Genomic DNA, 57671 nt, shown 5'->3' with positions numbered 1-57671 from the left:
GGCGGCGGGCAGTTCGGGGGGACGCGCGCCGCTGGGGTGCGGGACGGGCGCGGTGTACTCCCGCCGTTTGTCGAAGCTGAACAGACTCAAGAACGCTCCACGTGGCGCAGTGATCGGATTCCGTTCTCCAGGTGCCACTGCAGGTAGGCCGCGACCAACCCGCTGCACTCGGAGCGGTGCCTGCCCTCGCTGGCGTCCGCGCCGTCCCAGTCTCCTCCGAGCAGGGCCGACATCAGTCGGAGCGTGTCCGGGGAAGGGTGCACGGAGCCGTGGGGACGGCACACGGAGCAGACCATACCGCCGGCGTGGACCGCGAACGCGCGGTGCTCTCCCCTGCTGCCGCAACGGGCGCACTCGTCCAGCGACGGAGCGTATCCGGCGACGGCGAGCGAGCGGAGCAGGTAGGCGTCCAGGACCAGCCGGGAGTCGTGGCCGCCCTCCCCCAGGGTACGCAGTGCGCCGATGAGCAGGAGGAACTGGCGCAGTGCCGGGTCCTTCTCCACGGAGACGACCTTCTCGGCGGTCTCCAGCATCGCGGTCGCGGCGGTGTAGCGGGAGTAGTCGGTCACGACCGCCTTGCCGTAGGAGCGCAGCGTCTCGGCCTGCGTGATGACGTCCAGGGTCCGGCCGGTGTGCAGTTGCAGGTCGACGTGGGTGCACGGTTCCAGCCGGGCACCGAAGCGGGACTTGGTGCGGCGCACGCCCTTGCCGACGGCGCGCACCAGGCCGGTTCTTCGGGTCAGGAGGGTGATGATGCGGTCGGCCTCGCCCAGTTTCTGGTTGCGCAGGACGACACCCTCGTCGCGGTAGAGACTCACCCCCCCATTGTCGCGGATACCACGGACCGTCCGCGCGGACGGTCGCCCCGTGGACCCCATCTTGACCAGGTTTATTACAGTTTGGTTTCCCTTATCGGGACATTTGCTCTACTCTCACGCGCTAGGGCGTCCCTTGTCGGGCCCGCCGCCCTTCCCCCGCGGCACTCCGGCGCCACCGCGCGCGTACGCGCGCTCCCGACACCGGCCACCGGGAACCCGTGTGGCCACGGGCACCGACAGCACGGGCCGTGGGAGGAGGCCTCCCACCACCGCGGGAGGCCCCGACCCTCCCGCGGTACCCGACCGATCCCATCCCAAGGAGAGCGACATGGCGCGTGGTCGTCGAGGCAGGCGCAGGATGAGCGCCCCCGGACACCGCTCCCCCCGCGGCGGGCGTCAGCGCCGCGGGGCGGCACTCGCGGTCTCCCTGGCCGCCGTGCCGGTCGGCCTGGTGCTGGCGGGCGCACTGCTGGTCAGCGGGGTGGGCGAGGGCCTCAACCCCTTCCAGAACACGGCGGACGGCCAGGTGGGGGACCAGACCGGTGTCCCCTCCGCCGGGGCCCCGCCCGAGGCGTCCGAGGACGACGACTTCTTCGCCCGGCCCACCACGGCACCGGAGGAGCCGGGGCAGGAGCGGGAGCCGACGCCCTCCGGCGACAGCGAGCCGCAGAGCGCGGACGTGACGGCCTCCTCGATTCCGGAGGACTCCGGTGGCGGGGGAAGCGACGGCGGCGACGGCGGTGGCAGCGACGGGAACGGCTCCGGAGGCGCTGACGGGGGCGAGGGCCCGGGCGGCGACGGGAACGGGGGCCGCGGCGAGGGGGACGGCGGCGTTTCCGGCTCCTCCGCCGGCTCGGTGGCCGACCAGGTCGTGACCCTGGCCAACGACGAGCGCGCCGAGGCCGGGTGCGGTCCGCTGACGGTGGACCCGCGGCTGACCGCCGCCGCGCAGGAGCACAGCGAGGACATGGCCCGGCGCGACTACATGAGCCACGAGAACCCCGAGGGCGAGGGCCCGGGCGACCGCGCCCGGCGCCACGGCTACGACGCCTGGGGCGCGGAGAACGTCGCCAAGGGGCAGACCAGCCCCCAGCAGGTGATGGACGCCTGGATGAACAGCGACGGGCACCGCAGGAACATCCTCAACTGCGACCTGGTCTCGATCGGCGTCGGCGAGTCCGGCGACGCGTGGACCCAGATGTTCGGCTGGGAGTAGGCCGTGCTTCCTTGAGGCTGCGCTCCGCCCCGTGCTCGGACGCCGAAGGCACGGGAACCCTCGCCCTCGACCTCCACGGGCGCACCCGCGAAGCCTCCAGGCGCCCCCGCCGCCCCAGCGGCACAGGACCGGGTCCACCGAGCAGGACCCGGGCACCGGCGCGCACACACGGCGGGGCCGCCCCCCTGTGGGAGGCGGCCCCCCGTGCGCGGACAGGGTGCGGCGGCCGGGCTCCGAACAGGAGAGGGAAGCCGCGGAAGTACCGCCCGCAGAATCCCGCCGCCACGGGGCCACGGACCTACCGCCCATGGTGATCCGGGCTCCGGAGCCGCCGCGTCGAGGCGGCGGCTCCGGGTCCCGGTACGCCGCCGGACCGGCCGCGAGGCCGTGTCAGGCGCGGCCGATGGCGCTGCACAGGGCCTTCAGCGAGGCCGTGGTGATGCTGCTGTGGATACCCACGCCCCACACCACCTGGCCGTCGATGTCGGCCTCCACGTAGGCGGCGGCGCGGGCATCGCCGTCCCCGCCCATGGAGTGCTCCACGTAGTCCATGACGCGGACCTTGACGTCCACGTCGGCCAGGGCGTCGCAGAACGCGGAGATCGGACCGTTGCCGGTACCGGTCAGTTCCCGGATCTCGCCGTTGACCCGGGCGTCGGCCTCGATCCGGTACGTGCCGTCGCCGTCGGTGGAGGAGCGGTGCGCCAGCACCGCGACCGGACCGTGGTCGGACAGGTAGGTCGTGGAGAAGATCTCCCAGATGCGCTCGGCTGCGAACTCGCCGCCCTCGGCGTCGGTGAACTTCTGGATGACCTGGGAGAACTCGATCTGCAGGCGGCGCGGCAGGTCCAGCGCGTGGTCGCGCTGCATGATGTAGGAGACGCCGCCCTTGCCGGACTGGCTGTTGACCCGGATGACCGCCTCGTAGTTGCGGCCCACGTCCTTGGGGTCGATGGGCAGGTAGGGCACGTCCCAGTCGGCCTGCTCCTCCTGGGCGGCGAAGCCCTTCTTGATGGCGTCCTGGTGGGAGCCGGAGAAGGCGGTGTAGACCAGGTCGCCGCCGTAGGGGTGGCGCGGGGCGACCGGCAGCTGGGTGCAGTGCTCGACGGTGCGGCGGATCTCGTCGATCCCCGAGAAGTCGATCATGGGGTCCACGCCCTGGCTGAACAGGTTCATGCCCAGGGTGACCAGGCAGACGTTGCCGGTGCGCTCCCCGTGCCCGAACAGGCAGCCCTCGACGCGGTCGGCCCCGGCCATGACGGCCAGCTCGGCCGAGGCCACGCCGGTGCCGCGGTCGTTGTGCGGGTGTACCGACAGGACCACGTGCTCGCGCCGCGACAGGTTGCGGCTCATCCACTCGATCTGGTCGGCGTAGACGTTGGGCGTGGAGCGCTCGACGGTGGCGGGCAGGTTCAGGATGATCTCGCGTCCCGGGCCGGGCCGCCAGACGTCCATGACGGCCTCGCAGACCTCCAGGGCGAAGTCCAGCTCGGTGTCGACGAAGATCTCGGGCGAGTACTCGTAGCCGAAGTACTCGGTTCCCTCCAGGTACTGCTCGGCGAAGCGCACGACGTGCCGGGTGCCCTCGACGGCGATCCCCTTGCAGGCCTCCCGGTCCACCCGGAAGACGACGCGCCGGAAGGTGGGCGCGGTGGCGTTGTACAGGTGCACGGTGGCGCGCTTGGCGCCGACCAGGCTCTGCACGGTGCGCTCGATCAGGTCCTCGCGGGCCTGGGTCAGCACCGAGATCTGCACGTCGTCGGGGATCAGGTCCCCCTCGATCAGCGACCGGACGAAGTCGAAGTCGGTCTGGCTGGCGGAGGGGAAGCCGACCTCGATCTCCTTGTAGCCCATGCGGACCAGCAGCGCGAACATCTCGTGCTTGCGGGCGGGGTCCATGGGCTCGATCAGCGCCTGGTTGCCGTCGCGCAGGTCCGTGGACAGCCAGCGCGGTGCCTCGGTGATGGTCTTCGTCGGCCAGGTGCGGTCGGGCAGGTCCACCGGCGCGAAGGGCGCGTAGCGGTGGGAGGGCATGGGGCTGGGCTTTTGCTGCGGCACCATCTCGGTGGCTCCTCGGGGTGGTTCTGGCGCGTGGTCACGGTCGACCAGGGCAAGCCGAAGTCCCGCGGCGAGGGAGCCGACCTTTTAACGACCCCCGCCGCGGCCGCTAAGGAGAAGCAGCTCGCGCAGCATAGTGGTCATCACGCTAGCAGACCGGCACGAGATCCTGGTACATCACGTCCACATGGTGGGACGCATGTCACCTGACCTGGAGGTTCCCCGACCGGCGGGGCGCGGCGCCGTCGGCCGCGCCACTACAGGTACCTCGATTTCGAGAGACTCCCCAGAGGTCTGTACCATTTCGGTGAACCCTTCAGTGCTAGGGGGGTTGTTGCAGATCCCGCCGACGGGACCCAGGGTGCGGCCAACACCCGAGGCCGCCGCCGGGCGCGCCACACGGCGCGCCGGCGGCCGGGCCGGTACCGTCGGCGGGATTTCTCGTCGCGCGGGCTCAGTCCCCCAGGTACGGGTAGTCGGTGTAGCCGCGGTGGCCGCCGCCGTAGTAGGTGGCCCGGTCGGGCGCGTTGAAGGGCCCTCCGGCCCGGATCCGGGCGGGAAGGTCGGGATTGGCGATCCAGGCCGTGGCCACTGCGACGGCGTCCGCCCGCTCCTCGGCCAGGGCCGCGGTGGCGGGGCCGAGGTCGGTTCCGGAGGCGGTGTTGAGCACGAACGCGCCCGCCCACTCCTTGCGCAGCCGCTGGGTGTACTCGGCCGATCCCGACTCGGTCAGGTGCAGGTAGGCCAGGTCGCGGGAGCGGTGCCGCAGTCCGTCGAGCAGGGCGAGGTACTGCTCCAGGGGGTCGCTCTCGCTGATGCCGTTGAAGGCGGTGCCCGGGGAGACGCGCAGGCCCGTGCGGTCGGCGCCGACGGTGTCGGCGACGGCTTCCACGGCCTCCACCGCGAAACGGGCCCTGTTCTCGGCGCTGCCGCCGTAGTCGTCGGTGCGCCGGTTGCTGCCGTCGGCGAGGAACTGCTGGATGAGGTAGCCGTTGGCGCCGTGCACCTCCACCCCGTCGAATCCGGCGGTGAGGGCGTTCCGTGCGGCGGAGGCGAAGTCGTCCAGGGCCTCGGCGATGTCGGAGGCGGTCATCTCGCGCGGCACCGGGTGCGGAAGTTTCCTCTCACCGTCGAACAGGGACGCGCCCGAGCGGACGGCGGAGGGGCCGACCGGCAGGCCGCCGTCGGGGTAGAGGACGGGGTGGCCCACCCGGCCCGCGTGCATGATCTGCGCGAAGACACGGCCCCCTCTCTCGTGGACGGCGTCGGTGACGCGCTTCCACGCCTCGGTCTGCTCGGCGCTGTGCAGGCCCGGGGTGTCGGTGTAGCCCTGGCCGCGGACGCTGGGCTGGATCCCCTCGGTGATGATCAGTCCGGCCGAGGCGCGCTGGGCGTAGTACTCGGCGACCAGGTCGCCCGGGATGCCGCCGCGGGAGCGCGAGCGGGTCATCGGTGCCATGAACAGGCGGTTGGGCGGCTGCATCCGGCCGATCCCGACTGGATCGAACAGGTCGCTCATGGGGGCTCCGTGGATCTGGGGGTGTGAGGGCCGCGCCCTCGGGACGCCCTCACGTTAGGAGGGGGCGCCGTCCGCCTCCCCGCCGGGTACCACCGTCCGCCACGAAGGTCACGGCACACCTTGCTCCAGCGGATCTGATCCGCCCCGGACTCCCCGTGGCCGGATGCGGCCACGGGGCGCGCCTGTGCGTGCGAGCGCGGAGCAGGCTTCACCTGCCCCAAGGGCTAAACAAGTCAGTTCGCCACGCATGTGACAGAAAGTTAGCCATATTGACAGAACGCATGGCTTTCTTTTGCAATAACGCCACGTATCCGACGCCTCACCCCCGCTCACGGAGGCATCGTGGCCCTCAGTCCCCTTCGAAGAACCCTTGTTCCCGCGGCCGTCGGCGCCCTGCTCCTGGGCACCCTGGCCCCGGGTGCCGCCGCCGAACCGGCCTATGACCTCTACGAGGTCCACGGCGCGCTCACCGCCCAGGACCGTACGGAGATCGCCGCCACCGGCGCCGCCGTCGACCAGGTCGGTGACGACTCGGTCCTGGTCACCGCGACTCCCGACGGCGCCGCGGAGATCGGCCGGCTCGGCTACGGCGTCGAGGAGTTCGACCCGCCGGTCCCCCTCGCCGGCCCCGACCCGGGGTACACCACCTACGACGAACTGCTCGGCGTCGTCGACCAGGTGGTGGCCGAGAACCCCGGCATCGCGACGAAGTCGGTCATCGGGCGCTCCCATGAGGGACGCGACCTGGTCGCGGTCAGGATCAGTGACAACGCGAACGCGGACGAGGACGAGCCCGAGGTGCTGTTCGTCCACGCCCAGCACGCGCGCGAGCACCTCACCGTGGAGATGGCCGTCCACCTCATGCGCATGCTCACCGAGGGGTACGGCGAGGACGGGCGGATCACCGGGCTGGTCGACAGCCGCGAGATCTGGATCCTGCCCAACGTCAACCCCGACGGCAGCGAGTACGACATGGCGGGCACGGACTGGCGCAACTGGCGCAAGAACCGGCAGCCCAACCGGGGCTCCTCCGCTCTGGGCACCGACCTCAACCGCAACTGGGACTACATGTGGGGCTGCTGCGGCGGTTCCTCGGGCGACCCGGGCGGCGTCACCTACCGCGGCTCCGCGCCCGAGTCCGCGACCGAGGTGCGCGCGGTCGCCGACTTCGTGCGGGGACGGGTCGTCGGCGGTGAACAGCAGATCACCACCGCCGTGGACTTCCACACCTACAGCGAACTCATCCTGTGGCCGTTCGGCCACACCTACGGCTCCGTCGTGGACGGGATGACCGCGGAGGAGTACCGGACCCACGAGGCCCTGGGCGAGTACATGGCCGAGGCCAACGGGTACACGCCCCAGCAGTCCAGCGACCTCTACGTCACCGACGGGTCGATCAGCGACTGGCTCTGGGGCGACCAGCGCATCGTCAACTTCGCCTTCGAGATGTACCCCGGCAGCGCCTGGGAGGGCGGCTTCTACCCGCCCTCGTCGGTGGTCGGGCGCGAGACCGCGCGCAACGAGGAGGCCGTGCTGCGCCTGCTCGACTACGCGGACTGCCCGTACCGGATCATCGGCGCGGAGGCGGCCCACTGCGGCTGACCCACCGGTGCCGGTCCCGGGCACGCGGCCCGGAGCCGGCACCGGTCAGAACTTCCCCTCACAGGCCCGCTGGACGTCGTCGGCGCCGAAGTCCTTCACGTAGGTCTCCTCCGGAGCCTCCTGGAGGTAGCCGGCCGTCTGGGCTCCGTAGAGCATGACGGGATCCTCGCCGTTCCACTTGAACTGCAACTGACAGTCCTCGTTGACGTCGTAGGTGGCCCACCAGAACCCCTGGGAGTCCGGTGGCGTGATCCTCAGCTCCTCGCCCGGGAAGCCGTTCTCCACCAGCAGTTGGTGGAACTCCTCCTCCGATCCGCCGTCGGGGGAACAGGCGGAGAGGGTGAGTGCGGCGGCCGCGACCGCGGCCGCCGTGAGGAGACGCGTGTGGGGGAACATGCTCTTCCAACTTCCGAGAGTGCCGACGACGGGTCCGTTGCGTTCGCCCGCTCTCTGACACGGCGGTCCCGTCGTCCACGTGTTTCCCACGTTTCCCCAGGTGCGGGCTGGAGAAAACGCACGTCACGACACACTCCGGACACAACCCCGTAACGGGGGATTCACCAGCGCGGGTGCCCGGACGGGGAGGCGGCCCCCTCCCCGTCCGGGTCCCTGGGAGCGGGGATCAGGCGCCGGGAACCGGCTCGAACTCCTTCACCGCGTCGATCGCGGGGCCGTGCGGGGTGTTGGCCTCGCGCTCGATCATGATCTCGACCAGCACCGGCCGCGAGGTGGCCTGGGCCTGTTTGCGGGCCCACTCCAGGGACTCACGGATCTGGCCGGGCTCCCACACGCGGCGGCCCGAGCAGCCGTAGGCCTCCATCAGCTTGACGTTGTCGGTGCCGTACTCGTCGTAGTGGATGTCCACCTGGTAGTTCATGTCGAACCCGATCGAGGCCTGGCGGATCAGGCCCAGGTACTCGTTGTTGAGCATGATGATCACGTAGGGGACGTCGTACTGGGCGGCCACGGCCAGTTCCTCGACCATGTACTGGAAGCCGTAGTCGCCGACGATGCCCACGACCTCGGCGTCGGGCTCGGTCTCCTTCAGGGCCTTCTTGACGCCGATGGCGGCGGGGATCTCCCAGCCGAGCGGGCCCGCCTGGCCGCAGATCTGGTAGTGGCGCGGCTTGTGCGCCTTCTGGTGCTGGCCGCCCCAGATCTGGTAGAGGCCGATCGCGGTGACGAAGTAGGTGTCCTCGTCGAAGACCTCGTTGATCTCCTTGTACACGCGCGGGGCCTTGACCGGAACCGTGTCGTAGTCCTCGCGCCGGGTCAGGGTGGCCTTGAGCTCACCGATCCGGTCGATCCAGGGCCGCACACTCGCCCTCACGTCACGGCGCCTCGCGGCGGCCAGCAGCTCGCGGAGGAACACCTTGGCGTCGGAGACCACCCCCAGGTCGGGTTCGAAGACCCGGCCGAGCTGGGTGGCCTCGATGTCGACGTGGACGAACTTGCGCTCGCCCCGGTAGACGTCGATCTGACCGGTGTGGCGGTCGGCGAACCTCGCGCCCACGGCCAGCACCAGGTCCGACTCCAGGAAGGAGGCGTTGCCGTAGCGCTGGGAGGTCTGCACGCCGGTCATACCGGAGTACAGGGGCGAGTCCTCGTCGAAGGAGCCCTTGCCCATGAGCGTGACCTGCACCGGCACCTGGAGCTGCTCGGCCAGCTCGCGCAGCTCCTCGGAGGCCTCGGCCAGGATCACGCCGCCTCCGGCGAGGATCAGCGGGCGCTCGGCCTCCAGCAGCATGTCCAGCGCGCGCTCGACCCGCGGCGGGTGCGGCTCGACCGTGTTGACCTTCAGCGGGGCGTCGATGGCTGGGTCGTAGTCGATCATCCGCTGGGCGACGTCCAGCGGGATGTCCACCAGCACCGGGCCGGGACGGCCCTGCCGCGCGATGCGGAACGCCTCGCGGAAGACCCAGGGCGCGGTGGCGGCCTCCTTGATCTGGACGGCCCACTTGGTGACGGGCTTGGCGATCTCGACGATGTCGACCGCCTGGAAGCCCTCCTTGTCCAGCAGGTCGGTGCGCTGCTGGCCGGTGATGCACACGATCGGGACGGAGTCCGCGATGGCCGTGTACAGGCCGGTGATCATGTTGGTCCCGGCGGGACCGGAGGTGCCGATGGCCACGCCGACCTTGCCGGTGGTACGTGACCAGCCGTCGGCCATGTGGGTGGCGCCCTCCTCGTGGCGGACGGTCAGGTGCTCGATACCGCCGACCTGTTCCATCGCCTTGTAGAGCGGCAGGATGGCTGCCCCGGGGCAGCCGAAGGCGGTGTCGACGCCCTCGTCCTTGAGGACCTCCACGACCGCGTTCATCGCGGGCATCTGTGGCATGGGAAGTGAACCCTTCGGTACTGGGGCTCTCGGACGCCCGCCGGCCCCGCGCCGCGGTCCGGGCGCCCGAAGGCGGGAGCCTTCGGGCGCCCTCGGGACGCACGGGCACGGGGGCGGCGAGGCGGAGCCCCGGAGGGAAAGCGGTGCTAGGGGTGTCGCGGGCCGGCTGCCGCGCCGGCGGTGTCCCTGGTGCGGCCAACACCGGGGACCCCGACGCGGGGCCGTGCGGAGAAAGGAGTGGAGAGAAGCCGTGCGGATCGGGGCCGTTACCGGCCGGAGAGCTGCTCCACGATCTTCAGCAGCGCGGAGTGGTCGAGCGATCCGTGGCCCTGGGCCTTCAGCGCGGCGACGTACTGCGCCACCTGCGCGCCGAGCGGGATCGAGATGCCCGCGGCGTGCGCGGAGTCGGTGACGATGCGCATGTCCTTGTCGTGCAGGGCGATGCGAAAGCCCGGGGCGAAGTCGCGCTCGCGCATGGCCTTGCCCTTGCGCTGGAGCACGGTGCTGCCCGCGAGCCCGCCGCCCAGGACCTCCAGGCCGGCCTCGGTGTCCACCCCGTGCGCCTCCAGGAAGACCAGGGCCTCGGCCAGGAGCTGGATGTTGCCCGCGACGATGAGCTGGTTGGCGGCCTTGACCGTCTGGCCGGAGCCGCTCGGGCCGACCAGGACCGGGGTGCTGCCCAGGACGTCGAAGACGGGCCGGGCCGCGTCGAAGTCGGCCTGGTCCCCGCCGACCATGATGGAGAGCTTGGCCTCGACGGCGCCGGCCTCGCCGCCGCTGACCGGGGCGTCCAGGACGCGCAGGCCGCGCGCGGTCCCGGCCTCGGCGACCTCGCGGGCGACGTCCGGCCGGATGGTGCTCATGTCGATGACCAGGGTGCCGGGCTTGGCGTTGTCGTAGACGCCGCCCTCGCCGAGCATGGCCTCCCGCACGTCCGGGGAGTCCGGGACCATGGTGATGACGGCGTCGGCGTCGGCGACGGCCTCCGCGATGCTCCCCCCGCGCAGGCCGCCCTCGGCCACCAGGGCGGCGACGCGGTCGTCGGTGAGGTTGTGTCCGGTGACGGTGTAGCCGGCGCGGACGAGGTTGACGGCCATGGGCAGGCCCATGATGCCGAGACCGATGAAGGCGATCTTCTTGATGGGCACGTCGGCCCCCTTCGTGGCTGGTGCTCGTGTGGCTGTTCGGTGCTGCGTGGCTGGTGCTGGTGTGGCTGGTACTGCGCGGCTGGTGGTTGAGCGGCTGCTCAGTCCCGCCAGCCGAAGCTCTTCTCGCTGGGGACGGTCGGCTTGTACTCCAGGCCGACGAGGCCGTCGTAGCCCGTGTCCTGGGCGGACGCGAGGAGCTCGTCGATCGGCAGCCGCCCGCTGCCGGGTTCCCCGCGCCCGGGGCTGTCGGCGATCTGGATGTGCCCGAACTCGGCGGCGTGGTCGCGGACCACGGCGCCGACGTCGTCGCCGTTGACCACGAGGTGGTACAGGTCCGCGAGCAGGGCGACGTTGCCGGCCCCGGCCTCCCTGGCCCGGGCCACGAACGCGAGTCCGTCCGCGGCGGTCGTCAACGGATAGCTCTCGGCACCGCTGATGGGCTCGATGAGCACGGTGCCGCCGACTCCGGCCACGGCTGCGGCCGCCGCGAGGGTGTTCTCCAGCGCGGTCCGGTCCTGTTCGGCGGGATCGGTCCCGGGCTGGCGCAACCCGTAGAGGGCGTTGAAACCGGTGGCGCCCGTGCGCTCGGCGATGCGCACCACGACGTCGATGTTGGCCCGGAGCTCCGCGCTGCGCGAGGGGTGCGAGAGCACGCCCCGGTCGGGGCCGGGAAGCACCCCGGCGAAGAAGTTGAGTCCGGTGAGGCGGACCCCGGCCCTGTCCAGGGCCTTGACGAAGGCGTCGACCTCGTCCTGGGGCGGGGTCGGACTCTCGAACGGCCACCAGAACTCGACGGCGTCGAAGCCCGCCTCGCGTGCGGCCCGGGGTCGCTCGTGGAGCGGGAGTTCGGTGAACAGCAGGGAGCAGTTCACCGTGTACCCGAGGGTGTGGCTCATACCTTGCCTCCAGCTCCTACTTTCGCGATGTGGAAAGTAGTTTTCGCTTTAAGGAATGATTGAAGTGTGCGACGGCCTCCCCCGCTTGTCAACCACCCCTCGCGTATTCCGCCGGACGCCGCCCGCGCCGGCGCCCGGCGCCGTGCCGCCCTCCCCCGGGCTCCGCGGACTCCCGTCCTTGGTGCGGACATACGGATCTTCCTGGTGCGATGACACGGATCTCCTCGCGTCCAGACGATTGCGCCGAGGGTGTTGACAGAGTCACACTGCTATCAACTAGAGTCCCTGCAATCCGCAATACGGAATTCTTTGTCTGCACTACGAAAATCTCGGGAAGCGTTCCACGGGGCCCACGGGCCGAGGACCGCGGACGCCCGCCGAGCCACGGGAGAGCACATGCCCGAGACCGCCCCGGAGGAGCGGGTGGACGGACCCGACCCGGGTCTGGACCGCCTGAACAAGCTGCCGGCGGAGGAGTTGCGCGCCCGGCTCGCGCAGTGTCTGAACGTGGACCGCTGGGTCGGGGCCCTCGCCTCCGAGGCGCCCTTCCCCGACCGGGCCGCCCTGCTGGCCTCCGCCGACGGGCACGCGCGCTCGATCACCGCCGACGAGGTGGCCACGGCCCTGGCCCGCCACCCCCGCATCGGGGAGAAGGCCACGGGCGGCGGCACCGAATCCGCCTGGTCCCGCGGGGAGCAGTCCGCCTTCGCCTCCGACGCCGACGACGCCTCGGCACGCGTACAGCGGATCTTCGCCCACGCCCAGCGCGAGTACGAGGACAGGTTCGGGCAGATCTACCTGGTCTGCGCCAGCGGCCGCTCCAGCCGCGAGCTCCTGGCCGACCTGGTCGGGCGCCTGTCCAACGACCGCGACACCGAACTGGACGTGGTGGGCGACGAACTGCGCAAGATCGCCGGGCTGCGCCTGGTCAAACTCCTGGAGGACGCATGAGCCATGTGACCACCCACGTGCTCGACGCCGCACTGGGGCGTCCCGCCCGCGACGTCCCCGTACGGCTGGAGGCCGCCGCCGACGGCGGCCGCGGGTCCTGGAAGACCCTCGCCGAGGGACGCACCAACGACGACGGACGCGTGCCCGACCTGGGGCCCGACCAGCTCGCCGCCGGGTTCCACCGGGTCGTCTTCGACACCGCCGCCTACTTCGACGCGACCGGCCAGCGCGGGTTCTACCCCGAGGTCGCCATCGTGTTCGACCTCGCCGACGAGGACACGCACTACCACGTCCCGCTGCTGCTGAGCCCGTTCGCGTACTCGACCTACCGGGGCTCCTAGCCACGACCGGTACGAATCCCGACCCGACCGAGGGGAGCGGCTGACAGGAGAGGTTTCCCAGCCAAGGTGTGACACCTGAATCTTCGAGTGCGTGACAGGTCCTTCCGCATGACCGCAGCGGTCCTCCCTCGTACGCACGACGCGCATGCGCGCACGATGACGACTTCACGTATACACACGGATGGAGTTCACCCTGATGGGCATCCGACTCGGAGATAACCAGTACGGCAAGGCCGAGGTCCGCCTCGTCCACATCGACCGCGACACCGACGTCCACCGGATCAAGGACGTCAACGTCACCTCCCAGCTGCGCGGGGAGCTGGAGTCGGTCCACACCGACGGCGACAACAGCACGTGCCTGCCGACCGACACCCAGAAGAACACCGTCTACGCCAAGGCCCGCGAGTGGGGCGGCGTCGGCGCCATCGAGGAGTTCGCCCTGCGCCTGGCGCGGCACTTCGTGGACGAGCACTCCTACGTGCACGGGGCCCGGCAAGAGGTCCACGAGTACTCCTGGGACCGGATCGAGACGGCCGACGGCCCGCACGACCACGCGTTCTCCCGCCGTGGCGCCGAGACCCGCACCACGGTCGTCAACAAGGACGGCGCCCGGGAGTGGGTGGTCTCCGGCTTCGAGGGCCTGAGCGTGCTCAAGTCCACCGGCTCGGAGTTCCACGGCTACCCCAAGACCAAGTACACGACGCTGCCGGAGACGACCGACCGCATCCTGGCCACCGACGTCACCGCCCGCTGGCGCTACGTCGGCGTGGACCACGACTTCGACGCCGTCTACGCCTCCGTCCGCGCCCTGTGCCTGGAGGCCTTCGCCCGGACGCACAGCCTGGCCCTTCAGCAGAGCCTCTACGAGATGGGCCGGGCCGTTCTGGAGGCCCATCCCGAGATCGCCGAGATCCGCTTCTCCATGCCGAACAACCACCACTTCCTGGTGGACCTGTCCCCCTTCGACCTGGACAACCCGGGCGAGGTCTTCTTCGCCGCCGACCGGCCCTACGGCAAGATCGAGGCCACCGTCGAGCGCGACGACGCCCCCGACGCCGGGGACGCCTGGAAGGCCGTACCGGGCTTCGTGTAGCCCTCTCTCCGGGGCCCACCCGCGCGTTGGCCGGGCCCCGACCCCTCCTTCCGTGACCGGGGGCCTCCCCCCGGTCCCCGCCCGCCCACCGCGGCGGGCCCCGGCTTCGGCGTGCCCGGCCACGGGCCGCCCCGCCGGTGCGACACCACCGGGCCGCGTGCCCGAGATCCCGGCCCCCTCCCGGGTGGCCGCCAAGCGCAAAGGCTGGAAACTGGCCATGTCGAACAGTCCGTCTCCGAAGGACCCGGCCACAACGAACGCCTCACCCCCCGCCCGCCCCGAGGACGAGAGGCTGCCCCTGCGCCTGCTGCTCGTCTACGGACTCCAGCACATCCTGACCATGTACGCCGGAGCGGTGGCGCCCGCCCTCGTCATCGGCGCCTCCGCCGGGCTCGCGAACGATCCCGCGTCCATGGGCATCCTGGTCAGCGGCGCGCTCCTGGCGGCGGGCTTCGCCACGCTCCTACAGACCGTGGGCCACCGGCGCGTCGGCGCCCAGATGCCGATCGTGGTGGCCTGCTCCTTCGTCCCCGTCAGCGCCATCACCGCGCTCGCCGCCGGCGAGAACGGCGAGAACCTGCCCGTCGCCTTCGGCGCCTCCCTCGCCGCCGGGCTCTTCGCCCTGGCGCTGACGCCGTTCTTCGGGCAGCTCGTCCGCTTCTTCCCCCCGATCGTCACGGGCACCATCATCACCGTCATCGGCGTCAGCCTGATGCCGGTGGCCGCCCGGTGGATCATGGACGGCGCCACCCGCACCATGGAGGACGGCTCCTCGGTCCCGGCCGCGACACCGGCCGGCCTCGCCCTGGCGGGGCTGACCCTGGTGGTCATCCTGGTCTGCTCCCGGGTCCTCCCCGGCATCTGGGGACGGCTGTCCATCCTGCTGGGCCTGCTCGTGGGCACCCTGGTCGCACTCCCCACGGGCATGGCCGACTTCAGCCGGATCGGCGAGGCCGACGTCGTGTTCGACCCGACCTCGCTGTTCTACTTCGGCGCGCCCCGGTTCGAGGCCGCCGCGATCATCACCATGTGCGTCATCATGCTCGTGGTCCTGACCGAGGGCGCCTCGCACATCATCGCGGTCGGCGAGATCACCGGTTCCAAGGTGGACGCCAAACGCATCTCCGCGGGCCTGCGCGCCGACGTGAGCGGCTCCCTCATCGGGCCGATCTTCAGCGCCACCCCCACCAGCTCGTTCGCGCAGAACATCGGCCTGCTGGCCCTGACCAAGGTGCGCAGCAGGTACGTGGTCGCCACCGGGGCGGGCATCCTCATCGTCCTCGGACTGTTCCCCGTGCTCGGCAGCGTCATGGCCGCCATCCCCGCCCCCGTGCTCGGCGGTGCGGGCCTGGTCCTGTTCGGCAGCGTGGCCGCCAGCGGGATCAAGACCCTGGCCAAGGTGGACTTCACCAACAACCTCAACCTGGTGCTGGTGTCGGCCTCCATCGGCGTGGCGATCATCCCGCTGGCCTACCCGACCTTCTACGCCCACCTGCCCGAGTCGGTCGAGCTGATCGCGCACTCGGGCATCATCGGGGCGGCCGTCACCGCGATCGTGCTGAACGTGTGCTTCAACGTGGTCGGCCGCGGCCGGGGGGCCGCATCCACGGCCTCCATCGACACCGAGGAGATCGGCAGCGCCGGTCCCGGCGAGGCCAAGTACACCGACCAGGCGGGGGCCGCCTACCGGCGTGGCGGCTCCGAGCCCCTGGGGGATCCCCGACCCTGATCCCCTGGTGGGGGCGGGCGGCGTGCGCGTCGCCCGCCCCGTAGCCGGTGGGACCGGGACGCGCCGTTCCCACCGGCGCGGGCGGCACTGAGACAGGGAGCGCGGAGACCGGAAGCACGAAGGCCGGCGACACGAACACCGGCGTTCCGTTCAGAGGAGCTGAATGGTATCCCTGGGAACGTGACCGACTGGGATCTGCGCAAGCTACGCGTCCTCCGCGCCCTGGAGGAGTTCGGAACCGTCAGGGCCACGGCGGAGGCCCTGAACATGACCCCCTCCGCCGTGTCCCAGCAGCTCTCCTCCCTCTCACAGCAGGTGGGGGTCGCGCTGCTGGAGGCGCACGGGCGAAGGGTCCGCCTCACCGAGGCGGCACACGCCCTGCTCCGGCACACCGACATCGTGCTCGCCCAACTGGAGCGGGCCGAGGCCGAGCTGGACGGCTTCGCCCGGGGCGAGGCCGGGCGCGTGCGCGTCGGCGCCTTCGCCACGGCCATCCCCAGCCTCGTGGTCCCCGCGCTGAACACGCTCCGGCGCGAGTACCCCGGCCTCACCACGAGGGTGCACCAGGCCGAGGCCTCCGAGGTCTACGACCTGCTCTCGGCGGGCGAGGTGGACATCGGCCTGTCACTGGCCGCCCAGGCACCCAGCGGCCACGACGGCCGCTACGACCGGCGCGAGCTGCTCACCGACCCCCTGGACGCGGCCCTGCCCGTCCACCACCGCCTGGCCTCCGCCCGGGCCCTGCGCCTGCGCGACCTCGCCGAGGAGCCCTGGATCTACGGGGCGGCGGGCCCCTGGCGCGACATCACCGTCGCCGCGTGCGCCCAGGCCGGCTTCGTGCCCGAACAGGCGCACGTGGCCTCCGACTGGAAGGCCATCCTCGACATGGTCGCGGCGGGCATGGGCGTCGCGCTGGTTCCCCGGCTGGCCGCCGCGGACGACACCCCCGGCGTCAGCCTGCGGGTCCTGCGCTCCGACCAGCCGCGCCGCCACGTGGTCTGCGCGGTGCGCTCCGGCTCGGGTGGGCGGCCGCAGACCGCCGTGGTGCTGCGCGCCCTGGCGGACGCCGCGGCCGGGCTGGGCGGCAAGATTGTTCATTCTGGCTGAACAGAGTGATCGGAAACTTTCGCTGGACGTGACCGTTTCACCTTGGGACCCTGGGAAACATCCGACAAGTCCACCTCTGGAGAGATATGAGCGGGGCCCAGCCCATCGATCCGCGTGACTACAACGCCCAGCCCTACGCGGGCGGCGACCCCTACGCCGACTACCGCGACACCGACCTCGACTTCTCGGCCCAGGTCGACCTGGCCGACCGCCGCCTCGGCGCCGGCGTCGTCGCCGCCAACGACGAGTTCTTCGCCCACCGCGAGAACCTGCTGCGACCCGAACCGGCCGTGTTCGACCCGCACGCCTTCGGGCACAAGGGCAAGGTCATGGACGGCTGGGAGACCCGCAGGCGCCGAGGCGTGAGCGCGGACCAGCCGCACCCCACCGCCGACGACCACGACTGGGCCCTGGTCCGCCTCGGCCTTCCCGGCGTGGTCAGGGGCCTGGTGGTGGACACCGCGCACTTCCGCGGCAACCACCCCCTCCAGGTCGGTGTCGAGGCCACCCACCTGGCGGGCACCCCCACCACCGAAGAACTGCTCGGGGCGGAGTGGACCGAGATCGTCCCCCGCACCCACGTGTACGGGCACGCCGCCAACGGCTTCACGGTGGAGGCCGGGCGCCGGTGGACCCACCTGCGCCTCAAGCAGTTCCCCGACGGCGGCGTCGCACGCCTGCGCGTGTACGGCGAGCCCGTGCCCGACCCCGACTGGCTGACCGCCCTCGGCGGCTTCGACGTGGCCGCCCTGGTCAACGGCGGCACGGTCGAGGACGCCTCCGACCGCTTCTACTCGTCGCCGGGCAACATCATCTCCCCCGGGCGCTCCCACAAGATGGACGACGGCTGGGAGAACCGCCGCCGCCGCGACGACGGCCACGACTGGGTGCGCTTCCGCCTCACCGCCCAGGCCTCGGTCCGCGCCCTGGAGCTGGACACCTCCTACTACAAGGGCAACGCCGCGGGCTGGGTGACCGTCCTCGGCAGGGACGCCCGCTCCGGCGCCCCGGACGAGTGGTTCGAGATCGTGGGCCGCACCCGCCTGGAGCCCGACAGCGCCCACCGCTTCGTCCTGGACTCCCCGGTCACCGCCACCCACGTGCGCACCGACGTCTTCCCCGACGGCGGCATCGCGCGCCTGAACGTCTTCGGTTCGCTGACCGAGACCGGCACCGCCGACCTCCGACGCCGCTGGGACGCCCTCGGCGGCTGACGTCCACGCCGCGGCGAGGCTGCGGCCGGGGTCGCCCGGAGGCCTCGCCGCGGCGTCGCCGCGGCCTTGTCGCGGCACCGGAGGCCCTCCTCCTCGCACACCGGGGCGGGTGGCGTGTCCACGCCACCCGCCCCGGTTCCGTGTTCCGCTCCCGGGGCCCTAGTCCCGTACGAGCATCCGCCCGGCCGTGCTGTCCGGCCGGACGTCCTCGCCGCGCAGGACGGTGCGGCGCACGCGCCCGAACAGCTCCGCGCCGTCGTAGGGGCTCACCGGGTTGCGGTGCCGGAGCTCGCGCACGTCCACCCGGAAGGACTCCTCCGGGGCGACCACCGCGAAGTCGGCGTCGTGGCCGGGGGTGAGGCCCCCCTTGCCGCGCAGGCCGGCCACCCGCGCGGGACCGGCGGCCATCCACCGCACCACGTCCTCCAGGGACATGCCCCGGCTGCGCGCCTCGGTCCACACCGCGGAGAAGCCGACCTGGAGTCCGGACACCCCGCCCCACGCGGTGCCGAAGTCACCGGTGTCCAGGTCCTTGAGCTCCGGGGTGCTCGGCGAGTGGTCGCTGACCACGCAGTCGATCAGCCCGTCCGCGAGCGCCCGCCACAGCAGGTCGCGGTTGGCGGAGTCGCGGATGGGCGGGCAGCACTTGTACTGGGTGGCCCCGGCGGGCACGCCCTCGGCCTCCAGGGTGAGGTAGTGCGGGCAGGTCTCCACGGTCAGCGGCACGCCGTCCGCCTTGGCCTGGGCGATCAGCGGCAGCGCGGAGGCGCTGGACAGGTGCAGCACGTGCACCCGGGTCCCGGTGGCCTTGGCCGCGTCGATGACCCGGGCGATCGCCGCGTTCTCGGCGGTGTCGGGCCGCGAGGCCAGGAAGGCGGCGTAGTCGCGCCCGGCGGCGGACGGCGCGTCCTCCAGGACGGCGGGGTCCTCGGCGTGCACGATGAGGCGGCCGCCGAACTCCCCGATCGCCTCGGCCGCCGCGAGCAGCTCCTCCGGGGACAGGTGGCCGAACTCCTCCACCCCGGACGGGGACAGGAACGCCTTGAACCCGTACACCCCCTCCTGCCAGAGCGCGGCGAGCTCCTTCGTGGCACCGGGACGGCTGTTCTCGGGCACGGCGCCGCCCCAGAAGCCCACGTCCACGGCGAGCTTGCCCTCGGCGGCGGCGCGCTTGGCCTCCAGACCGCCGACGGTGGTGGTCGGCGGCACGCTGTTGAGCGGCATGTCCAGCAGCGTGGTGATCCCGCCCAGCGCGGCTGCGCGGGTGGCGGAGGCGAAGCCCTCCCACCGGGTGCGGCCCGGCTCGTTCACGTGTACGTGGGTGTCGACCAGTCCGGGCAGCAGCACCTCGTCGTCGGCCAGGACGATCTCACGGCGGGCGATGAGGACGGCGTCGTCCCCCGACAGGACGCTGGTGACGCGCCCGTCGCGCACTCCGACGGTGACGGAGCGCTCCCCCTCCGGGGTGAGGGCGCGGCGGGCGCGGACGGCGAGATCGTGTTGGGTCATCGGTCCTCCTGTCCGACGCGTCGGCTGGCCAGGGCGGCGAGCGTACCGGTGTCGGCTCCGGCGGCCTCGGCCACCTCGGCCTCGTCCAGCGCCCCGCAGCGTATCCCGCTCACCAGGGCCGAGGCCAGGGCCTGGGCCGTGGCGGGCTCGTCCAGCACTCCCCCGGAGACGGCTCCGAGGTAGGAGCGCAGGCGCTCCGCCGCGGGTGCGAAGGCCTCCCGGTAGAAGACGTAGGTGGCCAGGTAGCGGGTGGGCAGCTGGTGCGGGTGCAGGTCCCACCCCTGGTAGAAGCCGCGCTCCAGGGAGCGGCGGACCAGGGAGGCGTGCAGCAGCCAGGCGCGGTGCACCTCCTCGGCCCCGCCGACGGGCAGCACGTTGGTGGAGCCGTCGGAGAGCCACACCCCGGTTCCCGCGGCGGCCACCTGCATCACGGCCTTGGCGTGGTCGGCGACGGGGTGGGCCATGCTCTGGTAGGCGGCGGTGATCCCGCAGGCGGCGCTGTAGTCGTAGGTGCCGTAGTGCAGGGCGCTGACCCGGCCCTGCCCGGCGCGGATCATGCGGGCGACGGCGACCGTGCCGTCGGGCAGCAGGATCGACTGCGGGGTCTCGATCTGCAGTTCGAACCGCAGCCGCCCCGCGGGCAGGCCCAGGAGCTGCTCCAGCTCGTCGGCGAGCCAGGCCATCGCCTCCACGTGCTCCACGGAGGTGATCTTGGGCAGGGTGAGCGCCAGCCCGTCCGGCAGGGCTCCGCGCTCCTCCAGGAGGGTGCGCAGGAACAGGGCGAGGCTGCGGGTGCCGCGCTCGCGTCCGGCGGCCTCCATGCCCTTCATCCGGATGCCGAAGACGGGCGGGGCCTGTCCGGCTCCGAGGTCGGCGCACAGGGCCTTGGCGGCCGCGACCACGTCGTGGTCCTCCTGTTCGTCTCCCCGGTCGCCGTAGCCGTCCTCCAGGTCCACGCGAAGGTCCTCGACCGGCTCGCGGCCGAGTTTGTCGCGCAGGCGGGGCAGGACCCCGGCGACGGCGTCCTCCTCCATGCCGGTGACGTCGGCCAGGGTCGCGGCGTCGGGCGCGTGCTCGTCCAGGCAGGCCAGCGCGGCGCCTCCCCACTCCTGTGCCAGCCCGGTCCGGATCCGGTCCGCGGGCACGTAGACCGTGTGCACGGGCTGCCGGCCCCCGGAGGACCCGGGATAGTCGCGGGCGAGCCGGGCGTCGGCGTCGGCCAGCCGCGCGTTCAGCCCTGCGGTGAGCATGTCCAGACCCGATTCGGGACCCGTGTGCGTCTTCTCGGGCCGATCCTCTTCCACGTGTGTGTCCTTCCCCCAATGTTTTCCCTATCGCGGATACTAACTTCTGCAATCCGGAACAACAAGGAGCACAGGAGCGTTCAGGAGTCAGAGCGAAGCTTCCCGACGAGCGGACCGCCGCCACCTCACGTGCTATAGAAGAAGTGATGCCGGGAACGGCCCTCGCATCCACGAAGGCAGGAACCCGAACCCACGGCCCTCAGCATGGGAGCGCGATCGTTGTCAGCCCCACATACCCCTCTACGCCCCGAAGAACAGGGAAAGCGCGAACGGTCCAGCGGCGTGCAGTCCCTCGACCGGGCCTTCTCCCTGCTGGAGATCATGGCGGACGCGGGCGGCGAGACCTCGCTGAGCCAGCTGGCCGACTCCTCCGGCCTGCCTCTGCCGACCATCCACCGCATCATCCGCACACTGGTCGGCAACGGGTACGTGCGCCAGCTCCCCTCGCGCCGCTACGCGCTGGGCCCGCGCCTGATCGGCCTGGGCGACAAGGCGTCGCAGATGCTGGGAACCTGGGCCCGCCCGCACCTGGCGCAACTGGTGGAGGACCTGGGCGAGACGGCGAACCTGGCGATGCTGGACGGCGACAAGGTCGTCTACGTGGCGCAGGTGCCCTCACAGCACTCCATGCGCATGTTCACCGAGGTGGGGCGGCGCGTGCTGCCGCACTCGGCGGGCGTGGGCAAGGCCCTGCTGTCCCAGCTCGGCGACGAGGAGGCGCTGGCCACGGTGCGCCGCACGGGCATGCCCGCCGCCACCGAGCGCACCATCACCGACCCCGACGAGTTCATGGCCGAACTGCGCCGGATCCGCTCGAACGGCTTCGCCATCGACGACGGCGAGCAGGAGGTCGGCGTGCGCTGCGTGGCCGTCCCGGTGGTGGGGGCGCCCTCGGGGATGGCGGTGTCGGTGTCGGGGCCCGAGGCACGGGTGAGCTGGGACTTCGTGGACCGGGCCGCACCCATCGTGCGCCGCTGCGCGACCATGCTGTCCACCGACCTCAACAACCAGTCCTAGCGGGCCGGCCGCGACCGTCGCCGGTGTGACGCACGGGATCCGACCACGGACGATCTTGCTCCCAGTGGCACTGTCGGCGCCCCACGGTGCCACCAAGAGCAAGATCACGGCGGGGGCGCGGGCCGGGGGCACACGCCCCGGCCCGGCCGGAGCTGAGCCCGAGGCGAGAGGGCCCCGGGGCAGGCAACCCGCCTAGGTCTGCTGGTCGAAGCCCAGCTTGCGCAGCTGCTTGGGGTCGCGCTGCCAGTCCTTGGCCACACGCACCCGCAGGTCCAGGAACACCCTCTGCCCCAGCAGGGCCTCGATCTGCTTGCGGGCCTGCGAACCCACGTCGCGCAGCCGCGAGCCCTTCGAGCCGATCACGATCGCCTTCTGGCTGGGCCGCTCCACGTACAGCGACGCGTAGATGTCCACCAGCTCCTTGCCGGGACGGGTGTTCTCGCGCTCGTACATCTCGTCCACGACCACCGCGATGGAGTGCGGCAGCTCGTCGCGCACGCCCTCCAGTGCCGCCTCGCGCACCAGCTCGGCCACCAGCATCTCGTCCGGCTCGTCGGTCAGGTCGCCGCCGGGGTACAGCGGCGGCCCCTCCGGCAGGTGCGAGCACAGCACCTCGGTGACCGTCTCCAACTGGAACTCCCCCTTGGCGGACACCGGGACGATGTCGGCCCAGTCCCCCAGCTCGTCGACCGCCATCAGCTGGCGGCCCACGGCCTCCCTGCCCACCAGGTCCGTCTTGGTGACCAGCGCGACCACCGGGGTGTTCGTCTGCTCCGCCAGCTCCTTGGCGATGTAGGTGTCACCCCGCCCGATCGGCTCGTCGGCGGGCAGGCAGAACGCGATCACGTCCACCTCGACCAGGGTGGACCGCACCAGCGAGTCCAACCGCTCGCCGAGCAGGGTGCGCGGCTTGTGCAGGCCTGGCGTGTCCACGATGATCAGTTGTGCCTCGGGCCGGTGCACGATCCCGCGCACCGTGCGGCGGGTGGTCTGCGGCCGGCTGCTGGTGATCGCCACCTTCTGCCCGACCAGCGCGTTCATGAGGGTGGACTTGCCCACGTTCGGGCGGCCCACGAAGCACGCGAAACCACTGCGGAAGCCCTCCGGGTGGGAGGGCATCTCCAGCGGCACCCGCAGTTTTTCCAGGTCGAGCTCGTTCATCGGTCCTTCTCAGCGCCGGGTGATGCTCGCGGGCACCCCGTCGGGGGCCGCGATCACCACTACCTGGGTCTTCAGGTCGTCCGCCACCGCGCGGTCGTCCTCGGTCAGCTCCACGGCCTCGGTGACCACCGCGGCGGCCTCCAGGGCCGAGGCCTCACTGGAGACGGCGGCGGCCACGGCGGCCTGGAGCGCGCTCAGCCGCAGCGAGGGCAGCGACACCGTCGTGGCCACGTAGGTACGCCCGGTCTCGTCGCGTACCGCCGCGCCCTCCACCGCCGCGTTGCGGGCACGTGAGGCCCGCGCGAGGGTGATGAGCTTGCCGTCCTCAGGGCCCAGCCCCGTCGTATCCGTCACTGGTCCATGCTCCTCATGTCGTCGTCATCGGCCTGGAACGCCCCCTCGGCGTCGTGGGGCAGGCGCTCCACCAGGACGGTGGTCATCCTGTTCCGGCGGCTGCTCTTGCCCTCAAGGGTCAGCCTGAGACCAGCGTATTCGGCCTGGGCCCCGCCGACCGGCACCCGGCCCAGCACGAACGCCACCAGACCGCCGACGGTCTCCACGTCCGGCACGTCCAGGTCCCGGTCCGGGAACAGCTCGTCCAGCTCGCCCAGCGGCAGGCGCGCGGTCACCCTCACCCGGTCGTCGTCGAGCCAGTCCACCGGCGGAATCTCGTGGTCGTACTCGTCGGTGATCTCACCGACGATCTCCTCCACGATGTCCTCCAGCGTGACCAGGCCCGCGGTGCCCCCGTACTCGTCGATGACCACGGCGACGTGGTTGCGCTGCTTCTGCATCTCGCGCAGCAGCTCGTCGATGGGCTTGGTGTCGGGGACGTAGGTCGCCTGGCGCATCACGTCCCCGGCGGCGAGCGGCACGTCGCCCCGGCTGCCCGCGGCCGCCGCCCAGCGGTCGCGCAGCCGCTCCACCAGGTCCTTGAGGTAGACGATGCCCACCACGTCGTCCTCGTCCTCACCCGTCACCGGGATACGCGAGTACCCGCTCGCCAGCGCCAGGGCCAGCACCTCGTCGGCGTCGTCGTCGCGGCTGGTGAACACGATGTCGGGGCGCGGCACCATCACCTCGCGCACGGAGGTGTCGTCGAGCTTGAACACCGAGTGGATCATCTGGCGCTCCTCGGGGTCGATGACCTCCCCCTGCTCGGCCAGATCGACCAGCTGGCGCAGTTCCACCTCGGTGCTGAAGGGACCCTCGCGGTCGCCCTTGGCGCGCGGGGTGAGCGCACGGCCCGCCCCCACGAGCAGCTGGGAGATCGGGCCCACCACGACCTGGAGCGGGTAGACGACGGTCGCGCTGGCGCGGGCGACCGGTCCGGCGAACTGGCGCCCCAGGATGCGCGGAGCGATCGCGATCAGCACCGACTCCACCACGACCATCGCCACGGCGGTCAGCGCCAGCGCGGGCCAGCCCAGGCCGAGCAGGAAGACCATGCCCACGGCGGCGGCCAGCACCGCGCACACCTCGCACACCACGCGCAGGAACAGCAGCACGTTGAGGTGGCGGGTGGGGTCCTCCGCCACCCGCTCCCAGCGGCGCTCGGCCACGGCGGCGCGCTCGACACCGCTCACCGCGGGCAGGCCCACGGACATGACACGCGTGACCGCGACCTCGGCCGACACCAGGAAGCCCGCGACGGCGGTCAGCACGAGGGCCGCCGAGAAGGCGGCGAGCCACTCGGCGGGATCCCCCGTGGTCAGCGGGGCGACGTCGGGCCACTCCGACGGGCTCATCGGGTGCTCTCGTCCTCCTCGGGACCGGCCGCCTCGCGCTCACGCCAGGCGGCGAGGATCTCGCCCTGCAACCCGAACATCTCCTTGTGCTCGTCGGGCTCGGCGTGGTCGTAGCCCAGCAGGTGCAGGATGCCGTGGGTGCACAGCAGGTCGATCTCGGCCTCGGTGCTGTGCCCGGCCTTCTCCGCCTGGGCCTCGGCGACCTGCGGGCAGATGATCACGTCACCGAGGACACCCGGCTCGCTCGTACGGCCGGGGCCGCCGGGGCGCAGTTCGTCCATGGGGAAGGAGAGCACGTCGGTGGGTCCCGGCTCGTCCATCCACCGCACGTGCAGGTCGGTCATCGGGTCCTCGTCCACCAGCACGACGGACAGCTCGGCCAGCGGGTGGACGCGCATGGCGTCGAGCACGTGCCTGGCCAGGCGGGAGAGCCTCTCCTCGTCCACACTGGTGACGCCGGACTCGTTGGCGACGTCGATACTCATCGGTTGGGGCTGCCTCACTTGGGATCGCGGTGGCCGGGCGACGCGCCCGGCCGGGGGTGCGGCGCGCCCGAACGGCGCGCCCGTGGCATTCGAACCGGTGGGCCCACGCGCGGCGGACCCACCGGTTCGGATGTCTACCTGCTCAGTCTGCCCGTTCCTCAGGCCCCGCGCCGCCCGTCCCCGGCTCCTCCGGGGTGTCGGCGGATCCGCTCCGCGCGGATCCGCCCCGGGAACGGCCGCCGCCGGAGTCCCGGCGCCGCCTCTGGGACGCGTCCTGGGCGGCGTCGTAGCGGCCGTAGGCGTCCACGATCTTGCCGACCAGCTTGTGCCGGACGACGTCGTCACTGGTCAGGCGGCAGAAGGCGATGTCGTCGATGTCACTGAGGATGTTCTCGATGGTGCGCAGTCCGCTGGTCTGCCCGCCGGGCAGGTCGACCTGGGTGACGTCACCGGTGACCACGATCTTGGAACCGAAGCCCAGCCGTGTGAGGAACATCTTCATCTGCTCGGGCGAGGTGTTCTGGGCCTCGTCCAGGATGATGAAGGAGTCGTTCAGGGTGTTGTGGGTGAGCAGGAAGTCCTCGGTGACGTAGAGGGAGTCCTCCGCCGCCACCTGGATGCAGACGCACTCCTCGGTCCCCGCGGGTTCGATGGAGTCGATGAAGCGCATCGGACGGCCACCGCCGCTGGCCTGGTACTTCTCTATCTTGCGCCTGAGCCGGAAGGGCGCGACACCCTCCGGCAACCGCAGGTCGAGAAGGTGCGTGTCATGCCGGTGGAACACCTCCCTGCCCCTGGCCAGACCGGGTTTCCTATCCTTTGCGGCCCGCGTGCGGGCGTATGCGACACCGCCGAGGGACTGCGTCAGGAACCTCACCGCGGAGCTCAGCATCGGGGAGGCCGTGCCGTACTGGATCCGGCAGGCGCGGCCGTTCTGGGAGACCGGTCCGCCGTCGGAGTCCAACAGGCCCTGCAGCACGGCGAGGCGCACCTCCGCCGAGTTGTACAGGTAGGCGTCGGGAACGAACTTCGTCGCCGAGGTGGTTCCGCACAGGTCCAGGTCCCGCATGACCGCGGTCACCGGATTGGCGATGGTGATGACGTCCCCGGGCTGCGTCTCCCGGTTGATGACGTAGTCCGGGCCCTGCTTCCAGCTCACCCGGATTCCGGGAACAAGGCCTTCGAGCGCTTCGGCGAGCTCGGGGTCCTCGGTGGAGAAGCTCGGCGTCGTCGAACCCGTGAGGCAGCCGTCGCCCAGGAGCAGACCCAGGGCGTAGGGATCCATCGGAAGGTCCCGCTCCGGGAACTCCATGGGTTGGCTGAGCAGCGGGAGCTCGTACTTGCGGTAGTGGGCGCACCGGAGGCCGCTCTCACGGATCTCCTTCGCCGTGAGCACCCTGTGGGGCTTACCCCTCCTGGTGTCGTCCCGGGTGCGCACGGACCAGAGGTGGTCCTCCGAGCACAGGGTCGAGGCTCCGTCCTGCGTGGTGATCCGGTAGACCGCCTTCTCCCCCTGCGGGTAGACCCCCAGGACCGGGGTCGGCTCGCCGTTGGAGCCGACGACCAGGTCGCCGACCTCCAGGTCACCGATCGGCCGGAAGCCCTCCGGGGTCAGGACGTTGGTGTGCACCGGCTGCGCACGACCGCGCATGTACGCCAGGGGCGCGACCTCGATCGTCCCGGCCGCCATCAGCTTGGGGATGGAGTCGGGGTCGAGCATGTCGTGCAGGGCGTCGTACAGCGGACGCAGGTAGGGGTCGATCTTGTCGTAGAGGCTGCCGGGCAGGAAGCCCAGCCGCTCCCCCGCCTCCACCGCCGGACGGGTGAGGATGATCCGGTTGATCTCCTTGTCCTGGAGCGCCCTGACCGCCTTGGCCATGGCCAGGTAGGTCTTGCCGGTGCCCGCGGGACCGATGCCGAACACCACGGTGTGCCGGTCGATGGTGTCGACGTAGCGCTTCTGGTTCACCGTCTTGGGACGGATGGTCCTGCCCCGGTTGGACAGGATGTTGGTGGTCAGCACCTCCGCGGGCCGCTCCGTACCGGGCGAGCCCAGCATGTGGACCATGCGCTCGATGGTGTCGGGGGTGACGTGGGTACCGCTCTTGACGAGTTCGATCAGCTCCTCGACGAGGCGGACCACCACGGCGGTCTCCTCGGGAGTGCCGCTGATGGTGAACTCGTGGCCGCGCACGTGGATGTCACTGTCGAAGGCCCGCTCCAACGCCCTGAGGAGTTCGTCCCCCGAGCCCAGCAGGCTGATCATCGTGTGCTCGTCGGGCACCACGACCTTGACCTGTGTGTCCCGTGGCGAGTGCGTGTGCGTTGTCTCGGACATGATCTGGCCTGGCGGCCGAGGTCCCCCACCCTTCGCTCCGACGCCTGCCCGCCCCTTCTCGGGCGGCGCGCCTCGTGTACGGTTCCCGCCGCCGCGGACGACGGCGTCGGGCCGGACTCCTCGCCGGCGTTCCCAGCGGTCACACCGAACCCTCGGAGCCCACGGCCTCGAGTCTACCAACGGCTTCCCACCCCGATCGATCCGTTATCCCGGCCCCGCCGGGGCTCCGCCGCGGGCACCCGCGGGGGTGCTGGGGGCGGGGCGGGTCCCCCACCCCCTCGGGCGCCCGGGAGCGGGTGGAGCGGGGTTCCCGGGGAGGCGCGGCTACCCGGGGGGCCAGTTCAGGCCGCGGCCGCCGAGCAGGTGCCCGTGGAGGTGGAAGACCGTCTGCCCTGCGCCGCTTCCGGTGTTGAACACCAGCCGGTACCCGAGGTCGGCGACGTCCTCGGCGGTGGCCACCTCGTGCGCCTCGCGGACGATCTCGTCGATCAGGCCGGTGTCGGCCGCCGCGGCCGCGGCGGCCGTGGGGTAGTGCTCGCGCGGGATGATCAGCACGTGCGTGGGCGCCTGGGGGTTGATGTCGCGAAAGGCCACCGTGCGCTCGCTCTCGCGGACGATCTCGGCGGGTACCTCCCCCTTCACGATCTTGCAGAAGAGGCAGTCGTCCTGGGCCATCGAGAACCTTTCCGTCTGTGCGGCCGCCGTCGTGGCCGCCGCCTCGGGTCGTCCGGGACCATGATGCCGCAGGTCGACCGTGGAAGAACGACTGGAAACAGTCTTTTCGTGATCTTCCGGAAGCCTGTTCGGCCTTGGTCTGAGTTCCAGTCGCGATAGTCTTTCCACCCGTGCGCGTCAGGTCGTCGGCTCCGTCCGGCCCCGGCCGAGTTTCCACGTGTTCGGATTGAAACGCACGTCTACCTGGAAAAGAAGAGGTATGCCCTTTCGTAAACCCCGCGACAAGGGTGTGCGTCGAACTGATGTGACGACAGAAACCATGGTGGCTGGAGCCACCACGGCTCCTCTCTCGGTGGAGTGGGACGCCGACCACGCCGTGACGGAGCTCTACCGAGAGCACTATCGTCCGCTCGTTCGGCTCGCCGCACTGCTCGTCCGCGATCACGCGACCGCGGAGGAGGTCGTCCAGGACGCGTTCGTCGCCATGCACAACGCATGGCGCCGCCTGCGCGATCCGAACAAGGCCCTGTCCTACCTCCGTCAGGCCGTGGTGAACAAGGCCAGGTCCGTGCTCCGCCACAGGGCGGTCGTGGAGAAGCACGCACCCAAGGCCCTGCCCGACGCACCCAGCGCCGAACACGGCGCCATGAACCTGTTGGAGCGCGAAGCCGTTATTCGCGCTCTGCGCAAACTACCCACCCGTCAGCGAGAGGCCATCGTGCTCCGGTACTACGGCGACCTGTCCGAGGCCCAGATCGCGGACGCCATGGGGATCAGCCGGGGCGCGGTCAAGAGCCACACATCCCGCGGCATCTCCGCGCTCCGCTCTGTTCTGGAGCAGACGACATGACCAGCCCGACAGATCCGACGAACGACCCGTTCGAGGAGCAGCTCCGCCAGCTGCTCAAAGCCGAGGCCGACACGGTCACGACCTCGCCCGAGGCGTTGAACCTGATTCGTGAGCGCACCGAGCGCAACCGCGGCTCGATCTGGTTCGGCCTGCCCTGGCTACGTCCCGCGCTGGCCGTGGCGGGGGCCACCCTGATCGCCGCCTCCGTGATCATGTCCAGTCCCCAGGTGCGCGACCACGTCCTGGAGATCGTCCCCGCGGGCGCCGACCGCGAGGGCACGCTCACCGAGCGGGGCCAGAGCGAGGACGTGGCCGTCCCCGATCCCTCCACCGGCTCCGTCGACGGCACCACCCAGCCGGAACCGGTGCCCCCGGAGAAGCCTGCGGCCTCGCCCAGCCCCGAGGTCGAGGAGGAGGGCTCCGCCCCCGAGGAGGACCCGAAGACCGCCTCCACGTGCCCGGAGCCCGTGGAGGGGCCCTCTCCCTCCCCGACGGCGACCAGCGGCGAGGACGGTGAGGCCGGCGCCGCCGAGGAGGAGGGCTGCGAGCCGGTCGAGAAGCCCAGTCCCGGCACCGGCGGCGACGAGGGTACCGGCGAGGGTGAGGGCGACGGTGCCACCGGCGAGGACGGTACCGGCGCCGGCGGTGGCGGTGAGGACACCGGTAGCGGTGAGGGCGGAGGCGACACCGGCACCGGCGGTGGTGGCGAGGACACCGGCGGAACCGTCGGAACCGGCACCGCCGACGGCGACACCACCAGCAAGACGGCGTCGGGAAGCTGACCCGCACCCGCCCACGCACGCACGAGAGGCGCCCCCGACCCGAAGGTCGGGGGCGCCTCTCGTGTGTGCGTGGCCCTGTGTCCGCGTGGGCGGGAGGGACATGGGGAACGGCGTCTACCAGCGGCCGGTGCGCGCCTGGAGCACCGACAGCGCCGCGACCCCGGCCGTGGAGGTGCGCAGCACGCTCGGGCCCAGCAGCGCCCGGACCGCGCCCGCGCCGGTGAACGCGTCGAGTTCGGTGTCGGAGAAGCCGCCCTCGGGACCGACCACCAGGACGATTCCCGGGCCGTCGCCGGTGGGCGGTTCCAGCTCGGACAGGCGGTCGTCGCCGTCCTCGTGCAGCACGATCCCCAGGTCGGCGGCGGCCAGCAGGTCGGCCACCGCGGAGCGGTCCGCGAGGTCGGCGACCTCGGGCAGCCGTCCGCGCCGGGCCTGCTTGGCCGCCTCACGGGCGGTGGCACGCCACTTGGCCAGCGACTTGGCCGCCCGCTCGCCCTTCCAGCGGGTGACGCAGCGCTCCGCAGACCAGGGCACGATCGCGTCGGCCCCGGCCTCGGTCATCATCTCCACGGCCAGCTCGCCCCGGTCGCCCTTGGGCAGTGCCTGGACCACGGTCAGGCGGGGGCGGGGGGCCGGGTCCTCCCGGCGCTCCACCACCGCGCAGACGATGTGGTCCTTGGCCACCGCGGCCACGGTGCAGCGGGCGACCAGGCCCCGGCCGTCGGACAGGTCGACGGTCTCGCCCTCCCGGACGCGCCGCACCACGGCGGCGTGGCGGCCCTCGGCGCCGCCCACCGTCACCCGGTCGGCCGCGAGGTCCGCGGTACCGACCAGGAAGACCGGTGGTGTCACTTCGCGCCGAAGGCGTCGCGGATCTTGGCGAAGAAGCTGCCGTGCCCGGGACTGAAGCGGCCCGGGGACTGGTCCTCGCCGCGCAGCTCGGCGAACTTGCGCAGCAGCGCCTCCTGCTCCTCGTCCAGCTTGCCCGGGGTCTCCACGTCCACGCGGATACGCAGGTCGCCCCGGCCGCCGCCGTCGAGGTGGCTGACGCCCTTGTTGGGGAGGGTGATGACGTGGCCCGAGTTGGTGCCCGGGCGCAGGTCGATGTTCTCGGTCCCGTCGAGGGTGTCGAAGGCGAAGGACGCGCCCAGCGCGGCGGCCGTCATGGGAACGGTCACCGTGCAGTGCAGGTCGTCGCCGCGGCGCTCGAAGGTGGGGTGCGGGCGCTGGAGGATCTCCAGGATGATGTCGCCCCGCGGCCCGCCGTTGGGGCCGACCTCCCCCTCGCCGGCGAGCTGGATGCGGGTGCCGTCGTCGACGCCCGCGGGGATCTTGACGGTCCGGGTGACCTTCTCGCGCACACGGCCCTCGCCCGCGCAGTCGGCGCAGGGGTTGGTGATGACCGATCCCTGGCCCGAGCACTGCGGGCAGGGGCGGGAGGTCATGACCTGGCCCAGGAAGGACCGGGTGACCTGGGAGACCTCTCCCTGGCCGTGGCACATGTCACACGTGGTGCGGTGCGACCCGGCCGCCGTCCCCTCGCCCTGGCACGTCTCGCACAGGATGGCGGTGGGGAAGGTGATCTCCTTGCTGACCCCGAACGCGGTCTCCGCCAGGTCCAGCTCGACCCGGATCTTGATGCTGCGGCCGCGGCGGACCCGCTCCCGGGGGCCGCGCCCACCGGGCTGGCCTCCGCCGAAGAACGCGTTCATGATGTCGTCGAAGGCGAATCCGCCCGCGCCGCCGAAGCCTCCGGCGCCGCCGCCCCCGCCGGGGGCGTACGGATCCTGTCCCATGTCGAACATCCGACGCTTGCTCTCGTCGGAGAGGACCTCGTAGGCCTGGGTCACCTCTTTGAAGCGATCCTGGGTGGCCGGGTCCGGGTTGATGTCCGGATGCAGCTCGCGTGCGAGCCGCCTGTAGGCCTTCTTGATCTCGTCCTTGGAGGCGTCCCGACGCACCCCGAGAACCTGGTAATAGTCTCTGGCCACTGAGTTACTGTCCTGCCAAAATCTGTCCGATGTACCGAGCCACGGCGCGTACTGCTCCCATCGTCCCGGGGTAGTCCATCCGGGTGGGCCCCACCACGCCGATCTTGGCGAGCGACTGGTTTCCCACACCGTAGTCGGCCGAGACGACGGAAGTGGATCTGAGTCCCTCGTGAAAGTTCTCCGCGCCGATGCGCACCGTGAGCATCGACGGGTCCTTCGCCTCTCCCAACAAACGGATGAGGACCATGTTCTCTTCCAGTGCCTCCAGGACGTCCCGCAGACTGGCCGCGAAGTCGACGGCGGCGAGGTTGGCCGTCCCCGCGAGGACGATCTTCTCCTCGTGCCGTTCGACGAGGCTCTCCAGAAGGACGGAGAGGACCGACAGCGCCATGTGGCGGTGCTCGGGCGGGACCTGGGAGGGAAGGTCCTCCACCGCGCCGGGAACCTCGCCGAGGTAGAGCCCGGAGATGGCCCGGTTGAGCATGCCGCGCAGGTCGTTGACGGCGGTCTCGTTGATCTCGCCCAAACCGTCGATGACACGCTGTTCGACACGGCCCGTGTTGGTGATCACGACCATCATGACCCGCTGGGTCCCGAGGGGGATCAGCTCCACGTGCTGAACCGACGAGCGGGTCAGCGAGGGGTACTGGACGATCGCGACCTGGCGTGTGAGCTGGGAGAGGAGCCGCACGGTGCGGGCGACGATCTCGTCGAGGTCCACGGCGCCGGTGAGAAAGGACTCGATGGCGCGCCGCTCCGCGGACGAGAGCGGCTTGACCGAGGAGAGCCGGTCGACGAAGAGCCGGTACCCCTTGTCCGTGGGCACCCGGCCGGCACTGGTGTGCGGCTGGGTGATGTAGCCGTCCTCCTCCAGAGCGACCATGTCGTTGCGGATCGTCGCCGGGGAGACGCCGAGCCGGTGACGGTCGGCCAACGCCTTGGATCCCACGGGCTCGTTGGTGTTGACGAAGTCCTCGACGACGGCACGCAGGACCGCGAGCTTGCGCTCATCCAGCAACTCGCCACCTCCTGGCACTCCATGGTCCTCAGTGCTAATTCTATGCCCGGCCGCAAACCCGGTCGGCTACCGGTGGGTAGAACACCGGGACGCGGCCTCTTCCTTCCTTCTTCCCACCGGATCGGCGGCACGCGCCACCACCGCAGGGGGCCGAGGCCCCGCACCAGTAGACTGCACGACCGTGGCAACCAAGGGAAACAGCCGTTACGGCCGTGACGTGCTCGCCGGGGACTGGCGCAGGCCCGGGAAAGGGGCCGTGCGCGAGGTGCCCCTGGCCCGTGACCTGGTCGTGGAGGACGCCGACGAGGCGTTCTGCGGGGCCGTGGTGACCTGGGACAAGGCGACCGTGACCCTGGAGGACCGGCACGGCCGCCGCCGGGTGTTCGAACTCGGACCGGCCGCGTTCCTGGTCGAGGGCGAACCGGCCACGCTCGTGCGCCCCGCCGCGGCTCCGCGGGGGCCGCTGCGCAGCGCCTCCGGGTCGGTGGCGGTGCCCGGCGCGCGAGCGCGCACCGCCAGGGAGAGCCGGATCTACGTCGAGGGCGTCCACGACGCCGAACTGGTGGAGCGGGTCTGGGGCCACGACCTGCGCGTCGAGGGGGTGGCCGTCGAGTTCCTGGAGGGGATCGACGACCTGCCGTCGATCGTGGCGGACTTCTCACCCGGCCCCGGCAGGAGGCTGGGGGTCCTGGTGGACCACCTGGTACCGGGTTCCAAGGAGACGCGGATCGCCGAACAGGTGCGCGGCGAGCACGTGCTGGTGGCCGGCCATCCCTACGTCGACGTGTGGCAGGCGGTGCGGCCGCGTGCCGTGGGCATCGCGGGCTGGCCCGAGGTGCCGCGCGGTGTTCCCTGGAAGGAGGGGGTCGTGCGGGCTCTGGGGTGGCGGATGGAGACGGGCGAGGCGTGGCGCCGGATCCTGGGATCGGTCCGTACCTATGCTGATCTGGAGCCAGCCCTGCTCGGCCGGGTGGAGGAGCTGATCGACTTCGTCACCGGACCGCACCCGGACCTCCCCCAGGAAGCGCCGCACGAAGGGAACAGCGGCAGGACCTAGGATTTCGCCCAGAGCGAGGTGTCGGCGCCGTCGGCGCCTCGGGTCCTCCCCGCCTCCGGCCCTGCGCGGTCGTCGGTACAGCCCGGTAGTACGAGAACCGCATCCCACCAGCGGAGCCAAGGAAGAGCATGAGCGAGACCCCGACGAATCCCCCGTCCCCGGAGGACCCCCACCAGGGGCAGCAGCCCGACGACGGGCAGCAGGAGCACGACAGGCCCCGGCAGCCGGACCAGGACCGGCCCTCGGGTGGGCAGCCCGGGTACGGGCAGCAGCCCCGGTACGAACAGCCGCCGGGGGCCCACCCCGCCTATGGACAGCCCTCCGGAGCCCAGTCACCGTACGCACCCCAGCCCGACCAGGAACAGCCGCCCGGCCACGGACAGCGGCCGGATTACGGGCAGCAAGAGTACGGACAGCAGGAGTACGGGCAGCAGTTCTCCGGCGGCCAGCCCGCCCACGGACAGCCCTCCGGGGCCCAGCCGGGTCACGGTCAACCCGGATACGGCCAGCAGCCCCAGTACGGCCAGCCCCAGCAACCCCGGTACGAACAGCCCCAGCAGCCGGGCTACGGCCAGCAGCCCCAGTACCCGGGAGCCCCCGCGGCGTACGGACCGCCGGGTGCCCACCCCGCCTACGGACAGCCCTCCGGAGCCCAGTCACCGTACGCACCCCAGCCCGACCAGGGACAACAGGTCGGCGGCCAGCCCGCCTACGGACAGCAGCCGCCCGGTTTCGCTCCTCCCGGTGGCCCCGAACAGCCCGGGTACGACCAGCAGCAGCCCCGGTACGGGCAACCGCAGCAGCCCCAGGCCCCACAGCCCGGCTACGGGCAGCAGGAGTACGGGCAGCAGTTCTCCGGCGGCCAGCCCGCCTACGGACAGCCCTCCGGGGCCCAGCCGGGTCACGGACAGCCCGGATACGGCCAGCAGCCCCAGTACGGCCAGCCCCAGCAGCCGGGCTACGGCCAGCAGCCCCAGTACCCGGGAGCCCCCGCGGCGTACGGACCGCCGGGTGCCCCCGGCCAGGCCCAGCAGCAGCCCGGCGGCGACGACGGCACGCTGGTGGCCATGCTCGCCCACCTGTCCGGTTTCGTGGTCGCCTGCCTGGGGTGGATCCCGCCGCTGGCGGTCTACCTCGCCAAGCGCAACCAGTCGCCCTTCGTGCGCCACCACGCGTCGGAGGCGGCGAACTTCCAGCTCACCCTGCTGATTCCGTACGTCTTCGCCTGGGTCGTCTTCATCGGTCTGGGTATCTTCTTCCCAGAGATGTCCTGGATCGGTTCCCTCCTGATCGCCCTGATATGGATCGGCGCCATCGTTTTCGGCGTCCTAGGTGCCAGCGGCGCGAACAAGGGAACGTGGTACCGCTATCCGGTGAGTATCCGTCTGCTGAAGTGATCCCCGCCCGCGTGTAGTCCGACTCGTCCGCGCAAAGGAACCAACGATGTCCTACCCCAGCAATCCACCCGAGGACCCCCACGGCCAGGGCCAGCAGCCGGGCCAGGAGGGATCCGGCGGGTACCCCTCCCAGCCCGGACACCCCAGCGGTGGTTACCCCTCCCAGCCCGGGCACCCCGGCGGGGGCCACCCCGACCAGCCGGGTCAGCCCGGCTACCAGCAGGGCGGCTACCCGCCTCCTCCCGGCGGCTACCCGGGTCAGCCCGGGTACCAGGAGCAGAGCGGCGGCTACCCGGCCGGCAACTACCAGCAGCCCGGCTATCAGCAGGGCGGCTACCAGCAGGGCGGCTACGGCCAGCCGGGAGGCTACGGCCACTCCTCGGCCACGACCGGCCAGCCCAACTCCGACGAGCGCCAGATGGGCCTGTTCGCCCACCTGGGAGGCGGCCTCCTCGGCTGGCTCGTCCCGCTGATCATCTACCTGCTGAAGAAGGACGAGTCGCCGTTCATCCGCGACCAGTCCGCGCAGGCGCTGAACTTCCAGCTCCTGATCCTGATCGGCTACCTGATCTCCAGCGTCCTGATGATCGTCATCATCGGTGCCCTGACCTGGTTCGTCGTCTGGGTCGTGTCCATCGTCTTCGGCATCCTGGGCGGTATGGCCGCCAGCCGCGGCGAGTGGTACCGCTACCCGTTCAACGTCAGCTGGGTCAAGTAGGACCGTGTGCGGCGCACAAGGGGTCCGGCCACCGGCCGGGCCCCTTCGCCGTGTCCGGGCACGGGCGGCGGGCCCTCAGGTGAGATCGCGCACCACGGCGTCGGCGAGCAGGCGCCCCCGCCTGGTGAGGACCGCCCTGCCCGCCTCGTGGGCGTCGGGGTCCAGCAGGCCCTCGGCGACGGCCCTCTCGGCGGCGACGCGGCCGTGCGGCTCCAGCAGGTCCAGCGGGCAGCCCTGTTCCACGCGCAGCTCCAGCAGGACGCGCTCGAAGCGGCGCTCCTCCCCGGTGAGCACCTCGCGGGCCAGGCCGGGGCTGTCCCCGGCGGCCAGGCGGGCGGCGTAGGCGGCGGGGTGCTTGACGTTCCACCAGCGGGTGCCGCCGACGTGGCCGTGCGCGCCCGGCCCCACGCCCCACCAGTGGCCGCCGGTCCAGTAGAGCAGGTTGTGCCTGCTGCGCCCCTCGGGGGTACGCGCCCAGTTGGACACCTCGTAGGCGGTGAACCCGGCCGAGGAGAGGACCTCGTCGGCCATGAGGTAGCGGTCGGCCATCGCGTCGTCGTCGGGCTCGGTGAGCTCGCCCCTGCGGACCCGTGCGGCCAGCCGGGTGCCCTCCTCGACGATGAGCGAGTAGGCGGAGACGTGGTCCGGTCCGGCGGAGACCGCGGCCTCCAGGGAGGCCCGCCAGTCGTCGTCGCTCTCGCCGGGCGTGCCGTAGATCAGGTCCAGGTTGACGTGTTCGAACCCGGCCCGGCGCGCCCACTCCACGCACTGCTCGGGGCGGCCGGGGGTGTGGCCGCGCTCCAGCACCCTGAGCACGTGGGTGCGGGCGCTCTGCATGCCGAAGGAGATCCGGGTGAACCCGGCCCGGCGCAGCCGCTCCAGGTAGTCGGGGGTGACGGTCTCGGGGTTGGCCTCGGTGGTCAGCTCGGCGTCGGGGGTGAGCCCGAAGCGGTCGCGGACCGCGGCGACGATCCGGCCCAGGTCCTCGGCGGACAGCAGGGTGGGCGTCCCCCCGCCGACGAACACGGTGCTCACCGGCGGGCGCCTCCCCGTCAGGACCCGGTCGGCCAGTTCCACCTCGGCGATGGCCTGGTCGGCGTAGTTGTCGCGGGAGGCGGTGGCGGTCCCGTCCCGGGAGACCAGCTCCTCGGCCGTGTAGGTGTTGAAGTCGCAGTAGCCGCAGCGGGTGACGCAGAAGGGCACGTGGACGTAGAACCCGAGGGGCCGGTCGCCGAGTTCGGCGAGGGACTGCTCGGGCAGTTCCCCGGTGCTCGGTACGGGATCGCCGTCGAGGGCAACGGAAGGCATGTCCCCAGTGTCGCCGACGGGACGAGGTGCCCGGGCACGCGCGCGAGTGCCCGGGACCCCTCAGCCGCTGTGGCGGCCGCGGGCCTCAGACCCGGGGACGGTCGGCCTCGTGGTCGGCGGAGGCGGTGTCGACGGAGGGGACCCGTGTGGCGGAGGGGGTCGGGGAGGTGACGGAGGTCGCTTCGGGGGCGTGCCTGCGGGCGGGGGCGATCGCGGTGGATCCGCGGACGACCAGCTCGGGGTCGAAGACGTACTCGGTGTGGGAGACGGGGTGCCCGGCGATCTCGTCGCACAGGGCGCGCACGGCGGCCAGCGCCATGGCGCTCACCGGCTGGCGGACGGTGGTCAGCGGGGGGTCGGTGAAGGCGATGAGCTGGGAGTCGTCGAAGCCCACGACCGAGAAGTCCCGGGGGACGCGCATGCCGCGCTGGCGGGCGGCGCGGATGGCGCCCAGGGCCATCATGTCCGAGCCGCAGACCATGGCGGTGACGCCGCGCTCGATGAGCCTGGAGGCGGCGGCGTGGCCGCCCTCCACGCCGAACAGCGACAGCTCCACGAGGTCGTCGCCGTCCAGTCCGTGCCGTGCCAGGGCCTGGTGGTAGCCGTCGAGCTTGCGGCGGACCGGGACGTAGCGCTCGGGACCGCTGGTGAAGCCGATGCGGGTGTGGCCGAGGGCGACCAGGTGGTCGACGGCCAGACGGCCGGCCTCCCGGTCGTCGCAGGAGATGAACGCGGCGGGGATGGTGTCGGCGAACCCGTTGACGAGCACGATCGGAAGCCTGTGCGAGACCAGGGCGTGGTAGCGCTCGTGGGAGGCGGTGGTGTCGGCGTGGCGCCCGGAGACGAAGAGGATGCCGGAGACGTTGCGCTCCAGGAGCAGCTCCACGTACTCGTCCTCGGTTATTCCGCCGGGGGTCTGGGTGCACAGTACGGGCGTGTACCCGCGCTGGGCGAGCGCCCCCTCGGCGGCCTGGGCGAACATCGGGAAGACCGGGTTCTCCAACTCGGGTATGACCATGCCGACCAGACCCGCCGAACGCTGCCGCAGCCGGGCCGGGCGTTCGTAGCCGAGCACGTCCAGAGCGGTCAGGACGGCTTTGCGTGTGTCGCTGCCGACACCAGGCTTGTCGTTGAGCACCCGCGAGACGGTCGCCTCGCTGACGCCTGCGTGCCGCGCGATGTCGGCAAGTCGTGGACCCATAGGCGCAACTCTAGTCGAGATCGGCGTCACATGGCCGAAAGTTGGCGGTAATCTTGCGCAAGAACTTGCAGTCGCCCATAGGGAAGGACCCCCACTGATGGAGCCTCAGTCGCACTGGTGGCGTGACGCGGCCATCTACCAGATCTACGTGCGCAGCTTCGCCGACTCCAACGGTGACGGGGAGGGCGACCTCGCCGGTATCCGTGAGCGCCTCCCCCACCTGGCCGAGCTCGGCGTGGACGCGATCTGGTTGACCCCGTTCTACGTATCCCCCCTCGCCGACGGCGGATACGACGTCGCCGACTACCGCGACGTCGACCCGCGCTTTGGCACCCTGGAGGACTTCGACGCCCTCCTGGCCGCCGCCCACGACGCGGGCATCCGCCTGATCATCGACGTCGTGCCCAACCACTCCTCCTCCGCCCACCGGTGGTTCCGCGAGGCCGTGGCCGCGGAGCCGGGCGACCACGCCCGTTCGCGGTACATCTTCCGGGACGGCCGCGGGCCCGACGGGGAGGAGCCGCCCAACAACTGGAAGTCGATCTTCGGCGGTCCGGCCTGGACCCGCCTCAAGCGGCCCGACGGCACCCCCGAGCAGTGGTACCTGCACCTGTTCGACCCCGAGCAGCCCGACTTCGACTGGACCAGCCAGGAGGTGCACGACGAGTTCGACGACGTGCTGCGCTTCTGGCTGGACCGGGGAGTGGACGGCTTCCGCATCGACGTCGCGCACGGCATGGTCAAGGACCCCGAGCTGCCCGACATCGCCGAGGACGCCAAGGCCGACCTGCTCGACGGCAGTACGACGCTGCCCTACTTCGACCAGGACGGCGTGCACGAGATCTACCGCCGCTGGTCGCGGATCGCGGCCGAGTACCCGGGCGACCGCGCCCTGGTGGCCGAGGCGTGGGTGGAGAGCGCCGACCGGGTGGCCCGCTACCTGCGCCCGGACGAGCTGCACCAGGCGTTCAACTTCGAGTACCTGACCGCGCCGTGGGACGCCGGCCGGCTGCGCGAGGTCATCGACGGCTCCCTGGCGGCCAACGGCGCGGTGGGCGCGACCACCACGTGGGTGCTGTCCAACCACGACGTGACCCGGCACGTGACCCGTTTCGGCGGGGGCGAGCAGGGACTGCGCCGGGCGCGCGCGGCGACGCTGCTGATGCTGGGCCTGCCCGGCTCCGTGTACATGTACCAGGGCGAGGAGCTGGGCCTTCCCGAGGTCACCGACCTGCCCGAGGACGCGTTGCAGGACCCGACGTGGGAGCGTTCGGGCCGCACCGACCGCGGCCGGGACGGCTGCCGGGTGCCGCTGCCGTGGGAGGACGGGAGCGCCCCGTACGGGTTCGGCCCCGAGGGCAGCGTCCCGTGGCTGCCGATGCCCGAGGGCTGGGGCGCCCTGTCGCGCGCCTCCCAGCGCGGTGTGAAGGACTCGACCCTGGAGCTGTACACCCGGGCGCTGCGCCTGCGCCGGGAACTGGACGCGCTCGGCGACGGGTCGATGGCCTGGCTGGACGCGCCCGAGGGCGTGCTGTACTTCGAGCGCGGGTCCGGTGTGCGTGTCGCGGCCAACCTCACCGGTGAGGCCGTGGAGCTTGCGGCCCCGGGCGAGGTGCTCGTGGCCAGCGGCCCGGTCGACGAGCCGACCGGGGACGCCCTGACGCTGCCCGCCGAGACGGCGGTGTGGCTGCGCGGCTGACCCCGCCCGGGCGGTACCGGAGCACACGCCCCGGTACCGCCCGCACCCGTGGACCCGGGTCCGCGGCGCCACCGGCCGAGACGCAGGTCACGAACGCTTCCGAGCGGTCCGGCACGGTGTGTTCAATGGTGTTACTAAACTTCTGTTCATCACACGGATGATCATCCTGGCGTCACAGTGCCGCTACGCACCGCAGGATGTCACGCCCTCGTTTCCACTGCGTTTCCACATCTTTATGCAGGGAACCCGCAAAGTCTTTCAAAGCTTGCAAGTTATTGCTAGCGTCACATCACCACGCATGCCCGGCCCGGGGCCACCGACGAAGCGCATGCGCGACCTCCTCAGTACGGCCTCCCGGAAGGAAGACACCATGAGATTCCGCAGCGCACCTGCGGTCACGGCTATCGCCGCGATCGCGCTGACGGCGACCGCGTGCGGCGGCGGTGGCGCCGACGAGGGCGGCGAGACCGCGGCCGAGAGCACCCTCGTCATCTGGTCCGACCCCGAACGCGCCGACGCCATCAAGGCCGCCGCCGCCGAGTTCGCCGAGGCCAACGGCATCAAGGTCGACGTCCAGGGCCTGGCCTTCGGTGACATCCAGGGCGACCTCCTCAACGCCCACCAGGCGGGGAACGCCCCCGACGTCTTCATCGGTGCCCACGACTGGACCGGCAACCTGGTGCGCAACGGCGCCGTCCAGCCCGTCGAGCTGCCCCAGGACCGCGCCGCCGGCCTGTCCGAGACCTCGTTGCAGGCCCTCGACTACGACGGACAGCTCTTCGGCGTGCCGTACTCGCAGGAGAACATCTTCCTCATGCGTAACGCCGACCTGGCGCCCGAGGCTCCGGAGACCTTCGAGGAGATGGTCGAGGTCGGCACCGAGCTCAAGGAGTCCGGTGAGACCAGCGAGGTCCTGTCCATGGCCGTGGGCCAGGAGGGCGACCCCTACCGGATGAACGCCCTGTTCACCTCCGCCGGCGGCTACCTCTTCGGGCAGGACGAGGAGGGCAACTGGGACCCCGCCGACCTGGGCGTGGGCTCCGACGAGTCGATCGCGGCCATGGAGAAGGTCGCCGAGTACGGCGAGGACGGCGAGGGCGTGCTGCGCCGCTCCATCACCACCGACAACGACGCCTCCCTCTTCTACGAGGGTGAGGCCCCCTTCTTCGTCGCGGGCCCGTGGAACATCGCGGACGCCGACGAGTCGGGCGTCGACTACGAGATCAGCCCCATCCCCGGCTTCGAGGGCGAGGAGCCGGCCAGCCCCTACATCGGCTACCAGGCCTTCTTCGTCACCGAGGGCAGCGCCAACAGCGCCCTGGCCCAGGAGTTCGTGACCAACTACGTCACCGACACCGACTTCGTCCTCGACCTCTACGAGGCCGACCCGCGCATGCCCGTGCAGACCGAGGCCCTGGACGAGGTCTCGGCCGACGACCCCAACATCGCCGCGATCGCCGAGGCGGGCGCCGAGGGCATGCCGATGCCGTCCATCCCGGAGATGGGCGAGACCTGGGAGCCGCTCGGCGTCGCCCAGGCCGCGATCATCGGCGGCGCGGACGTCCGCGAGGCCATGGAGAGCGCGCACGACACGATCGCCGAGCAGATCGGCCAGTAGTGGTGGCATCCAAGAGAGACGACGGCGCGGGCGCCTCCGGACCGGGGGCGCCCGCCCGTCCACACCTTCCAGGCGGCCGGTTCGCCGGGAACGGATCGCTCGTGGGCCAGTTCGCCAAGATCGCGCTGCTGGGCCTGTTCACCGCCCTGGGCGTGTGGGCGGTCCTGCCCCTGTACGTGGGGGACAACTGGTGGGGAATCGGCCTGGTCGTCGCCGTGGTGGGACTCGTCTACTGGGTCTACCTGTCCAAGCGCGCCGTCCCGGCCAAGTACCTGCTCCCCGGCGTCCTGTTCCTGGTGGCCTTCCAGATCCTGCCGGTGCTCTACACGATGAGCACCTCGGTGACCAACCTCAGCGACGGCCACCGGGGCGACAAGCAGCAGGCCATCGCCTCCATCGAGGCGTACTCGGTGACCAGTTCGGAGGACGCCGAGGAGTACACCCTGACCGTGGCGACCACCGGCGCGCCCGAGAACGGTGCGCTGGTCTTCCTGCTCACCGACGCCGAGGGCCGCACCTACGCCGGAACCGAGGAGGGGCTCAGCGAACTCGACGGTGCGACCGTCGAGCCCTCGGGCAAGGTGACCGAGGCCTTCGGTTACACGATCCTGTCCCCCACCCAGGTCAACGCGCGCAGCGGCGAGCTCCAGGAGTTCGCCGTGCCCACCGGTGAGGGCACGGGCATCCGCTCCAGCGGGCTGTCCACCGCCTTCGAGGGCAGGGCGACCCGCGTCTACGACGAGGCGTGCGACTGCGTCACCGACACGCGGACGGGGGTGGTCTACCACGCGGACGACGAACGCGGCGCCTTCTACAGCGAGGACGGCGACCGCCTGGCGCAGGGCTGGCAGGTCGGCGTGGGCTTCGACAACTTCGCCCGCTTCCTGTTCGACCCGACCTTCGCCTCCTCCTTCTTCACCATCCTGGTATGGAACATCGCCTTCGCCGTCTCCGTCACCTTCCTGGTGTTCGTGCTGGGGCTGGCGATCGCGCTCGTCCTGCACGTGCCCGGACTGCGCGGCAAGGTCGCGTACCGGGTCCTGGTGGTCCTGCCGTACGCGATGAGCTCACTGGCGATGTTCCTGCTGTGGCGGGACATGTTCAACACCGACTTCGGCCTGTTCAACCGGATACTCGGCCTCGAGGTGGACTGGCTGGGTGACCCGTGGTCGGCCCGGGCGGCGGTGATCCTGGCCAACGTGTGGCTGGGCTACCCGTACATGTTCCTGGTGGCCACCGGCGCCCTCCAGGCCATCCCCCGTGAACTGGGCCAGGCGGCGCAGATCGACGGGGCGAGTGCCTGGCAGTCCTTCCGGCACGTCACCCTGCCGCTGCTGATGGTCGCGATGACGCCGATCCTGATCGCGACGTTCGCGTTCAACTTCAACAACTTCAACGCGGTGTGGCTGATCACCCAGGGCGGGCCGTTCTCACCGGAGAGCCCGACGGCCGGCGCCACGGACCTGCTCATCACCTACACCTACCGGCTCGCCTTCAACGAGGCCACCGCCCAGTACGGGTACGCGGCGGCGCTGTCGGTGATGATCTTCCTGATCGTGTCGGTGATGTCCGTGGTCAGCCTGCGCAGGAGCAGTGCCCTCAAGGAGGTGGACTGATGGCGGTGGACACCTCCGGCGGCGCGGTACGCGCGCCCTACCGACGCGGTACGGGAGTCCGTCTGGGCCTGTGGGCCCGCAGGAAGGGCTGGCGGCACCTGGTGATGCTGGTGGTCGTGGCCTTCGCCCTGTTCCCGGTGATGTTCGTGGTGTCGGCGGCGCTCAACCCGCTGGGCACCCTGTCCAGCGCGCAGCTGTGGCCCTCCGGGGCGAGCCTGGAAAACGCCGTGGACCTGTTCCGGAACACCCCGTTCGTCACCTGGTACGCGAACTCGCTGTTCTTCGCCGTGGCCAACGCCACCGTGACGGTGCTGTTCTCGGCGCTGGCGGCGTACGCGTTCAGCCGGATGCGGTTCCGGGGACGCCGGGTGGGGTTGTTGGGACTGCTGGTCATCCAGATGTTCCCGCAGTTCCTGGCGATCGTGGCGATCTACCTGATGTTCTCCAACATCGGCGACTACTATCCCGTGGTCGGCTTCGACACCCGGTGGGGACTGCTGCTGGTGTACCTGGGCGGCGCCCTGAGCATCAACACGTGGCTGATGAAGGGCTTCTTCGACACGGTGCCCAAGGAGCTGGACGAGTCCGCGCAGATGGACGGGGCCTCGCACGCGCAGGTCTTCTTCCGGATCATGCTGCCGCTGGTCACCCCGGTGCTGGCGATCGTGGCCCTGCTGGTGTTCATCGCCACCATCAACGAGTTCCTGCTGGCGAGCGTGTTCCTGCGCGACACCGACGCCAAGACGCTGGGCCTGGGGCTGTACCAACTGGTGGCCTCCCAGCGCAACGCGAACTTCGGCATGTTCGCGGTGGGCGCCATCATGCTGTCCCTGCCCACCCTGGCGGTGTTCTGGTTCCTCCAGCGCTACATCACCGAGGGCCTGACCGCCGGAGCGGTCAAGGGCTGAGACGGCCGTGGGAACGAAGGAGGGGCGCCCCCCGGCCGGGGGGCGCCCCTCCTTGCTCCTTGCGTACCCGCACGTGGACCGGGGCGCCGAGAACCGGGGCTCGCCGCCGACGCCTGACGCCCGTGCCCGCGCCGTCGCCCGCCACCGCCCTCAGCGGACGCCCACGGCGCAGTACCCGTCGCGTCCCGGCCCCTCCCGCGGAACCCGGTACGCCCCTCGCGCCTTCGCGGTCGGCGGGCGCCCGACCACTACTTCTTCTTCTTGTCCTCGACGCTGCCGCTGTCGGTGGACAGGGCGGAGATGAAGGCCTCCTGGGGCACCTCGACCCGGCCGACCATCTTCATCCGCTTCTTGCCCTCCTTCTGCTTCTCCAGCAGCTTGCGCTTACGGCTGATGTCACCGCCGTAGCACTTGGCGAGCACGTCCTTGCGAATGGCGCGGATGTTCTCGCGGGCGATCACCCGGGCGCCGATGGCCGCCTGGATGGGGATCTCGTACTGCTGCCGGGGGATGAGCTCGCGCAGCTTCTTGGTCATCTCCACGCCGTAGGCGTAGGCCTTCTCCCTGTGCACGATCGCGGAGAAGGCGTCGACCGCCTCGCCCTGGAGCAGGATGTCGACCTTGACCAGGTCGGAGAGCTTCTCGCCGATGGGCTCGTAGTCCAGGGAGGCGTAGCCCTTGGTACGGGACTTGAGGTGGTCGAAGAAGTCGAAGACGATCTCGGCCATGGGCAGCACGTAGCGCATCTCCACGCGGTCCTCGGACAGGTAGTCCATGCCCTGGAGCTCACCGCGCCGCTCCTGGCACAGCTCCATGATCTGGCCGATGTGGTCGGAGGGGCTGAGCAGCGTGCCCTTGACCATCGGCTCGTAGATCGAGGCGATCTTCCCCGCCGGGAACTCGCTCGGGTTGGTGACCGTGTGCTCCTCGCCGTCCTCCATCTCCACGCGGTAGATCACGTTGGGCGCGGTGGAGATGAGGTCGAGGTTGAACTCGCGCTCCAGGCGGGCCCTGGTGATCTCCAGGTGGAGCAGGCCGAGGAAGCCGCAGCGGAACCCGAAGCCCAGCGCGGCGGAGGTCTCCGGCTCGAACGCCAGGGAGGCGTCGTTGAGCTGGAGCTTCTCCAGCGCGTCGCGCAGCACCGGGTAGTCGGTGCCCTCGATGGGGTACAGGCCCGAGAACACCATGGGCTTGGGCTCGCGGTAGCCCTCGAGCATCTCGGTGGCGGGCTTGGACAGGGTGGTGATGGTGTCACCGACCTTGGACTGGCGCACGTCCTTGACCCCGGTGATGATGTAGCCGACCTCGCCCACGCTCAGGCCGCCGCACTTGGTGGGCTCGGGCGAGCTCACGCCGATCTCCAGGATCTCGTGCGAGGCGCGGGTGGACATCATCTGGATGCGCTCGCGCGGGCTGAGGTGGCCGTCCACGACACGGACGTAGGTCACCACACCGCGGTAGGTGTCGTAGACCGAGTCGAAGATCATCGCGCGGGCCGGGGCGTCGGCCTCGCCGACGGGCGGCGGGATCTGGGTGACGATCTCGTTGAGCAGCTCCTCGACGCCCTCGCCGGTCTTGGCGCTGACCTTGAGCACCTCGGAGGGCTCGCAGCCGATGATCCCGGCGAGCTCCTCGGCGTACTTCTCCGGCTGCGCGGCGGGGAGGTCGATCTTGTTGAGCACCGGGATGATGGTGAGGTCGTTCTCCAGCGCCATGTACAGGTTGGCCAGGGTCTGCGCCTCGATGCCCTGCGCGGCGTCCACCAGCAGGACCGCGCCCTCGCAGGCGGCCAGGGAGCGCGAGACCTCGTAGGTGAAGTCGACGTGGCCGGGGGTGTCGATGAGGTCGAGCGTGTAGGTCTGGTCGTCGAGCGCGGTGAAGGGGATCCGCACGGCCTGCGACTTGATGGTGATGCCGCGCTCGCGCTCGATGTCCATGCGGTCCAGGTACTGGGCACGCATCTGGCGGTCCTTGACGACCCCGGTGATCTGGAGCATCCGGTCGGCCAGCGTCGACTTGCCATGGTCGATGTGCGCGATGATGCAGAAATTGCGGATCAGCGCGGGATCGGTCCAGTTCGGCTGTGCCACCGTGCTCCGTTCACAAGGTTGGGTCCGGGTCGTGTGCGCCTCGGTCGGCGCCGCCCCGCCGCGGCGTGGGCCTACGGCGTCGTCCATCTTCCCACGGCGGCCGGGTCGTCCTCTCCTGGGACGGCCGCGGCCCGTACGGCAGTATGGGGCGCGGGCGCGGGACTCGTGTCCAGATTATGCGACCCGGTGCCGGGAACGGGCCGTTCGGAGGCGTGCGGCGTGAAGGGCTCGGACGTGGGAGGAGCGGGCGGTTGAAGTGGCTGTTGACACGGCTGTTGGCCGGGCTGGCCGCGGTCGCGGTCGTGGTGGTGGGGGCGGGTGCGCTGCTCGCCCACCAGTTCTCGGGGGAACCGGCGCCGTGGGCCTCCTCCCAGGGCGCCGACGCGGCGTGGGTGGGCTCGTGGGAGGACACCGGCGCCCTGGCGCGGGTGCTCGGCACCGGCGGGGTGGACACGGTGTACGTGTACGCGGGCGACATCGACTCCGAGGGCGCGGTCGAGCGCGTGGAGGACACCGGGGCGCTGCTGTCCTGGCTGGAGGAGGAGTACCCGGACGTGCGCGCGCTGGCGTGGCTGCGGCACGTGGAGAGCGGGTCGTCGCTGGTCCGGGACCGGCTCGACGAGGAGGCCCGCGAGGCGCTCGCCCCGGCGGTGGCCGAGGTCGCCGCGGACGGGTTCACGGGGGTGCACCTGGAGATCCGGCCGGTGACCGTGAACGACCCGTCGGTTCCCAGGCTGGTGTCGATGGTGCGCGAGGAGCTGGGCGAGGGCCCGGTGCTGTCGGTGCGGTCCCACCACGTGGAGCTGGTGCCGGGCGGGCGGGTGCCGTCCTTCGTCATGGAGCGCGAGGAGAAGTACTGGTCCCAGGGATACCTGGCGCGGGTGACCGAGCACGCGGACGAGGTGGTGCTGCCGGGCGTGGGCGCCGGGATGCCCGGGGACGCGCTGTACGGCGGGTTCGTGGTCCGGCAGGTGACCGAGGCGGTGACCGCCCTGCGCGGGCGCGAGGACGTGGTGGTGCGGTTCGGGCTGCCCACGTACGGCGGCGGCGAGTGGGCGCCGAAGGACTCGGAGGAGTCACTGGTGACCGCGCTGGCCGCCGTTCGGCTGGGAGTGACCAAGGCGGAGCCGCCGGAGGGGATGACGGTGGGGGTGGCGTTCTACCTGGGCGACGAGGCGACCGAGAGGGACGTGGCCGCCTACACCGCGGGGTGGCTCTCCCCTGGGGCGTGAGGGGCGGCCGAGGGCCGTGCGGGCCTCCGTGAGGGCACGTGCGGGCTCCGTGTGCGCCCGTGGGGTCCGCACCGGCTTCCGTCAGGGCACATGCGTGTCCCGCGTGTGCCCCGTCCGGGTTCGAGCGGTGTCCCGTGTAAGGCATACTGGAAGTCCGTGTCTCGGACTTCCACGTTCGAATTTTGAGCCCCGTGGACTCACACACCCGGCGCCGGTACCCACTCTGGCCTCTCGCGGAACGGCTGCCCGCGAGCTGAGCCGCTGGTCCGACCGGCGCGATGATCAAGATTAACTTGGAGCACGTTTTCGCATGGCGAACATCAAGTCGCAGAAGAAGCGCATTCGGCAGAACGAGAAGGCTCGTGTCCGCAACCAGTCGGTGCGCTCCTCGCTGAAGACGGCCATCCGCAAGTTCCGCGAAGCTGCCGAGGCCGGGGACGTCGAGAAGGCCACCGTCGCGCAGCGCACCGCCGCGCGCGCGCTGGACAAGGCGTCCAGCAAGGGCGTCATCCACAAGAACCAGGCCGCGAACCGCAAGAGTTCGATCGCCAAGCGTCTGCACGACCTGCAGTCCGCCTGAGGGCCGGCTTCCTGAGACCCCGGCCCGGTGCTCGCCACCGGGCCGGGGTTTTTCACGCCCGGGTCGCGGCACCGCCGCCGTAGGTTGTCCACAGCCTGGAATCGGCTGCTGACACAGCGTTCACGGCTTTCTAACGTAGCCGTATGACCACTCAGCGCCGTTTCCGGCGCCACTCCCCCGTGCCCGACCAGCAGGACCGCCTCCGCGCGCTCCCCTTGGACGCCTCCCCCGCCGCCCGGCGTCTGCGCGCACGTATCCCCCGGCCTCCCGCGGAGCCCGCGTCGCCACTCGTGGAGCCCGCGTCGCCTCCCGGGGGCCCGCCGATCCCGAGCGCGCCCTACGCCGTGGCCGCGCGGACCGCGTACCGTCCGCCCCCGGACTCCGCGGGCGCGCCTCCCCGGCCCCACGGTGCCCGGCCCCCGGGCACGCTCTTCCGGGGCCGCACCACCCGCTCCGCCGAAGCCGCCACACGATTCCCGGAGACCGTTCAGGGCCATGTGGCCCAGCCCCCGCCCGGGAGCGCCGTCCGGTCCCGCGGTGCCCGTCCCGCAGGAACCCGTGCCCACTCCCCCGCGGGAGCCCGTACCCGCTCCCACGGCGCCCGGCCGGGGCGTGGGGAGGCCTCCGCCTCTCCCGGCACGTGGTCCGGGGACGACCCGCGCGGCCTGTCGTCGGCGCCCTCGTCCGGTACCGGGCCGAAGAGGCGCGTGCCGGACAGGCGCACCCCGGAGAGGCCCGCGCCTGAGGAGCCCGCCTCGGAGGGACGCGCGCCGGCAAAGCCCGCACCGGAGGAGGCCGTGCCGGGGTGGGCCTCGCCGAAGAGGCCCGTACCGATGAGGATCCCGCCGGAGAGGCCCGTACCGGGAAAGCCCGCGTTGGAGGGGCACCCGGCCTCCGTCCGGAAACCGGACGGGCCCACCGGAGAGGGGGCACCCCCGGGCCTCACCCGGGAGTGCCTCCCGGACCCGTCGTGCGATCCGTCCGAGGGGCGGCACCGGCGCCCGGAGCGTCCCCCGTCGGGGTACACGGAGTTCGATCCGGAGCCGCCCGACTCGCTCCTGGAGCGGCTGGCCCGCCGGTGGGCGCCCAACGCGGTGCTGTCCCGCCGCGCGGTACTCGCCCTGATCGTGCTGGGGGCGCTGGCCGTCGCGCTGGTGCTGGCGCTGCACGACCGGCCGACCACGGTGCCCGCACCGGAGATGGTCACCCGGGCCGCGTCCGCCGCCCACCCGGTCGAGGAGGGGAGCGGTGGCGCCGAGGCGGCGGAGGGCCCCTCGGCGTCGGAGGCCGCCGCGGCGCGGGAGGACCTGGTCGTGCACGTGGGCGGTGAGGTGGAGGAACCGGGGCTGTACACGCTGCCTCCGGGATCGCGGGTCGCCGACGCGGTCGAGGAGGCCGGCGGCGCGCTGCCGGAAGCCGACCTCGACCTGCTCAACCTGGCGCGTCCGCTGGCCGACGGCGAACAGATCCTGGTGGGTGTTCCCCCGCCCGCCGGCGGAACCGGGACCGGGCACGGGACCGGCGCACAGGGGATCGGCGGGCCGGTGAACGTCAACCAGGCCGACAAGGCGCTGCTGGAGACCCTGCCGGGCATCGGCCCGGTGATCGCCGACAACATCATCGCCCACCGGGAGGAGCACGGTCCCTTCCGCGGTGTCGACGACCTCGTCAACGTGAGCAAGATCGGCGAGAAGGTGCTCGACAGCCTCAGGCCCCACGTGACGGTGGGGTGACCGGGCCGTGGTGACGTGGCTGGGGACGGACGCCTACGGGCTGGACCGGCCACCCGACCTCCGGCTCCTGGTACCCGCGGCGGCGGCCTGGCTCACCGCGCTGGCGGCGCTCGCCGTGCCGCCGTGGGCGGCCTGGGCGCTCGGCGGGGCGGCGGGGTGCGCGGCGGTCGCTCTGTTCGCGGTGGCCCGCCCGCCGCTGGAGGCGGTGGCGCTCACCGCGGTGGCGGCGCTGGCCTGCACGGCCACGGTGGCGGCGGTGACCGGCGTCCACGTGCACCGGGTGGACGGGAGCGCGGCCGGGGAGGTGTCGGAGTACCAGCACGAGGCGGAGTTCGAGGCGGTCGTGAGCGCCGATCCGAGGTCGCGTTCGGGGACGCCCCGGCCGGGACGGGCGGAGTGGGTGGTCGGGGCCAGGACCTCGTGGGTGCGGACGGAGGACGGGGTCCGGGCCTCCCGTGCGCCGGTGGTGGTACTGGCCTCTGGCGGGGGCTGGCACGGCCTGCTGCCCGGCCAGTCCTTCCGGGCGCGGGGCGTCTTCCTGGACGCCGAGGACGAACCGCTCACCGCCGCGCTGGTGCTGGTGCGCGGACCGCCCGAGGAGGTGGGCGCCCCCAGCCGGTCGCAGGCCCTGGCCGGGCGGGTGCGGGCGCGGCTGCGCGAGGCCGCCTCCGCCCTGCCCCAGCCCGGGCGCGGACTCCTCCCGGCGCTGGTCGTCGGTGACGTGTCCCTGGTGCCGCCGGAGACCGCCGAGGACTTCCGGGCGACGGGGATGACGCACCTGCTGACCGTCAGCGGGGCGAACCTGGCGGTTCTGACGGGTCTGGTGCTGGCGGTGGCCAGGATGGTGCGGGCTCCGCCCTGGTGCTCGGTGGCGGGCGGCGCGGCGATGATCTGGGTGTTCGTCCTGGTGTGCCGGCCGGAGCCGAGTGTGGTGCGTGCCGCGTTCATGGGATCGCTGGGACTGCTGGCCATCGCCACCGGACGCGCCCACGCGGCGCTCGGCGCGCTGAGCGCAACCGTGGTCGGGGTGCTGTTCGTCGCCCCGGGGCTGGCCGCCTCGTTCGGGTTCGCGCTGTCGGTACTGGCGACCGCGGGGATCCTGCTGCTGGTGCCGCCGTGGGCACGGGCGTGGTCGGGGCGCCTGCCGCGCCCGGTGGCGGAGGCCCTCGCCGTGGCGGTGGCCGCCCAGGTGGCGGTCTCGCCCGTGCTGGTGCTGTTGTCGGGTGAGCTGTCGTGGGTGGCGGTCCCGGCGAACGTGCTGGCCGCCCCGGTGGTCGCGGCGGTGACCGTGGCGGGGTCGGCGGTGGCGGCCCTGGCCACGGTGTGGCCGGGCGCGGCGGCGGTGGCGGTGCACCTTCCCGGGCTGGGGGTGTCGTGGATCGCGGCGGTGGCCCAGGCCGGTGCCCGGATCCCCCACGGTGCGCTGCCGTGGCGCTCCGACCTGGCCGGGGTCCTCTTCCTTGCCGCCGTGCTGGCGGTGCTGGTGTTCACGCACGGACGGTTCCGCCGCGTGGTCGCCGCCGTCGTGGTGGCCGTGCTGGTCCTGGCCCTGGCCGCCCGGTGCGTGCCGGGCGGCTGGCCGCCGCCGGGGTGGGCGCTGGTGGCGTGCGACGTCGGCCAGGGCACCGCGTTCGTCCTGTCCGCGGGTCCGGGCGCGGCGGTGGTCGCCGACACCGGCGAGGACCCCGAGAGGGTCGACGCGTGCCTGGAGCGTCTGGGGGTGCGCGAGGTCCCGCTGCTGGTCCTGAGCCACGACCACGCCGACCACGTGGACGGCACACCCGGGGTGCTGCGGCACCGGAGGGTGCGGGCCGCGTTGGCGCCGCCGGGGTTCGGTGCCGGCGCCACCGGGCGGCTGCTGGCCGGGGCCGGTGTGGAGTTGGTGGAGGCCGAGCGCGGCCAGCGGTTGCGGGTGGGGCAGTGGCTGCTGCGCGTGCTGTGGCCGGAGCCGGGCTTCACGGGGTCGGTGAACGACGCATCGGTGGTGGTGCGTGCGGACGGGAGGGCGCTGACGGTGCTGCTGACCGGAGACATCGAGGAGGAGGCCCAGAGGAGGCTGTTGGAGGGGCCGGACGCGGACCTGCTGCCGGTGACCGTCCTGGCCGTCCCGCACCACGGGGCGAAGACCCGGGTGCCGGCCTTCCTGGAGGCCGCCGCCCCGGTGGTGTCGGTGACCTCGGTGGGTGCGGACAACACCTACGGGCATCCGGCGCCGTCCACGTGGAGCGTGCTGGAGCGGGTGGCGCGGGTGAACCTGCGCACCGACCGGGACGGGGACGTGGCGGTGCTGGACGGAGGCGGTTCCGGACCGGGCGCGGCCGTGGTGCGCGGACCCGGATTCGCGCGGTAGGCGTGCTCCGCGGGCACCGCACGTGGCGCGGCGGCGCGCGTCGGCCGGACACGCCGCGCCCGGCCGGTCGGCGGGGCGTGGCATGCTCTGTTGTATGCCTGTACCCGCCCTGCTCACGATCATCGTCGGGGACGAGGAACTCCTCGTCGACCGGGCCGTCGCCGCCATCGTCGCGGAGGTCCGCGAGGCCGACCCCGAGGTGGACGTCCACGACCTGGTACCCGCCCAGATAGGGATGTCCACGCTCGTCGAGGTCACCTCGCCCTCGCTGTTCGGCGACCGGCGGGTGGTGGTGCTGCGCTCGTCCCAGGACCTGACCAAGGACCTGGCGGCGACCGTCACCGACTATCTCAAGGACCCCGCCGACGACGTCAACCTCGTGCTCACGCACACGGGCGGCAACAAGGGCAAGGCGCTGCTGCAGGAGGCGGTCAAGGCGGGCGCCCAGCGGGTGGACTGCAAGGGGCCCGGCAAGGCCTCCGAGCGGGTGGCCTTCGTCAGGAGCGAGTTCTCCCGGGCCGGGCGCCAGATCACCGCCGACGCCGCGCAGGCGCTGGTGGACTCGGTCGGCAGCGAGTTGCGCGAGATCGCGGCGGCCTGCACCCAGCTGGTCGCCGACACCGAGGGCCGGGTGGACGCCGCGGCGGTGGCCCGCTACCACTCCGGCAAGGCGGAGGTCTCCGGGTTCGCCGTGGCCGACCGCGCCGTGGAGGGCCGCCTGCCCGAGGCGCTGGAGCAGCTGCGCTGGTCGCTGTCGGTGGGCACCGCCCCGGTGCTGATCAACAGCGCCCTGGCCGGTGCGGTGCGCGGGATCGCCGTGGCCGCCCAGCCGCCGCGCGGCGTTCCAGAGGCGGAGCTGGCCAAGCGGGCCAGGGTGCCGCCGTGGAAGCTGCGCACCCTGCGCCAGCAGGCCCGTGGGTGGAGTCCGGCCGGGGTCACCCGGGCCATGGCGGTGATCGCCGAGACCGACGCGCTCATCAAGGGCGCCGGACGCGACCCCGCGTACGCGCTGGAGCGCGCCGTCATCGAGATCGCCCGGGCACGCGGCAGGCGCTGAGACCCGCCCGCCTCAGCGGATGGTCCGGCCGCCCTGCCACACGCGCAGGGTGTTCAGGCCCATCGACCAGGCGAACGCGCCCTCGTGGTCGGCGTCCCACTGGACCAGGTCGGCCAGGCTGCCGGGTGCGAGCACACCGCGGTCGCCCAGGCCCAGGGCGCGGGCGCTGCCCACCGTGGCGGCGTGCAGTGCCTCCTGGACCGTCATCTCGAACATGGAGATGGCCAGCGAGATCACCAGCGGCATCGACATCGTCCCGGACTGCCCGGGGTTGTGGTCGGTGCCCAGGCCGATCGGCACCCCGTGGTCGAGCAGGGTCCGCACCGGCGGGGTGCGGCGCTCGTGCAGCGATGTGGTCGGGCAGGCCACCACCGGTGTGCGTGTGGCGGCCAGTGCCAGGACGTCCTCCTCGTCGGTCTCGTGCAGCAGGTCCACCGACGAACAGCCCATCTCGGTGGCCATGCGCACGGCACCGTGCCGGGGCCGGGAACAGGCGTGCATCGTGGTGCGCAGCCCCACCGACTGGCCCACGCCCAGCAGCATGTGGGCGTCCTCGGTGGTGAACTGCTGGTTGTCGCAGTACACGTCCACCCCGTCGGCGCCGGCCAGGGCGGCGTCGCTGAGCCAGGAGGCCGCGGTGGCCGCGTACTCCCGGGGGCGTCCGAAGAACTCGGGCGGCACCCCGTGCGCGGGGAAGAAGGTGACGTGCAGGCGCGGCATGCCCGGCTCCTCCTCCAGGGAGCGCAGCAGGCGCACGTCGGCCAGTTCCCCGTCCCTGGTCAGGTGGTAGCCGGTCTTGGCCTCCACGGTGGTGCTGCCGGTCAGCACCCAGTGCCGGAGCCGCTCGCGGACCGCGTTGCACAGAGTCCACGGGTCGGTGCCCCGGGTGATGGTCACGGTCGTGGAGACACCGCCGCCCGCCGCGAAGATGTCCCCCTTGGACGCGCCCTTGGCCCACATGTTGACTTCGGCGTAGCGGTCACCCGCGTACACCGGGTGGCAGTGGGCGTCGACCAGGCCGGGGGTGATCATGCCGCCGCCGATGTTGACGACGTCGTCGACGTCGGTGAGGTCCTCCACCACGCCCGGGATGCGCTGGGGCAGGTCGGCGGCGGGTCCCAGCCAGGCCACCCGGTCGTCGTCCATCAGGAGCGCGGCCTTGGTGAGCAGCTCGTTCCCGGTCCACAGCCGTCCGATGTTGCTGAGGAGTACTACCGCCATGGGATCGCCCGTCCTCGCCGGTCAGATCCGCCGCTGTGGCTGGAGGACGCGGTCGGGGGATACACGGGCGGACATGGCGACCTCGTATCTGGAGCGGTCCGACAGAGCCGGTGGGGCGGCCGGGGCCGCCGCGGGTGCCGGACAGTGGGGGAGCGTCGGCTGTCGCCGGGACAGCGGCCACTGACGGCCAGTGCTCCAAGACCGTAGTCCATCCTCGGACTCCGTGTACACCTCCCCCGGATGACGAATGCGAATGTACCGGAGCAAAACTCGCAAGTACGTGGAGTGATGATCGCCACGACCACCCGTGCCGAGCGGCGAACGCGCTCGGACGGCACGTGCGGGACACGCCTGGGGCGCGCGGCCCACCGGACACGACAGGACCGGGGCACCCCCTGGGGGGCGCCCCGGTCCTCGGCCGTCGCGGCGCGCGTCGCGCCGCGTGCTTCTCAGACCGCGCTGGGCGCGTACTCGTTCAGCTTGGCGGCGAGCAGCTCGGGGACGAAGGCGTGGAGCGCCGTGCCCTCGGCGGTGTGCTCCTCGCTGAGGATGCGACCCTCCTCGTACACCCGCGCGACGAGGTCGCCCCGGGAGTACGGAACGAGCGCGCGCACCTCGTGCGCCAGCTCGGGCAGCGCGCCGGCCAGCGCCTCCACCAGGTCGGGCACGCCCTTGCCGGTGCGGGCCGAGACCTCGACCATGTCCGGGTAGCGGGTGCGCAGCGCCCTGAGCACGTCGGGGTCGGCGGCGTCCACCTTGTTGACCACGATGAGCTCGGGCACGTCGACGGCGTCGATGTCGGCGAAGACCGAGCGGACCGCGCTGATCTGGCTCTCGGGGTCGGGGTGGGACCCGTCGACCACGTGCACGATCAGGTCGGAGTCGGCGACCTCCTCCAGCGTGGAGCGGAAGGCCTCCACCAGCTCGTGCGGCAGGTGCCGGACGAAGCCGACGGTGTCGCTGAGCGTGAATCCGCGGCCGTCGGGCGTGCGCGCCTGGCGGACGGTCGGGTCCAGGGTGGCGAACAGGGCGTTCTCCACCAGGACGCCGGCGCCGGTCAGCCGGTTGAGCAGGCTCGACTTGCCCGCGTTGGTGTACCCGGCGATGGCCACGGACGGCACCTCGCGGGTACGCCGGACGTCGCGCTTGACCTCGCGGGCGGTGCGCATGTGGACGAGCTGGCGGCGCAGCTTGGCCATCTTGTCGTTGATGCGCCGGCGGTCGGTCTCGATCTTGGTCTCACCGGGACCGCGCAGGCCCACGCCGCCGCCCGAGCCGCCGCCGGAGCCGCCCGCCTGACGGGACAGGGAGTCACCCCAGCCGCGCAGTCGCGGCAGCAGGTAGTTGAGCTGGGCGAGTTCGACCTGGGCCTTGCCCTCGCTGCTGCGCGCGTGCTGGGCGAAGATGTCCAGGATCAGGGCGGTGCGGTCGATCACCTTGACCTTGACCACGTCCTCCAGCTGTCGCAGCTGGCCCGGGGTGAGCTCACCGTCGCAGATCACGGTGTCGGCGCCGGTGGACTCCACGATGTCGTGCAGCTCGGCGGCCTTGCCCTTGCCGACGTAGGTGGCGGGGTCGGGCTTGGAACGGCGCTGGGTGAGACCCTCGAGGACGAGGGCGCCCGCGGTCTCGGACAGGGCCGCCAGCTCGACGAGCGAGTTGTCGGCCTCGGCCTGGGTCCCCCTGGTCCACACGCCGATGAGGACGACGCGCTCCAGCCGCAGGGACCGGTACTCGACCTCGGTGACGTCGGTGAGCTCGGTGGAAAGCCCCTGTACGCGGCGCAGCGCGTGACGCTCGGCGAGTTCCATCTCGCCCTGGTCGGGGACGTTGTTCGGGTCTTCGTAGCGGTCGCCACCGGTGGCCTGGGCCTCGCGGGACGCGTCTGTTGCGTTGACCCCGTCCCCGACGGTGATCGCCTCGCGGAACGCGTCCTCGGCCTCGTGGCCGTGACGGGCGCTTCCGCGGGTGTCAGCTGTATTCATATCCCTCCAGGTGGGTCAACGTGATCGCCACCGTGATTCTTCCCGTGGCCGGGCCGTGGCGGTGCCCTGCCGGGTCGATGGTGACATCTCGTCTCCGCCGGGGCACCTGAATTATCGCAGGACACACGGCGGAGTACGGTACCGCGCGCGGGCCGGGGCGGATCCTTGGCACCTTCGCCAAGAATTCAAAAACTTGCTCGGAGAAGTTTTTACGATCTTCTCAGCGCGGGAAACTTCCCGGGCACGTGAGACACGCGCGACGTTGACCGCCCGAAGAACCGGGCGGTAACTTGATTTCCACATACCAGAAGCTTATTTCGTATTGCGGAAGGTTATCCATGGGCGCCACGCACGGGGTCGAGATCACAGGCCCCCTCCACGAACGGTTCGACGAGATCCTCACCGAGGACGCCCTCGCCCTCGTCGCCGAGCTGCACCGCACCTTCGAGGGGCGCCGCCAGGAGCTCCTCGCGGCGCGCGAGGCCCGGCAGGAGCAGATCTCGGCGGGGACCGACCTCGGCTTCCTCCCCGAGACCAAGCACATCCGCGAGGACGACGGCTGGCGGGTCGCCCCGCCCGCCCCGGGCATCACGGACCGGCGGGTCGAGATCACCGGCCCCACCGACCGCAAGATGACCATCAACGCGCTCAACTCCGGCGCCAAGGTGTGGCTGGCCGACTTCGAGGACGCCAACACCCCGCTGTGGGAGAACATGGTCGGCGGGCACCTCAACCTGCGCGACGCGCTCGACCGCGAGATCGACTTCACCTCGCCCCAGGGCAAGACCTACGCGCTGAAGGAGGACGGCGAGCTCGCCACCATCGTCGTGCGCCCGCGCGGATGGCACCTGGACGAGAAGCACATCCTCGTGGACGGGCAGCGCGCCAGCGGCGGCATCGTCGACTTCGCGCTCTACTTCTTCCACTGCGCCCAGCGCCAGATCGACAAGGGCAGGGGCCCCTACTTCTACCTGCCCAAGATGGAGAGCCACC

Annotated in this window: 50 protein-coding genes and 1 pseudogene (2 of these 51 cut by a window edge); 24 read left to right on the top strand and 27 right to left on the bottom strand. The window is 71.7% G+C overall.

The features are described 5' to 3' along the window. Together NOSIN_RS03635 and recO are read right to left on the bottom strand one after the other, a co-directional pair. Positions 1–90 carry the start of an isoprenyl transferase gene (locus NOSIN_RS03635; RefSeq protein ID WP_077689375.1) on the bottom strand. Its footprint begins 726 nt before the window's first position, so the window shows 90 of its 816 coding nt (coding positions 1–90); it begins with the start codon at positions 88–90; its stop codon lies off the left edge, out of view. Continuing rightward, on the bottom strand, positions 87–818 hold the full coding sequence (gene recO / locus NOSIN_RS03630; RefSeq protein WP_077689374.1) for a DNA repair protein RecO: 732 nt from the start codon (positions 816–818) through the stop codon (positions 87–89). Before recO ends, NOSIN_RS03635 begins: the two co-directional genes overlap by 4 nt. 328 nt (positions 819–1146) lie before the next feature. Here recO and NOSIN_RS03625 point away from each other — a divergent pair, with 328 nt between their 5' ends. Then, on the top strand, positions 1147–2034 hold the full coding sequence (locus tag NOSIN_RS03625; RefSeq protein ID WP_077689373.1) for a CAP domain-containing protein: 888 nt from the start codon (positions 1147–1149) through the stop codon (positions 2032–2034). Between the two features lie 390 nt (positions 2035–2424). On the opposite strand, the gene leuA is transcribed toward NOSIN_RS03625, so the two are convergent. Both leuA and NOSIN_RS03615 read right to left on the bottom strand, forming a co-directional pair. Continuing rightward, the gene (gene leuA / locus NOSIN_RS03620) at positions 2425–4095 is read right to left on the bottom strand and encodes a 2-isopropylmalate synthase (protein ID WP_077689372.1); all 1671 of its coding nucleotides are present in this window, start codon (positions 4093–4095) and stop codon (positions 2425–2427) included. A gap of 451 nt (positions 4096–4546) precedes the next feature. Next, on the bottom strand, positions 4547–5611 hold the full coding sequence (locus tag NOSIN_RS03615) for an alkene reductase (RefSeq protein ID WP_077689371.1): 1065 nt from the start codon (positions 5609–5611) through the stop codon (positions 4547–4549). 339 nt (positions 5612–5950) lie between these two features. Here NOSIN_RS03615 and NOSIN_RS03610 point away from each other — a divergent pair, with 339 nt between their 5' ends. Next, positions 5951–7213 (top strand): M14 family metallopeptidase, encoded by a 1263-nt coding sequence (locus tag NOSIN_RS03610; RefSeq protein ID WP_143832843.1) that lies wholly within the window; start codon positions 5951–5953, stop codon positions 7211–7213. 45 nt (positions 7214–7258) lie between these two features. Here NOSIN_RS03610 and NOSIN_RS03605 read toward each other — a convergent pair whose 3' ends face one another. From NOSIN_RS03605 to NOSIN_RS03590, 4 genes are all read right to left on the bottom strand, one after another. Next, positions 7259–7609 (bottom strand): hypothetical protein, encoded by a 351-nt coding sequence (locus NOSIN_RS03605; protein WP_077689369.1) that lies wholly within the window; start codon positions 7607–7609, stop codon positions 7259–7261. Between the two features lie 226 nt (positions 7610–7835). Beyond that, positions 7836–9551, bottom strand: a complete 1716-nt coding sequence (gcl, locus tag NOSIN_RS03600; RefSeq protein WP_077689368.1) for a glyoxylate carboligase — start codon at positions 9549–9551, stop codon at positions 7836–7838. Positions 9552–9817: 266 nt separating this feature from the next. Continuing rightward, the gene (locus NOSIN_RS03595; RefSeq protein WP_077689367.1) at positions 9818–10699 is read right to left on the bottom strand and encodes a 2-hydroxy-3-oxopropionate reductase; all 882 of its coding nucleotides are present in this window, start codon (positions 10697–10699) and stop codon (positions 9818–9820) included. Between the two features lie 98 nt (positions 10700–10797). Continuing rightward, positions 10798–11595: a hydroxypyruvate isomerase family protein gene (locus NOSIN_RS03590; RefSeq protein WP_077689366.1), complete on the bottom strand. Its 798-nt coding sequence runs from the start codon at positions 11593–11595 to the stop codon at positions 10798–10800. Positions 11596–11991: 396 nt separating this feature from the next. On the opposite strand from NOSIN_RS03590, the gene uraD reads away from it, so the two are divergent. The 6 genes from uraD to alc all read left to right on the top strand — a co-directional run bounded on the left by uraD (position 11992) and on the right by alc (position 18030). Next, positions 11992–12546 (top strand): 2-oxo-4-hydroxy-4-carboxy-5-ureidoimidazoline decarboxylase, encoded by a 555-nt coding sequence (uraD, locus tag NOSIN_RS03585; protein WP_077689365.1) that lies wholly within the window; start codon positions 11992–11994, stop codon positions 12544–12546. Then, entirely contained in the window at positions 12543–12887 is a 345-nt protein-coding gene (uraH, locus tag NOSIN_RS03580) for a hydroxyisourate hydrolase (RefSeq protein WP_077689364.1), read from the top strand. The genes uraD and uraH overlap by 4 nt, the downstream gene beginning before the upstream one ends. Positions 12888–13083: 196 nt before the next feature. After that, a complete protein-coding gene (gene pucL, locus NOSIN_RS03575; protein WP_077693383.1) occupies positions 13084–13980 on the top strand; it encodes a factor-independent urate hydroxylase in 897 nt (298 codons plus the stop codon). A 217-nt stretch (positions 13981–14197) separates the two neighbouring features. Further along, on the top strand, positions 14198–15709 hold the full coding sequence (locus tag NOSIN_RS03570) for a nucleobase:cation symporter-2 family protein (protein WP_077693382.1): 1512 nt from the start codon (positions 14198–14200) through the stop codon (positions 15707–15709). A 180-nt stretch (positions 15710–15889) separates the two neighbouring features. Further along, on the top strand, positions 15890–16816 hold the full coding sequence (locus NOSIN_RS03565; RefSeq protein WP_077689363.1) for a LysR family transcriptional regulator: 927 nt from the start codon (positions 15890–15892) through the stop codon (positions 16814–16816). Between the two features lie 86 nt (positions 16817–16902). Beyond that, positions 16903–18030: an allantoicase gene (gene alc / locus NOSIN_RS03560; RefSeq protein WP_077689362.1), complete on the top strand. Its 1128-nt coding sequence runs from the start codon at positions 16903–16905 to the stop codon at positions 18028–18030. A gap of 159 nt (positions 18031–18189) precedes the next feature. Here alc and allB read toward each other — a convergent pair whose 3' ends face one another. Both allB and NOSIN_RS03550 read right to left on the bottom strand, forming a co-directional pair. Further along, positions 18190–19539 (bottom strand): allantoinase AllB, encoded by a 1350-nt coding sequence (gene allB, locus NOSIN_RS03555; protein WP_077689361.1) that lies wholly within the window; start codon positions 19537–19539, stop codon positions 18190–18192. Next, entirely contained in the window at positions 19536–20789 is a 1254-nt protein-coding gene (locus NOSIN_RS03550) for a DUF6986 family protein (protein WP_170293624.1), read from the bottom strand. Before NOSIN_RS03550 ends, allB begins: the two co-directional genes overlap by 4 nt. Positions 20790–21125: 336 nt before the next feature. On the opposite strand from NOSIN_RS03550, the gene NOSIN_RS03545 reads away from it, so the two are divergent. Further along, positions 21126–21860, top strand: a complete 735-nt coding sequence (locus NOSIN_RS03545) for an IclR family transcriptional regulator (protein ID WP_077689359.1) — start codon at positions 21126–21128, stop codon at positions 21858–21860. 192 nt (positions 21861–22052) lie between these two features. On the opposite strand, the gene era is transcribed toward NOSIN_RS03545, so the two are convergent. The 7 genes and pseudogenes from era to NOSIN_RS03515 form a co-directional block, all read right to left on the bottom strand. Beyond that, positions 22053–23021 carry a GTPase Era gene (era, locus tag NOSIN_RS03540; protein ID WP_077689358.1) on the bottom strand — a complete coding sequence of 323 codons (969 nt, stop codon included), beginning with the start codon at positions 23019–23021 and terminating at the stop codon, positions 22053–22055. A gap of 9 nt (positions 23022–23030) precedes the next feature. Further along, positions 23031–23375 (bottom strand): cytidine deaminase, encoded by a 345-nt coding sequence (locus tag NOSIN_RS03535; protein ID WP_077689357.1) that lies wholly within the window; start codon positions 23373–23375, stop codon positions 23031–23033. After that, complete coding sequence (locus NOSIN_RS03530; RefSeq protein WP_077689356.1) at positions 23372–24769, bottom strand: hemolysin family protein; 1398 nt, start codon at positions 24767–24769, stop codon at positions 23372–23374. The genes NOSIN_RS03535 and NOSIN_RS03530 overlap by 4 nt, the downstream gene beginning before the upstream one ends. Next, the gene (gene ybeY / locus NOSIN_RS03525; RefSeq protein ID WP_077689355.1) at positions 24766–25254 is read right to left on the bottom strand and encodes an rRNA maturation RNase YbeY; all 489 of its coding nucleotides are present in this window, start codon (positions 25252–25254) and stop codon (positions 24766–24768) included. Before ybeY ends, NOSIN_RS03530 begins: the two co-directional genes overlap by 4 nt. A 142-nt stretch (positions 25255–25396) precedes the next feature. Beyond that, entirely contained in the window at positions 25397–26323 is a 927-nt protein-coding gene (locus NOSIN_RS27610; RefSeq protein WP_455430050.1) for a PhoH family protein, read from the bottom strand. A 570-nt stretch (positions 26324–26893) separates the two neighbouring features. Continuing rightward, positions 26894–27592 (bottom strand): annotated as a pseudogene (locus NOSIN_RS28080) (PhoH family protein); the annotation flags it as partial. 324 nt (positions 27593–27916) lie between these two features. Next, a complete protein-coding gene (locus NOSIN_RS03515; RefSeq protein ID WP_077689353.1) occupies positions 27917–28267 on the bottom strand; it encodes a histidine triad nucleotide-binding protein in 351 nt (116 codons plus the stop codon). A 319-nt stretch (positions 28268–28586) separates the two neighbouring features. Here NOSIN_RS03515 and NOSIN_RS03510 point away from each other — a divergent pair, with 319 nt between their 5' ends. Both NOSIN_RS03510 and NOSIN_RS03505 read left to right on the top strand, forming a co-directional pair. Then, entirely contained in the window at positions 28587–29117 is a 531-nt protein-coding gene (locus NOSIN_RS03510; RefSeq protein WP_077689352.1) for a SigE family RNA polymerase sigma factor, read from the top strand. After that, entirely contained in the window at positions 29114–29899 is a 786-nt protein-coding gene (locus tag NOSIN_RS03505; RefSeq protein ID WP_077689351.1) for a hypothetical protein, read from the top strand. Before NOSIN_RS03510 ends, NOSIN_RS03505 begins: the two co-directional genes overlap by 4 nt. A 114-nt stretch (positions 29900–30013) precedes the next feature. Here NOSIN_RS03505 and NOSIN_RS03500 read toward each other — a convergent pair whose 3' ends face one another. Genes NOSIN_RS03500 through hrcA form a run of 3 tightly spaced genes read right to left on the bottom strand, consistent with a single transcriptional unit; the run spans position 30014 to position 32908 of the window. Further along, a complete protein-coding gene (locus NOSIN_RS03500) occupies positions 30014–30751 on the bottom strand; it encodes a 16S rRNA (uracil(1498)-N(3))-methyltransferase (protein ID WP_077689350.1) in 738 nt (245 codons plus the stop codon). Then, positions 30748–31890, bottom strand: a complete 1143-nt coding sequence (gene dnaJ, locus NOSIN_RS03495; RefSeq protein ID WP_077689349.1) for a molecular chaperone DnaJ — start codon at positions 31888–31890, stop codon at positions 30748–30750. Before dnaJ ends, NOSIN_RS03500 begins: the two co-directional genes overlap by 4 nt. 4 nt (positions 31891–31894) lie before the next feature. Then, entirely contained in the window at positions 31895–32908 is a 1014-nt protein-coding gene (gene hrcA / locus NOSIN_RS03490; RefSeq protein WP_077689348.1) for a heat-inducible transcriptional repressor HrcA, read from the bottom strand. 181 nt (positions 32909–33089) lie between these two features. Here hrcA and NOSIN_RS03485 point away from each other — a divergent pair, with 181 nt between their 5' ends. Next, positions 33090–33965, top strand: a complete 876-nt coding sequence (locus tag NOSIN_RS03485; protein WP_077689347.1) for a DUF3097 domain-containing protein — start codon at positions 33090–33092, stop codon at positions 33963–33965. 332 nt (positions 33966–34297) lie between these two features. Here NOSIN_RS03485 and NOSIN_RS27435 read toward each other — a convergent pair whose 3' ends face one another. Beyond that, a complete protein-coding gene (locus NOSIN_RS27435; protein ID WP_077689346.1) occupies positions 34298–34591 on the bottom strand; it encodes a hypothetical protein in 294 nt (97 codons plus the stop codon). A 30-nt stretch (positions 34592–34621) separates the two neighbouring features. Continuing rightward, positions 34622–35044 (bottom strand): hypothetical protein, encoded by a 423-nt coding sequence (locus NOSIN_RS27430; protein ID WP_077689345.1) that lies wholly within the window; start codon positions 35042–35044, stop codon positions 34622–34624. Between NOSIN_RS27430 and NOSIN_RS03470 the strand changes: the two genes are divergently transcribed. Further along, the gene (locus NOSIN_RS03470) at positions 35033–35362 is read left to right on the top strand and encodes a DUF4870 domain-containing protein (protein ID WP_077689344.1); all 330 of its coding nucleotides are present in this window, start codon (positions 35033–35035) and stop codon (positions 35360–35362) included. The genes NOSIN_RS27430 and NOSIN_RS03470 overlap by 12 nt on opposite strands. A 46-nt stretch (positions 35363–35408) precedes the next feature. Beyond that, a complete protein-coding gene (locus NOSIN_RS03465) occupies positions 35409–36080 on the top strand; it encodes a DUF4870 domain-containing protein (RefSeq protein WP_077689343.1) in 672 nt (223 codons plus the stop codon). A 75-nt stretch (positions 36081–36155) separates the two neighbouring features. Here the strand turns inward: NOSIN_RS03465 and hemW are convergent, their stop codons facing one another. Together hemW and NOSIN_RS03455 are read right to left on the bottom strand one after the other, a co-directional pair. Beyond that, positions 36156–37388 carry a radical SAM family heme chaperone HemW gene (gene hemW / locus NOSIN_RS03460; protein WP_077689342.1) on the bottom strand — a complete coding sequence of 411 codons (1233 nt, stop codon included), beginning with the start codon at positions 37386–37388 and terminating at the stop codon, positions 36156–36158. Between the two features lie 85 nt (positions 37389–37473). Beyond that, on the bottom strand, positions 37474–38589 hold the full coding sequence (locus NOSIN_RS03455) for a LacI family DNA-binding transcriptional regulator (RefSeq protein WP_077689341.1): 1116 nt from the start codon (positions 38587–38589) through the stop codon (positions 37474–37476). A gap of 97 nt (positions 38590–38686) precedes the next feature. Between NOSIN_RS03455 and NOSIN_RS03450 the strand changes: the two genes are divergently transcribed. The 4 genes from NOSIN_RS03450 (at position 38687) to NOSIN_RS03435 (ending at position 44430) form a co-directional block, all read left to right on the top strand. Next, on the top strand, positions 38687–40288 hold the full coding sequence (locus NOSIN_RS03450; protein WP_077689340.1) for a glycoside hydrolase family 13 protein: 1602 nt from the start codon (positions 38687–38689) through the stop codon (positions 40286–40288). Between the two features lie 370 nt (positions 40289–40658). Next, positions 40659–41906 carry a sugar ABC transporter substrate-binding protein gene (locus NOSIN_RS03445; RefSeq protein ID WP_077689339.1) on the top strand — a complete coding sequence of 416 codons (1248 nt, stop codon included), beginning with the start codon at positions 40659–40661 and terminating at the stop codon, positions 41904–41906. 2 nt (positions 41907–41908) lie between these two features. After that, positions 41909–43522, top strand: a complete 1614-nt coding sequence (locus NOSIN_RS03440; protein WP_077693381.1) for an ABC transporter permease subunit — start codon at positions 41909–41911, stop codon at positions 43520–43522. Continuing rightward, on the top strand, positions 43522–44430 hold the full coding sequence (locus NOSIN_RS03435) for a sugar ABC transporter permease (protein ID WP_077689338.1): 909 nt from the start codon (positions 43522–43524) through the stop codon (positions 44428–44430). The genes NOSIN_RS03440 and NOSIN_RS03435 overlap by 1 nt, the downstream gene beginning before the upstream one ends. A gap of 248 nt (positions 44431–44678) precedes the next feature. Here NOSIN_RS03435 and lepA read toward each other — a convergent pair whose 3' ends face one another. Then, positions 44679–46520 carry a translation elongation factor 4 gene (gene lepA, locus NOSIN_RS03430; RefSeq protein WP_077689337.1) on the bottom strand — a complete coding sequence of 614 codons (1842 nt, stop codon included), beginning with the start codon at positions 46518–46520 and terminating at the stop codon, positions 44679–44681. Positions 46521–46771: 251 nt separating this feature from the next. On the opposite strand from lepA, the gene NOSIN_RS03425 reads away from it, so the two are divergent. The 5 genes from NOSIN_RS03425 to holA all read left to right on the top strand — a co-directional run bounded on the left by NOSIN_RS03425 (position 46772) and on the right by holA (position 53472). Further along, positions 46772–47752, top strand: a complete 981-nt coding sequence (locus tag NOSIN_RS03425; protein WP_077689336.1) for a hypothetical protein — start codon at positions 46772–46774, stop codon at positions 47750–47752. Between the two features lie 310 nt (positions 47753–48062). Beyond that, on the top strand, positions 48063–48332 hold the full coding sequence (gene rpsT / locus NOSIN_RS03420) for a 30S ribosomal protein S20 (RefSeq protein ID WP_077689335.1): 270 nt from the start codon (positions 48063–48065) through the stop codon (positions 48330–48332). An 833-nt stretch (positions 48333–49165) separates the two neighbouring features. Further along, entirely contained in the window at positions 49166–50065 is a 900-nt protein-coding gene (locus tag NOSIN_RS03415; RefSeq protein WP_077689334.1) for a ComEA family DNA-binding protein, read from the top strand. A gap of 7 nt (positions 50066–50072) precedes the next feature. Continuing rightward, the gene (locus NOSIN_RS03410) at positions 50073–52415 is read left to right on the top strand and encodes a ComEC/Rec2 family competence protein (RefSeq protein ID WP_077689333.1); all 2343 of its coding nucleotides are present in this window, start codon (positions 50073–50075) and stop codon (positions 52413–52415) included. A gap of 94 nt (positions 52416–52509) precedes the next feature. Beyond that, positions 52510–53472: a DNA polymerase III subunit delta gene (gene holA / locus NOSIN_RS03405; RefSeq protein ID WP_077689332.1), complete on the top strand. Its 963-nt coding sequence runs from the start codon at positions 52510–52512 to the stop codon at positions 53470–53472. A 12-nt stretch (positions 53473–53484) separates the two neighbouring features. Here holA and NOSIN_RS03400 read toward each other — a convergent pair whose 3' ends face one another. Then, a complete protein-coding gene (locus tag NOSIN_RS03400; RefSeq protein WP_077689331.1) occupies positions 53485–54693 on the bottom strand; it encodes an amidohydrolase family protein in 1209 nt (402 codons plus the stop codon). A gap of 449 nt (positions 54694–55142) precedes the next feature. Beyond that, positions 55143–56678 carry a GTPase HflX gene (hflX, locus tag NOSIN_RS03395; RefSeq protein ID WP_077689330.1) on the bottom strand — a complete coding sequence of 512 codons (1536 nt, stop codon included), beginning with the start codon at positions 56676–56678 and terminating at the stop codon, positions 55143–55145. 338 nt (positions 56679–57016) lie between these two features. On the opposite strand from hflX, the gene aceB reads away from it, so the two are divergent. Further along, positions 57017–57671, top strand: the 5' portion of a protein-coding gene (gene aceB / locus NOSIN_RS03390; protein WP_077689329.1) for a malate synthase A. Its footprint extends 950 nt past the window's final position; the window shows 655 of its 1605 coding nt (coding positions 1–655); its start codon is at positions 57017–57019; its stop codon lies beyond the right edge, outside the window.

The organism is Nocardiopsis sinuspersici, from assembly GCF_001998325.1.
Classification (GTDB): domain Bacteria; phylum Actinomycetota; class Actinomycetes; order Streptosporangiales; family Streptosporangiaceae; genus Nocardiopsis; species Nocardiopsis sinuspersici.
Note: the sequence above shows the minus strand (reverse complement) of the source record. Positions and strands in the feature narration are given on the sequence as shown.

Bases quoted from the DNA above. Each gene is read 5' to 3' on its own strand.
- NOSIN_RS03470 (WP_077689344.1), top strand. From the start codon at position 35,033: ATGCTCGCCCACCTGTCCGGTTTCGTGGTCGCCTGCCTGGGGTGGATC.
- pucL (WP_077693383.1), top strand. From the start codon at position 13,084: ATGGGCATCCGACTCGGAGATAACCAGTACGGCAAGGCCGAGGTCCGC.
- NOSIN_RS27610 (WP_455430050.1), bottom strand. From the start codon at position 26,323: ATGCGGGACCTGGACCTGTGCGGAACCACCTCGGCGACGAAGTTCGTT.
- NOSIN_RS03615 (WP_077689371.1), bottom strand. From the start codon at position 5,611: ATGAGCGACCTGTTCGATCCAGTCGGGATCGGCCGGATGCAGCCGCCC.
- NOSIN_RS03515 (WP_077689353.1), bottom strand. From the start codon at position 28,267: ATGGCCCAGGACGACTGCCTCTTCTGCAAGATCGTGAAGGGGGAGGTA.
- NOSIN_RS03590 (WP_077689366.1), bottom strand. From the start codon at position 11,595: ATGAGCCACACCCTCGGGTACACGGTGAACTGCTCCCTGCTGTTCACC.
- NOSIN_RS03625 (WP_077689373.1), top strand. From the start codon at position 1,147: ATGGCGCGTGGTCGTCGAGGCAGGCGCAGGATGAGCGCCCCCGGACAC.
- holA (WP_077689332.1), top strand. From the start codon at position 52,510: ATGCCTGTACCCGCCCTGCTCACGATCATCGTCGGGGACGAGGAACTC.
- NOSIN_RS03510 (WP_077689352.1), top strand. From the start codon at position 28,587: ATGGTGGCTGGAGCCACCACGGCTCCTCTCTCGGTGGAGTGGGACGCC.
- leuA (WP_077689372.1), bottom strand. From the start codon at position 4,095: ATGGTGCCGCAGCAAAAGCCCAGCCCCATGCCCTCCCACCGCTACGCG.
- NOSIN_RS03465 (WP_077689343.1), top strand. From the start codon at position 35,409: ATGTCCTACCCCAGCAATCCACCCGAGGACCCCCACGGCCAGGGCCAG.
- gcl (WP_077689368.1), bottom strand. From the start codon at position 9,551: ATGCCACAGATGCCCGCGATGAACGCGGTCGTGGAGGTCCTCAAGGAC.
- NOSIN_RS03435 (WP_077689338.1), top strand. From the start codon at position 43,522: ATGGCGGTGGACACCTCCGGCGGCGCGGTACGCGCGCCCTACCGACGC.
- NOSIN_RS03605 (WP_077689369.1), bottom strand. From the start codon at position 7,609: ATGTTCCCCCACACGCGTCTCCTCACGGCGGCCGCGGTCGCGGCCGCC.
- era (WP_077689358.1), bottom strand. From the start codon at position 23,021: ATGAACGAGCTCGACCTGGAAAAACTGCGGGTGCCGCTGGAGATGCCC.
- uraH (WP_077689364.1), top strand. From the start codon at position 12,543: ATGAGCCATGTGACCACCCACGTGCTCGACGCCGCACTGGGGCGTCCC.
- hemW (WP_077689342.1), bottom strand. From the start codon at position 37,388: ATGCCTTCCGTTGCCCTCGACGGCGATCCCGTACCGAGCACCGGGGAA.
- NOSIN_RS03445 (WP_077689339.1), top strand. From the start codon at position 40,659: ATGAGATTCCGCAGCGCACCTGCGGTCACGGCTATCGCCGCGATCGCG.
- NOSIN_RS03530 (WP_077689356.1), bottom strand. From the start codon at position 24,769: ATGAGCCCGTCGGAGTGGCCCGACGTCGCCCCGCTGACCACGGGGGAT.
- rpsT (WP_077689335.1), top strand. From the start codon at position 48,063: ATGGCGAACATCAAGTCGCAGAAGAAGCGCATTCGGCAGAACGAGAAG.
- NOSIN_RS03550 (WP_170293624.1), bottom strand. From the start codon at position 20,789: ATGCTCACCGCAGGGCTGAACGCGCGGCTGGCCGACGCCGACGCCCGG.
- ybeY (WP_077689355.1), bottom strand. From the start codon at position 25,254: ATGAGTATCGACGTCGCCAACGAGTCCGGCGTCACCAGTGTGGACGAG.
- NOSIN_RS03415 (WP_077689334.1), top strand. From the start codon at position 49,166: ATGAGGATCCCGCCGGAGAGGCCCGTACCGGGAAAGCCCGCGTTGGAG.
- alc (WP_077689362.1), top strand. From the start codon at position 16,903: ATGAGCGGGGCCCAGCCCATCGATCCGCGTGACTACAACGCCCAGCCC.
- allB (WP_077689361.1), bottom strand. From the start codon at position 19,539: ATGACCCAACACGATCTCGCCGTCCGCGCCCGCCGCGCCCTCACCCCG.
- hflX (WP_077689330.1), bottom strand. From the start codon at position 56,678: ATGAATACAGCTGACACCCGCGGAAGCGCCCGTCACGGCCACGAGGCC.
- NOSIN_RS03400 (WP_077689331.1), bottom strand. From the start codon at position 54,693: ATGGCGGTAGTACTCCTCAGCAACATCGGACGGCTGTGGACCGGGAAC.
- NOSIN_RS03570 (WP_077693382.1), top strand. From the start codon at position 14,198: ATGTCGAACAGTCCGTCTCCGAAGGACCCGGCCACAACGAACGCCTCA.
- NOSIN_RS03505 (WP_077689351.1), top strand. From the start codon at position 29,114: ATGACCAGCCCGACAGATCCGACGAACGACCCGTTCGAGGAGCAGCTC.
- NOSIN_RS03450 (WP_077689340.1), top strand. From the start codon at position 38,687: ATGGAGCCTCAGTCGCACTGGTGGCGTGACGCGGCCATCTACCAGATC.
- NOSIN_RS03455 (WP_077689341.1), bottom strand. From the start codon at position 38,589: ATGGGTCCACGACTTGCCGACATCGCGCGGCACGCAGGCGTCAGCGAG.
- uraD (WP_077689365.1), top strand. From the start codon at position 11,992: ATGCCCGAGACCGCCCCGGAGGAGCGGGTGGACGGACCCGACCCGGGT.